Annotated in this window: 60 protein-coding genes, 1 tRNA gene and 1 pseudogene (2 of these 62 running past the window's edge); 33 read left to right on the top strand and 29 right to left on the bottom strand. The window is 70.0% G+C overall.

The annotated features are described in order from the left end of the window. Together LDL49_RS01605 and LDL49_RS01600 are read left to right on the top strand one after the other, a co-directional pair. Positions 1–56: the final stretch of a sigma-70 family RNA polymerase sigma factor family protein gene (locus LDL49_RS01605; protein ID WP_225289044.1), read on the top strand. 616 nt of this gene lie to the left of the window's left edge; 56 of the gene's 672 nt are visible here — the last part of the coding sequence; its start codon lies beyond the left edge, outside the window; its stop codon occupies positions 54–56. Then, entirely contained in the window at positions 14–415 is a 402-nt protein-coding gene (locus LDL49_RS01600; RefSeq protein ID WP_308016050.1) for an OsmC family protein, read from the top strand. The genes LDL49_RS01605 and LDL49_RS01600 overlap by 43 nt, the downstream gene beginning before the upstream one ends. 20 nt (positions 416–435) lie before the next feature. Here the strand turns inward: LDL49_RS01600 and LDL49_RS01595 are convergent, their stop codons facing one another. Then, on the bottom strand, positions 436–762 hold the full coding sequence (locus LDL49_RS01595) for an alpha/beta fold hydrolase (RefSeq protein WP_225289043.1): 327 nt from the start codon (positions 760–762) through the stop codon (positions 436–438). A gap of 538 nt (positions 763–1,300) precedes the next feature. Here LDL49_RS01595 and LDL49_RS01590 point away from each other — a divergent pair. The 6 genes from LDL49_RS01590 (at position 1,301) to LDL49_RS01565 (ending at position 5,513) form a co-directional block, all read left to right on the top strand. Further along, positions 1,301–2,053, top strand: a complete 753-nt coding sequence (locus tag LDL49_RS01590) for an SDR family oxidoreductase (protein ID WP_225289042.1) — start codon at positions 1,301–1,303, stop codon at positions 2,051–2,053. A 9-nt stretch (positions 2,054–2,062) separates the two neighbouring features. Next, positions 2,063–2,473: a cupin domain-containing protein gene (locus tag LDL49_RS01585; protein ID WP_225289041.1), complete on the top strand. Its 411-nt coding sequence runs from the start codon at positions 2,063–2,065 to the stop codon at positions 2,471–2,473. 133 nt (positions 2,474–2,606) lie between these two features. Next, positions 2,607–3,626 carry a ferritin-like domain-containing protein gene (locus LDL49_RS01580; RefSeq protein ID WP_225289040.1) on the top strand — a complete coding sequence of 340 codons (1,020 nt, stop codon included), beginning with the start codon at positions 2,607–2,609 and terminating at the stop codon, positions 3,624–3,626. Between the two features lie 23 nt (positions 3,627–3,649). After that, positions 3,650–4,642, top strand: a complete 993-nt coding sequence (locus tag LDL49_RS01575; protein ID WP_225289039.1) for an alpha/beta hydrolase — start codon at positions 3,650–3,652, stop codon at positions 4,640–4,642. A 2-nt stretch (positions 4,643–4,644) separates the two neighbouring features. Beyond that, the gene (locus LDL49_RS01570) at positions 4,645–4,938 is read left to right on the top strand and encodes a hypothetical protein (RefSeq protein ID WP_225289038.1); all 294 of its coding nucleotides are present in this window, start codon (positions 4,645–4,647) and stop codon (positions 4,936–4,938) included. 191 nt (positions 4,939–5,129) lie between these two features. Then, complete coding sequence (locus tag LDL49_RS01565) at positions 5,130–5,513, top strand: hypothetical protein (RefSeq protein ID WP_225289037.1); 384 nt, start codon at positions 5,130–5,132, stop codon at positions 5,511–5,513. Between the two features lie 71 nt (positions 5,514–5,584). Here LDL49_RS01565 and LDL49_RS01560 read toward each other — a convergent pair whose 3' ends face one another. After that, positions 5,585–5,917, bottom strand: coding sequence for a YnfA family protein (locus LDL49_RS01560; protein WP_225289036.1), 333 nt, complete (start codon positions 5,915–5,917; stop codon positions 5,585–5,587). 369 nt (positions 5,918–6,286) lie between these two features. After that, on the bottom strand, positions 6,287–6,496 hold the full coding sequence (locus LDL49_RS01555; protein ID WP_225289035.1) for a hypothetical protein: 210 nt from the start codon (positions 6,494–6,496) through the stop codon (positions 6,287–6,289). A gap of 138 nt (positions 6,497–6,634) precedes the next feature. Here LDL49_RS01555 and LDL49_RS01550 point away from each other — a divergent pair, with 138 nt between their 5' ends. Continuing rightward, a complete protein-coding gene (locus LDL49_RS01550) occupies positions 6,635–6,931 on the top strand; it encodes a hypothetical protein (RefSeq protein ID WP_225289034.1) in 297 nt (98 codons plus the stop codon). Positions 6,932–7,050: 119 nt separating this feature from the next. Here LDL49_RS01550 and LDL49_RS01545 read toward each other — a convergent pair whose 3' ends face one another. Then, complete coding sequence (locus LDL49_RS01545) at positions 7,051–7,524, bottom strand: GNAT family N-acetyltransferase (protein WP_225289033.1); 474 nt, start codon at positions 7,522–7,524, stop codon at positions 7,051–7,053. Between the two features lie 202 nt (positions 7,525–7,726). Here LDL49_RS01545 and LDL49_RS01540 point away from each other — a divergent pair, with 202 nt between their 5' ends. Together LDL49_RS01540 and LDL49_RS01535 are read left to right on the top strand one after the other, a co-directional pair. Then, on the top strand, positions 7,727–10,021 hold the full coding sequence (locus LDL49_RS01540) for a glycosyl hydrolase family 28 protein (RefSeq protein WP_225289032.1): 2,295 nt from the start codon (positions 7,727–7,729) through the stop codon (positions 10,019–10,021). Positions 10,022–10,209: 188 nt separating this feature from the next. Further along, complete coding sequence (locus tag LDL49_RS01535) at positions 10,210–14,022, top strand: S8 family serine peptidase (RefSeq protein WP_225289031.1); 3,813 nt, start codon at positions 10,210–10,212, stop codon at positions 14,020–14,022. 145 nt (positions 14,023–14,167) lie between these two features. Here the strand turns inward: LDL49_RS01535 and LDL49_RS01530 are convergent, their stop codons facing one another. The 5 genes from LDL49_RS01530 to LDL49_RS01510 all read right to left on the bottom strand — a co-directional run bounded on the left by LDL49_RS01530 (position 14,168) and on the right by LDL49_RS01510 (position 17,757). Beyond that, positions 14,168–15,247, bottom strand: coding sequence for a WD40 repeat domain-containing protein (locus tag LDL49_RS01530; RefSeq protein ID WP_225289030.1), 1,080 nt, complete (start codon positions 15,245–15,247; stop codon positions 14,168–14,170). Then, on the bottom strand, positions 15,244–15,495 hold the full coding sequence (locus LDL49_RS01525) for a sigma-70 family RNA polymerase sigma factor (protein ID WP_263654535.1): 252 nt from the start codon (positions 15,493–15,495) through the stop codon (positions 15,244–15,246). Before LDL49_RS01525 ends, LDL49_RS01530 begins: the two co-directional genes overlap by 4 nt. Before the next feature lie 21 nt (positions 15,496–15,516). Next, on the bottom strand, positions 15,517–15,729 hold the full coding sequence (locus LDL49_RS01520; RefSeq protein ID WP_225289028.1) for a sigma factor: 213 nt from the start codon (positions 15,727–15,729) through the stop codon (positions 15,517–15,519). A gap of 176 nt (positions 15,730–15,905) precedes the next feature. Further along, a complete protein-coding gene (locus tag LDL49_RS01515; protein ID WP_225289027.1) occupies positions 15,906–16,925 on the bottom strand; it encodes a M23 family metallopeptidase in 1,020 nt (339 codons plus the stop codon). Positions 16,926–17,118: 193 nt separating this feature from the next. Beyond that, positions 17,119–17,757 (bottom strand): restriction endonuclease, encoded by a 639-nt coding sequence (locus LDL49_RS01510; protein WP_225289026.1) that lies wholly within the window; start codon positions 17,755–17,757, stop codon positions 17,119–17,121. Positions 17,758–17,821: 64 nt separating this feature from the next. Between LDL49_RS01510 and LDL49_RS01505 the strand changes: the two genes are divergently transcribed. Continuing rightward, entirely contained in the window at positions 17,822–18,217 is a 396-nt protein-coding gene (locus LDL49_RS01505; RefSeq protein WP_225289025.1) for a hypothetical protein, read from the top strand. Between the two features lie 95 nt (positions 18,218–18,312). On the opposite strand, the gene LDL49_RS01500 is transcribed toward LDL49_RS01505, so the two are convergent. Both LDL49_RS01500 and LDL49_RS01495 read right to left on the bottom strand, forming a co-directional pair. Then, entirely contained in the window at positions 18,313–18,702 is a 390-nt protein-coding gene (locus LDL49_RS01500) for a cupin domain-containing protein (RefSeq protein WP_225289024.1), read from the bottom strand. Positions 18,703–18,767: 65 nt separating this feature from the next. Continuing rightward, positions 18,768–19,664, bottom strand: a complete 897-nt coding sequence (locus tag LDL49_RS01495) for an alpha/beta hydrolase (protein WP_225289023.1) — start codon at positions 19,662–19,664, stop codon at positions 18,768–18,770. 116 nt (positions 19,665–19,780) lie between these two features. On the opposite strand from LDL49_RS01495, the gene LDL49_RS01490 reads away from it, so the two are divergent. Next, complete coding sequence (locus tag LDL49_RS01490; protein ID WP_225289022.1) at positions 19,781–20,818, top strand: PucR family transcriptional regulator; 1,038 nt, start codon at positions 19,781–19,783, stop codon at positions 20,816–20,818. A gap of 101 nt (positions 20,819–20,919) precedes the next feature. On the opposite strand, the gene LDL49_RS01485 is transcribed toward LDL49_RS01490, so the two are convergent. Both LDL49_RS01485 and LDL49_RS01480 read right to left on the bottom strand, forming a co-directional pair. Continuing rightward, a complete protein-coding gene (locus LDL49_RS01485; protein ID WP_225289021.1) occupies positions 20,920–21,744 on the bottom strand; it encodes an SDR family oxidoreductase in 825 nt (274 codons plus the stop codon). An 80-nt stretch (positions 21,745–21,824) separates the two neighbouring features. Next, positions 21,825–22,196, bottom strand: coding sequence for a DUF5997 family protein (locus tag LDL49_RS01480; RefSeq protein ID WP_225289020.1), 372 nt, complete (start codon positions 22,194–22,196; stop codon positions 21,825–21,827). A 55-nt stretch (positions 22,197–22,251) separates the two neighbouring features. On the opposite strand from LDL49_RS01480, the gene LDL49_RS01475 reads away from it, so the two are divergent. Then, positions 22,252–22,980 carry a LysR family substrate-binding domain-containing protein gene (locus LDL49_RS01475; protein ID WP_225289019.1) on the top strand — a complete coding sequence of 243 codons (729 nt, stop codon included), beginning with the start codon at positions 22,252–22,254 and terminating at the stop codon, positions 22,978–22,980. A 236-nt stretch (positions 22,981–23,216) separates the two neighbouring features. Here the strand turns inward: LDL49_RS01475 and LDL49_RS59025 are convergent. Then, positions 23,217–23,429, bottom strand: a pseudogene (locus LDL49_RS59025) (DUF6247 family protein); the annotation flags it as partial. Between LDL49_RS59025 and LDL49_RS01470 the strand changes: the two are divergent. After that, positions 23,346–23,651, top strand: coding sequence for a UTRA domain-containing protein (locus LDL49_RS01470; RefSeq protein WP_372470337.1), 306 nt, complete (start codon positions 23,346–23,348; stop codon positions 23,649–23,651). The pseudogene LDL49_RS59025 and the gene LDL49_RS01470 sit on opposite strands and share 84 nt — an antisense overlap. A 12-nt stretch (positions 23,652–23,663) precedes the next feature. On the opposite strand, the gene LDL49_RS01465 is transcribed toward LDL49_RS01470, so the two are convergent. Further along, positions 23,664–24,080: a hypothetical protein gene (locus LDL49_RS01465; protein ID WP_225289017.1), complete on the bottom strand. Its 417-nt coding sequence runs from the start codon at positions 24,078–24,080 to the stop codon at positions 23,664–23,666. A gap of 154 nt (positions 24,081–24,234) precedes the next feature. Between LDL49_RS01465 and LDL49_RS01460 the strand changes: the two genes are divergently transcribed. Together LDL49_RS01460 and LDL49_RS01455 are read left to right on the top strand one after the other, a co-directional pair. Beyond that, the gene (locus LDL49_RS01460) at positions 24,235–24,720 is read left to right on the top strand and encodes a plasmid replication, integration and excision activator (protein ID WP_225289016.1); all 486 of its coding nucleotides are present in this window, start codon (positions 24,235–24,237) and stop codon (positions 24,718–24,720) included. Between the two features lie 170 nt (positions 24,721–24,890). Further along, a complete protein-coding gene (locus LDL49_RS01455; RefSeq protein ID WP_225289015.1) occupies positions 24,891–27,380 on the top strand; it encodes a caspase family protein in 2,490 nt (829 codons plus the stop codon). A 134-nt stretch (positions 27,381–27,514) separates the two neighbouring features. Here LDL49_RS01455 and LDL49_RS01450 read toward each other — a convergent pair. From LDL49_RS01450 to LDL49_RS01420, 7 genes are all read right to left on the bottom strand, one after another. Next, positions 27,515–27,586: transfer RNA gene (locus LDL49_RS01450), tRNA-Val, on the bottom strand. Between the two features lie 17 nt (positions 27,587–27,603). After that, positions 27,604–28,545: an ROK family protein gene (locus LDL49_RS01445; RefSeq protein ID WP_225289832.1), complete on the bottom strand. Its 942-nt coding sequence runs from the start codon at positions 28,543–28,545 to the stop codon at positions 27,604–27,606. Between the two features lie 154 nt (positions 28,546–28,699). Further along, positions 28,700–29,026 (bottom strand): hypothetical protein, encoded by a 327-nt coding sequence (locus tag LDL49_RS01440; RefSeq protein WP_225289014.1) that lies wholly within the window; start codon positions 29,024–29,026, stop codon positions 28,700–28,702. Between the two features lie 11 nt (positions 29,027–29,037). Beyond that, positions 29,038–29,499 (bottom strand): peroxiredoxin, encoded by a 462-nt coding sequence (locus tag LDL49_RS01435; protein WP_225289013.1) that lies wholly within the window; start codon positions 29,497–29,499, stop codon positions 29,038–29,040. Positions 29,500–29,536: 37 nt separating this feature from the next. Continuing rightward, complete coding sequence (locus LDL49_RS01430; RefSeq protein ID WP_214635722.1) at positions 29,537–29,965, bottom strand: DUF3052 domain-containing protein; 429 nt, start codon at positions 29,963–29,965, stop codon at positions 29,537–29,539. A 117-nt stretch (positions 29,966–30,082) separates the two neighbouring features. Beyond that, positions 30,083–30,490 carry a secondary thiamine-phosphate synthase enzyme YjbQ gene (locus LDL49_RS01425; RefSeq protein WP_225289012.1) on the bottom strand — a complete coding sequence of 136 codons (408 nt, stop codon included), beginning with the start codon at positions 30,488–30,490 and terminating at the stop codon, positions 30,083–30,085. 9 nt (positions 30,491–30,499) lie between these two features. Continuing rightward, entirely contained in the window at positions 30,500–30,682 is a 183-nt protein-coding gene (locus tag LDL49_RS01420) for a DUF1918 domain-containing protein (RefSeq protein WP_225289011.1), read from the bottom strand. A 488-nt stretch (positions 30,683–31,170) separates the two neighbouring features. On the opposite strand from LDL49_RS01420, the gene aceE reads away from it, so the two are divergent. From aceE to LDL49_RS01405, 3 genes are all read left to right on the top strand, one after another. Then, positions 31,171–33,918: a pyruvate dehydrogenase (acetyl-transferring), homodimeric type gene (aceE, locus tag LDL49_RS01415; RefSeq protein ID WP_372470278.1), complete on the top strand. Its 2,748-nt coding sequence runs from the start codon at positions 31,171–31,173 to the stop codon at positions 33,916–33,918. Positions 33,919–34,071: 153 nt separating this feature from the next. Then, on the top strand, positions 34,072–35,574 hold the full coding sequence (locus tag LDL49_RS01410; RefSeq protein ID WP_225289010.1) for an alpha/beta hydrolase: 1,503 nt from the start codon (positions 34,072–34,074) through the stop codon (positions 35,572–35,574). Between the two features lie 15 nt (positions 35,575–35,589). Beyond that, positions 35,590–36,333: a maleylpyruvate isomerase family mycothiol-dependent enzyme gene (locus LDL49_RS01405; protein WP_225289009.1), complete on the top strand. Its 744-nt coding sequence runs from the start codon at positions 35,590–35,592 to the stop codon at positions 36,331–36,333. A gap of 151 nt (positions 36,334–36,484) precedes the next feature. Here LDL49_RS01405 and LDL49_RS01400 read toward each other — a convergent pair whose 3' ends face one another. The 3 genes from LDL49_RS01400 to LDL49_RS01390 form a co-directional block, all read right to left on the bottom strand. Next, positions 36,485–36,844: a VOC family protein gene (locus LDL49_RS01400; protein ID WP_225289008.1), complete on the bottom strand. Its 360-nt coding sequence runs from the start codon at positions 36,842–36,844 to the stop codon at positions 36,485–36,487. Positions 36,845–36,921: 77 nt separating this feature from the next. Next, entirely contained in the window at positions 36,922–37,650 is a 729-nt protein-coding gene (locus LDL49_RS01395; RefSeq protein WP_225289007.1) for a helix-turn-helix transcriptional regulator, read from the bottom strand. A gap of 96 nt (positions 37,651–37,746) precedes the next feature. Beyond that, positions 37,747–38,766, bottom strand: a complete 1,020-nt coding sequence (locus LDL49_RS01390) for a PHP domain-containing protein (RefSeq protein ID WP_225289006.1) — start codon at positions 38,764–38,766, stop codon at positions 37,747–37,749. A 102-nt stretch (positions 38,767–38,868) separates the two neighbouring features. Here LDL49_RS01390 and LDL49_RS01385 point away from each other — a divergent pair, with 102 nt between their 5' ends. The 9 genes from LDL49_RS01385 to LDL49_RS01345 all read left to right on the top strand — a co-directional run bounded on the left by LDL49_RS01385 (position 38,869) and on the right by LDL49_RS01345 (position 47,081). Continuing rightward, complete coding sequence (locus LDL49_RS01385) at positions 38,869–39,282, top strand: hypothetical protein (protein ID WP_225289005.1); 414 nt, start codon at positions 38,869–38,871, stop codon at positions 39,280–39,282. Positions 39,283–39,284: 2 nt separating this feature from the next. Next, on the top strand, positions 39,285–40,433 hold the full coding sequence (locus tag LDL49_RS01380) for a glutathionylspermidine synthase family protein (protein ID WP_225289004.1): 1,149 nt from the start codon (positions 39,285–39,287) through the stop codon (positions 40,431–40,433). Beyond that, complete coding sequence (locus tag LDL49_RS01375; protein WP_225289003.1) at positions 40,430–40,861, top strand: DUF350 domain-containing protein; 432 nt, start codon at positions 40,430–40,432, stop codon at positions 40,859–40,861. The genes LDL49_RS01380 and LDL49_RS01375 overlap by 4 nt, the downstream gene beginning before the upstream one ends. Before the next feature lie 119 nt (positions 40,862–40,980). After that, on the top strand, positions 40,981–42,105 hold the full coding sequence (locus tag LDL49_RS01370) for a PucR family transcriptional regulator (RefSeq protein WP_225289830.1): 1,125 nt from the start codon (positions 40,981–40,983) through the stop codon (positions 42,103–42,105). 103 nt (positions 42,106–42,208) lie between these two features. Further along, a complete protein-coding gene (locus LDL49_RS01365; RefSeq protein WP_225289002.1) occupies positions 42,209–43,105 on the top strand; it encodes an ACP S-malonyltransferase in 897 nt (298 codons plus the stop codon). Further along, entirely contained in the window at positions 43,102–44,058 is a 957-nt protein-coding gene (locus tag LDL49_RS01360) for a beta-ketoacyl-ACP synthase III (RefSeq protein ID WP_225289001.1), read from the top strand. The genes LDL49_RS01365 and LDL49_RS01360 overlap by 4 nt, the downstream gene beginning before the upstream one ends. A gap of 88 nt (positions 44,059–44,146) precedes the next feature. Then, on the top strand, positions 44,147–44,386 hold the full coding sequence (locus tag LDL49_RS01355; RefSeq protein ID WP_225289000.1) for an acyl carrier protein: 240 nt from the start codon (positions 44,147–44,149) through the stop codon (positions 44,384–44,386). Positions 44,387–44,423: 37 nt separating this feature from the next. Then, positions 44,424–45,656 (top strand): beta-ketoacyl-ACP synthase II, encoded by a 1,233-nt coding sequence (fabF, locus tag LDL49_RS01350; protein ID WP_225288999.1) that lies wholly within the window; start codon positions 44,424–44,426, stop codon positions 45,654–45,656. Further along, positions 45,657–47,081: a carboxyl transferase domain-containing protein gene (locus tag LDL49_RS01345; protein WP_225288998.1), complete on the top strand. Its 1,425-nt coding sequence runs from the start codon at positions 45,657–45,659 to the stop codon at positions 47,079–47,081. A gap of 130 nt (positions 47,082–47,211) precedes the next feature. Here the strand turns inward: LDL49_RS01345 and LDL49_RS01340 are convergent, their stop codons facing one another. Continuing rightward, complete coding sequence (locus LDL49_RS01340) at positions 47,212–47,706, bottom strand: DUF3145 domain-containing protein (RefSeq protein ID WP_225288997.1); 495 nt, start codon at positions 47,704–47,706, stop codon at positions 47,212–47,214. Positions 47,707–47,881: 175 nt separating this feature from the next. Between LDL49_RS01340 and LDL49_RS01335 the strand changes: the two genes are divergently transcribed. From LDL49_RS01335 to LDL49_RS01320, 4 genes are all read left to right on the top strand, one after another. Next, entirely contained in the window at positions 47,882–48,895 is a 1,014-nt protein-coding gene (locus LDL49_RS01335) for a S8 family peptidase (protein ID WP_225288996.1), read from the top strand. Between the two features lie 74 nt (positions 48,896–48,969). Beyond that, positions 48,970–49,506, top strand: a complete 537-nt coding sequence (locus LDL49_RS01330) for an RNA polymerase sigma factor (RefSeq protein ID WP_225288995.1) — start codon at positions 48,970–48,972, stop codon at positions 49,504–49,506. Further along, positions 49,503–49,949 (top strand): hypothetical protein, encoded by a 447-nt coding sequence (locus tag LDL49_RS01325; RefSeq protein ID WP_225288994.1) that lies wholly within the window; start codon positions 49,503–49,505, stop codon positions 49,947–49,949. Before LDL49_RS01330 ends, LDL49_RS01325 begins: the two co-directional genes overlap by 4 nt. A 70-nt stretch (positions 49,950–50,019) precedes the next feature. Beyond that, positions 50,020–52,767 (top strand): CHAT domain-containing protein, encoded by a 2,748-nt coding sequence (locus LDL49_RS01320; RefSeq protein WP_225288993.1) that lies wholly within the window; start codon positions 50,020–50,022, stop codon positions 52,765–52,767. Here the strand turns inward: LDL49_RS01320 and LDL49_RS01315 are convergent. From LDL49_RS01315 to LDL49_RS01305, 3 genes are all read right to left on the bottom strand, one after another. Continuing rightward, a complete protein-coding gene (locus tag LDL49_RS01315) occupies positions 52,707–53,519 on the bottom strand; it encodes a sulfurtransferase (protein ID WP_225288992.1) in 813 nt (270 codons plus the stop codon). The genes LDL49_RS01320 and LDL49_RS01315 overlap by 61 nt on opposite strands. 31 nt (positions 53,520–53,550) lie before the next feature. After that, on the bottom strand, positions 53,551–54,678 hold the full coding sequence (locus LDL49_RS01310) for an alkaline phosphatase family protein (protein ID WP_225288991.1): 1,128 nt from the start codon (positions 54,676–54,678) through the stop codon (positions 53,551–53,553). 618 nt (positions 54,679–55,296) lie between these two features. Continuing rightward, on the bottom strand, positions 55,297–55,356 hold the 3' portion of the coding sequence (locus LDL49_RS01305) for a DUF5998 family protein (RefSeq protein WP_225288990.1). 531 nt of this gene lie beyond the right edge of the window; 60 of the gene's 591 nt are visible here — the last part of the coding sequence; its start codon lies beyond the right edge, outside the window — the gene reads right to left on this strand; its stop codon occupies positions 55,297–55,299.

The raw sequence follows: 55,356 nt of genomic DNA, 5'->3' as shown, positions 1-55,356 counted from the left end.
AGGTCACGGCGGTATGGATCATCCTCAACCCCGACAAACTCCAGCGTTGGCACTGAAGGGCATACCAGCGAACGACCAGATCCTCTCCACTGACGGCGCCCTCTCCCTAGAGCTGCGGATGCCTGACGAGCTCGGCGGCGACAACCCCGGACCGAACCCTGAGCAGCTCTTCGCCGCCGGATACGCCGCCTGCCTCCACGGCGCGCTCAGTCTGCTGGCCAGGCGACACCTGCTCGACCCGGCCGCGATCTCGGTGGAGGCCACCGTGGCCTTCGGCCGGGATCCCGCCGACTGTGGTCACCAGCCTTCCCCGCCGGATCAATGGGCTCCAAGGTCGAGGCCTGCGTCCACTTCGTCACCGCGACCGGGTGGGCAGCCGCGATCGGCGCGCTCCGGGACGCCGCCGCAGTCTTGAGGGCAGGGCGGGGAACGCCATCACCCACCGCTCGCCAGGAACCGCAGCAGCGCGCGGTTGAAGCGCAGGGGGTGAGTGGCCTGGCAGCCGTGCGGCGCGCCCTGGATGACCTCCAGGGCGCTGCTACCCCCGACCAGCTCGCCGGTGACGGCCAGCGGGGCGATCTCGTCGTGCTCGCCATGGATGACCAGAGCGGGCACGTCCATGGCGACCTCGCCGCGCAGGTCGCTGCGCGCCAGCGTGGCCAGCCCGGCTCCGAGCGCCCGCGGCGAGGCGGCCGCGGCCTGGGTGCGGTAGTGGTCGAGACCCACCAGCGCGGGCTCCTCCAGGTCCAGCCGTTCCAGCACCGCGCGCAGGTCGCCGGCCAGGGTGTCGTAGTCATAGCCGTCCCACGGTGCGGGAGGAGTCGCCGAACCCCCTGCGGTCGTAGGCGATCACCCGGTATCCGGCCTCCACCAGCGCGGGCAGTTGTGCCGCTCACATGTGCCTGGACAGGGGCCAGTCGTGCAGCAGGACCACGGGCCGGCCCTCGCCGTAGTCCTCGTAGCGGAGCTCGACCTGGTTGCGGCCGTCTTCGCCGATGGGCAGGTAGGCCATGAGGCCGTCTCCTCCTTTTCCGATGGGTCGCGGTTCAGCCGTCGTGCTCGACGACCAGCCGGGTCAGCTCCACTCGCGAGTTGACGTCCAACTTGGTGCAGGCATGCCGCACACGGTCGGCACCCACCTCTGGCACGCCTTCACCAAGCTGGGGATCAGCTCGCGCGTCGAGCTCACCAGGCTCGTCCTCGAACACGAGGCCGCCTGTCACAACTGAGGGGGGCTGCCTTGTCTTAGCTGACGAATGGGGCGCACCACAGCGCCCCGAAGGCCAGAAGGGTGCCAACAATGAAAATCGTGGTAATCGGCGGGACCGGGCTCATCGGGTCGAAGCTGGTGAAGAAGCTGGGCGAGCACGGCCACGAGGCCGTGGCCGCGTCGCCGAACACCGGAGTCAACACGCTGACCGGCGAGGGCCTGGCCGATGTGCTGAAGGGCGCCCAGGTCGTGATCGACGTGTCGAACTCGCCCTCGTTCGAGCGCGAGGCCGTCATGAAGTTCTTCCAGACCTCCACGGGCAACCTGCTGGCGGCGGAGGCGGCGGCGGGCGTGGGCCACCACGTCGCGGTGTCGATCGTGGGGACCGAGCGGATGCCGGAGAACGGCTACTTCGCGGCGAAGATCGCCCAGGAGAAGCTGATCGAGAAGTCGGGCATCCCGTTCTCGCTGGTGCACTCCACCCAGTTCTTCGAGTTCGCCCGCGGCATCGCCGACGAGGCCACAGTCGACGGCAAGGTGCACATCGCGCCGGTGCTGTTCCAGCCGATCGCGGGCGACGACGTGGCCCAGGCGGTCGGCAGGACCGCGGTGGGGACGCCGCTGAACGGCCGGATCGAGATCGCCGGACCGACCCAGTACAAGATGGACGAGTTCTTCCGCAAGGCGCTGGCCGCCTGGGGCGACACCCGCGAGGTCGTCGCCGACCCGCAGGCGCGCTACTTCGGCAGCGTGCTCGGCGAGCGGTCGCTGGTGCCCGGTGACGGCGCGCAGCTCGGCACCATCACCTACAAAGCCTGGCTCGACCAGTCCACCGCGAAGTAGAGCCGGGCGATGGACAAGCCGCGATCGACCGCGTGGCAGACGGCGCTGACCGTGCTGCAGGAGGCGCAGCCTCCGTTCATCCCCGAGGGCGCGCACGCGATGACCGTGGTCATCGAGTACCCGCCCGGAGACCCGGGCGCGCCGCCGCATCGCCACCCCGGTCCCGCCTTCGGCGTCGTGCTCGAGGGCGAGATGCTGATGGAGCTGGAAGGGGAGCCCGAGCGAGTGATCCGCGCCGGCGAGGCGTTCTGGGAGCCGGGCGGCGACGTCATCCACTATCAGGACGGCAACAATCGCGACGATGTCCCGGTCCGGTTCACGGTCACCATGCTGTGCGAGCCGGGCAAGCCGATGTTCACGCTGGTGGAAGAGGCCGAGCTGGCCCAGCGCAAGGACCGCCGCGCGCCACGCCCGTCCTGAACCCCGGCGGGGTACCCGCAGCGTAACGGCACCGGCTGCCGTCATCGCTGCCTGATCCCAGGATCGAACCAGGCCGCCGGCCCACCGGCCGGCGGTCCGATCCGCCATGCCAACAACCCGAGGTATGACACGAATGAACCACGAACGACCGGTTCGGATCGACACGCTGGACAGCCTCCGTGAGCACCTGCAGTGGGCGATCGAGCTGGAGCACGCGACGCTGCCGCCGTACCTGACGGCGCTGTACTCGCTGGATCCGGAGCGTAACCCGGCGGCGGTGGAGGTGGTGAGCGGCGTCTTCGTGGAGGAGATGCTGCATCTGGCGCTGGCGGCGAACCTGCTCAACGCCGTCGGCGGCACGCCGCGCCTGGACATGCCGGGGATGCTGCCGCCGCACCCGCGCAAGCTGCCGCACAGCGATCTGGAGGTGTCGCTGGTGCCGTTCGGCGCGGAGGCGCTGGAGATGTTCCTGCGCCTGGAGCAGCCGGCGGCACCTAGCGCGCCGCCGGAGGACGAGGGCTACGAGACGATCGGGCAGTTCTACGCGGCGATCGAGCAGGGGGTGCGCTACTTGTGCGACACGCTCGGCGAGAAGGTGGTCTTCTGCGGCGACCCGGCCCGGCAGGTGAGCGGCGCCCGCTTCCGTCACACTGCCGGATCGCTGTTCGCCGTCGAGGACCTGGAGTCCGCGCTCGGCGCGCTCAAGGAGATCGTCGAGCAGGGGGAAGGCAGCGCCCACGGCGAGGTCTGGGACGGTGACCAGGACGTCTTCCACCCCGAGCGGGACGAGGTCGCCCACTACTACCGCTTCCAGGAGCTCAAGCTCGGCCGCCGTTACCAGCGGGGCGACACCCCGAACACCGGCCCGACCGGCGAGGAGGTCGGCGTCGATCCGGACGGCGTGCTCCCGATGACACCCAACCCGCGGCCCGCCGCGCAGGGCAGTGCCGTACGGGCGGCGCAGGATCTGTTCGACACCACCTACAGCACCCTGCTGTCCCTGCTGGAGCAGGCATTCAACGGCGACCCGAAGCGGCTCACGGACGCCACCCGCACCATGTTCACGATCAGGGCCCAGGCGCAGGCGCTGATGGCGCTGCCCGGCGGCGCCGGTCCCACCTTCGCCTACGTGCCGCGCGAAGCACGTAGCTGATCCATAGCGAAAGAAGGCACATCATGAACAAGCACATCCTCGAGCCCGCCGCCTGGGAGCTGGCGCAGGCCACCTCGAAGCCGCCGTTCCTGTACGGGCTCGGCCCCGAGGGCGCCCGCAAGGTCCTCGACGACCTGCAGGCCGCCCCGATCGCCAAGCCGGACGTGGACGAAAAGTGGATCGTCGTCCCCGCCGGGGTCGGCAACGTGCGGGTGCGGATCGTCAAGCCGGTCGGCTCGACGGGCACGCTCCCCGTCGTCCTGTACGTGCACGGCGGCGGCTGGGTCATCGGCAATGCGAGCACCCACGACCGGCTCGTGCGCGAGCTCGCCGTCGGCGCGGGCGCGGCCGTCGTCTTCGTCGAGTACGACCGCTCGCCCGAGGCCCGCTACCCGGTGGCCATCGAGCAGGCCTACGCCACCGCCCAGTGGATCGTCAAGTCCGGCGCCGAGGAGGGGCTGGACCCCTCCCGGCTGGCCGTCGCGGGCGACTCGGTCGGAGGCAACATGACCGCGGCGCTGACCATCCTGGCCAAGCAGCGCGGTGACGTGCATTTCGTGCACCAGTCCCTGTACTACCCGGTCACCGACGCCGGCCAGGACACCGACAGCTACCGCGAGTTCGCCGACGGGCCGTACCTGACGGCCAAGGCGATGGCCTGGTTCTGGGACGCCTACACCACCGACCCCGCCCAGCGCGCCGAGATCACCGCCTCGCCGCTGCGCGCCTCCCTGGCCGACCTCGAGGGCCTGCCGCCCGCGTTCATCATCGTCGACGAGAACGACGTGCTGCGTGACGAGGGCGAGGCCTACGCCCGCAAGCTGATCGCGGCCGGGGTGCCCACCTCCAGCGTCCGCTACAACGGCACGCTGCACGACTTCATGATGCTCAACCCCCTCCGCGCCACCGAGGCCACCAGCGCCGCCATGGCCCAGGCCATCGACGTCCTCAAGACCGCCTTGAAAGCCGGAGAATCTCGGCGAGAATCGGCGCCGGTGTTGTCGACTACGCGCTGATCTTGGTCTACTTCGCGAGGGTCCAGCTGGTCGGGGTGGCCGCGCGAAGGAGAGTCTCCAGCAGCCTCGACTTCCTGCTCTCCGGGAGATCGTTGCCCGCCTGGATCACCGGGCTCGCCTTCATCTCGGCCAACGGCGCCGAGTACGGCATGCCGACCATGCACTACTACTGGATCGGCGCGGTCCCCGCGATGCTGTTCGTCGGCGTCGTGATGATGCCGTTCTACTACGGGTCCAAGGAGCGCAGCGTCCCCGAATTCATGCGCCGCGCTTTGGGCCCGGCGCGCACCTGGTGAACGCGATCAGCTTCGCGCTCGCCCATGTGCTCCCGGCTGGTGGCCGCGAGCCTCATCGGGTCGGTGTTGTCTCTGCTGCCCGGCCCTGTCGACCAGCTCTCCAGGGACGCGACCGCGGCCACCTACAGGGGGCAGGAGAGCCGGGCCCAGAAACCGCCTCAACCGTTAGCGCGGAACTGGCGATCCACCATGTGGCCGCCGGCATAGACGTGCTGCTGAGCCAGGAGAACGTCAGCGAGTTGCTCGCACAGGCCGAAGGCATCGCGAGCGGCGAGTGGCCGCTGCGTTGTGCGCTGTGTGACAAGCCGATCGGCGTCGCCGTGGCGGCCGAGGTCAACCTGGGACTGGTGATCTCGACGACCGGCGGGCCGCAGTCTCCCGATCTGGTGATCCCGGCTTGGACGCATCCGTCCTGTGGGCGAGCGCGCGTCTGGGCGCCTTCCATGACGAGCTCAGCCCCGGCCACCCCGCATGAGCGAGCCATTCGAGATCGTCCCGCACGCGGTCCTGCCGGCGGACAGCGCACCGCTCTTGTCCTCCTACAGGGGCGCCCGGAGGGAGGCGGAGGGGAGTGACCTCCCCCGCGAAGGCGGTCGTGGCTGTTTGTGTTCTCAGAAATGACTCATTTCTGAGAACGCCAGGCGGCTCAGCCGCGCGGCGCGTACATGATCACCAGGACGCCGGCCAGGCAGACCAGCGCGCCCATGACATCCCAGCGATCGGGCCGGAAGCCGTCGACGACCATGCCCCAGGCCAGCGATCCGGCGACGAAGACGCCGCCGTAGGCGGCCAGGATGCGGCCGAAGTTCGCATCCGGCTGCAGCGTGGCGACGAACCCGTACAACCCCAGGGCGATGACGCCGGCGCCGACCCAAGCCAGGCCGCGCTGCTCGCGGACGCCTTGCCAGATCAGCCAGGCCCCGCCGATTTCGGCGAGTGCGGCCAGGGCGAACAACACCAGGGAACGGACGATCGTCATGACAGGCAGTACAACGCATCCCAGCGGCCAGCCCCTCACCGGGCTGCCGGGGCTGGTGCAGTGTGGCGGGTGTTCAGCATCCGCAGCCGTTCCCGCTGCATCCGCAGCTTCCGACCGCGGCGGACCCGCCGACCGGGTCTCGGCCAGGTGGATCCGGCTACGGGCTGAGGTGTGCGGTCAACGCCGGTTGCCGCTGTCCGTTCCGTCACAGCGAGCGTTTCAGGAAGGCCACGGCCGGCGATGCGCCGTAACGGCGCCGGGCCCCGTGCGGGTCAGCGGCCGTCTCCCTGGAGGCCACCGACCCTGTACGGCGGGTGGCGCCAGCCCGGCGGTGCCGTAAAAGAAGGGAAAAAAGCATCGGGACGGAGGTCACGTGGCCACGTGGACGAAGTGGCCGCGGCGGGTGGGGAGGACGGCGGGGGACGCTTCGGGCTCATCGAGCCCGGCCAGCAGGATTTCGGCGAGTTGGCGGCGCTGAGAGCTGGTCAAGGTCATGGGCAGCACGATGGGCATCAGCTCGATGGCGTCGCCGGGCAGCTCGCGGACGTGGCAAGGCAGGAGGAGAGAGGAGTGATGCACGACCCCACTATCGCAGCCGCCACCGACATATCGCGGCTACTTGGTCTCACCGAGACCTGAGCGAAGCCTGCCCGACGCTGAAGGAGCGCGATTACCCCTCCTGACCTTGGGTAACAGGACCAGAACAAAGGGGGAATCATGATCAAAATGCTCCACAAGATGGGCATCAGGTCCAGTCACATGTACATGGCCGGTGTCGCGTCGATCGGTGCGTCCATCACGTCCTGGCTGATGTCGAGGAACCTGGAGAAGGCCAGCCTCGCGCGGGCGGATCGCTGGGGGATCTTCGTCGGCCAGTGGGCGCCCACGTTCATCGCTCTGGGCGTCGCGCTCCGCATCGAGGAGACGCACATGGAGATCGACGAGGAAGCGAAGGTCGAGATGTTCGACCGCGCGTCCGGCGGCGTGCGCCAGCGGACGCACGCGGGCACGTAACGCGAGCTGGACACACGGCACGAAACGACCGCAGGCCGCCTCTCACCGAAGCGGCCTGCGGTCCCATGCCGAGAGAAAGCCAGCCCCCGAGCCGAGAGACAACCGAGCGGCAGAGAGGGCTAGCGGTGCTCGGCCAGGCGCTTGAGCGGCTCGTCGGTCAGTCTGAACCTCGTCCACTCGTCGAGAGGTACGGCGCCGAGCTTGCGGTAGAACCCGATGGCCGGTTCGTTCCAGTCGAGCACCGACCATTCGAGCCGGTGGTAACCGCGCTCGGCGCAGATCGCGGCCAGCTCGGCCAGCAGCGCCTTGCCGTAGCCGGACCCGCGCATCTCGGGACGGACGTACAGATCCTCCAGATAGATCCCGTGCGTCCCCCGCCAGGTCGAGAAGCTGAGGAACCAGATCGCGAACCCGGCCACCTCACCGTCGTGTTCGACGACATGCGCGAACACGGCGGGCTCAGCGCCGAAGAGCACCTCGCACAACTGCTCCTCGGTCGCCCGCACCTCGTGCGAAGCCTTCTCGTACGTGGCCAGCTCGTGCACGAGCTGGAGCATCGCGGGGACGTCGTCAACGGTGGCGCGGCGAATCATGGGCCTCAGCGTAGTAGGAGGAGGCAAACGCCAGAACACCAGAATCGGTTGCAGTGATTTCGGCGCCTAGAGACCCGATGTCTTTTGTCCGATAACCCCTCGATCTGGATGTTTCCAAATCCTATCCCTTGTCACATCCGACCTTTGCGCCTAGCTTGAGCGTCAGGTCTGCAACCGACTGTTAGGCAGGAGCACACCCCCCATGAGCGAATCCGCCTTACCAAGAGCAGCCGCGTGGGTTGCCGCCGTCGTTCTGGCGATGTTCTCGATCGTCATCCCCGCCCAGTCCGCGGGGGCGCTGGCGGTGTTCAACGTCAAGGACTACGGAGCCACCGGCAACGGCTCCACGAACGACACCTCCGCCATCAACTCGGCCATCACGGCGGCCAACAGCGCCGGCGGCGGGACCGTGCAGTTCCCGTCCGGCACCTACAAGTCCGCCAACACCATCCACATGAAGAGCAACGTCACCCTCCAGCTCGACGCCGGCTCCACCATCATGGGCGCGTCCAACGACGACTACGACGCGCCGGAGTCGAACCCGAACGACAACTACCAGGACTACGGGCACAGCCACTTCCACAACGCGATGATCTATGGCGACCGCCTCACCAACATCGGGTTCGTCGGGACGGGCACCATCGACGGCGGCGGCAACCTCATCACCGGCAACCCCAACTCCGGCGAAGCGGACAAGATCATCTCGCTCACCCGGTGCGACGGGCTGACGGTCAGCGGCATCCGCCTGCGGCGCGGTGGCCACTTCGCGATGCTCACCAACGCCTGCAACAACATCACCTCGGACGACCTGCGGATCGACACCGCCAGCGACCGTGACGGCTGGAACGTCATCAGCGCCCAGAACGTCACGATCCGCCGCCCGAACATCGCGGCCAACGACGACGCCCTCGTCTTCAAGAGCGACTGGGCACTCGGCCAGACCTACGCGAACGGGAACGTCACCGTCACCGACGCCCAGCTCTCGGCGGTGTGCTGCAACGCGCTGATGTTCGGCTCGGAGACCTGCGGCAACTTCACCGGCTACCACTTCGAGCGCATCTCGATCAACGGCTCGAACAAGTCGGGTCTCGGCATGGTGTCGATGGACGGCACGGTCATCTCCGACGTCCACTACAAGGACATCACGATGACCAACGTACGGGCGGCGATCACCGAGAAGATCGGCACCCGCAGACGATGCGGCAACAGTCCGGGCGTCGGCCGGATCGAGAACATCACGTACGAGAACGTCACCTCCTCCGGCCAGAGCGGCAACAACTTCACCGCCACCCTGTGGGGCGAGTCGAACACCAGCAACCGGATCCGCAACGTCACGTTCACCAACGTCGACCTGACCGTCCCCGGCGGCAACGGCTGCGTGGGCACCGGCGTGCCGAGCAACGACCCGACCAACTACAACCCCAACAGCATCGGCACCCGGCCGGCGTACGGGTGGTACATCCACAACGCACACGACATCAAGTTCGTCGACAGCTCGGTCCAGTTCAACTCCAACGACTGCCGGCCCGCGGTGATCGCCAACACGGGCAGCACGGTGACCTTCGACCGGTTCACGGCCGAGCGGGGCAGCAACAGCCCGAACGACATGGTCTTCCAGACGATCACCGGCTACTGCGTCCAGAACAGCCAGAACACCGCCGGTGGCGCCCTGCGCGTCAGTGCCACCGGCTCCACCGAGAGCTGTACGCCGGGCAATCCCGGCACCGAGTTCCTGGAGGCGGAGGACGCCACGATCTCCCAGGGTGTCGTGGAGTCCAACCACGCGGGCTTCAGCGGCACCGGCTTCGTCAACGGTGACAACCTGGTCGGCAGCTACGTGGAGTGGAGCGCGCCGGCGACGCAGGCGGGCAGCACCACGCTGACGTTCCGCTACGCCAACGGCACCACGACCAACCGGCCGATGGACATCACGGTCAACGGCGTGCTGGTCGCCGACGAGTTCCCGTTCCCGCCGACCGGGGACTGGACCACCTGGCGGTCCGTGACGGTGACCGCGCCGTTCAACGCGGGGGCGAACGCCGTACGCGCCACCTCCACCACGGCCGGCGGCGGCCCGAACCTCGACTACCTCGACACGGAGGCGGCCGGGCCCGCCCCCACGGAGTACCAGGCGGAGAGCGCGACGATCTCCCAGGGCGTGGTCGAGTCCAACCACGCGGGCTTCACCGGCACCGGGTTCGTGAACTATGACAACCTGGTCGGCAGCTACGTCGAGTTCGCGGTGACGGCCGCCCAGGCGGGCAACGCCACGGTGGTCCTGCGCTTCGCGAACGGCACCACGTCCAACCGGCCGATGGACATCACGGTCAACGGCGTCCTGACCTCCGACGAGCTGGCCTTCCCGGCCACCGGCGCGTGGACGACCTGGAGCACCGCCACGGTGACCGTCCCGCTCAACGCGGGGGCCAACGTGATCCGGGCGACCTCGACCACGGCCGGCGGCGGCCCCAACCTGGACAGGATCTCGATCGCCTGAGCACAGCCTTTCCCCCTTCCGCCTTCCTGCGGGCGGAACGGACCGCCGCCCCGCCTCCACCGGCGGGGCGGCGGCTCCGTGAAAGAGGCCCGGCGGCTCGGCGGCAGCGGCGCGCGATATAAAGATCACCAAGAAAGGCGCGCCATTTGGGAGCGCTCCCAAAAGCCAGGTACTGGAGGACCTCCCCTTTGTTCCACAACCGCATCGCCGCGGTGTTCACCGGTATGGCACTCGTGCTCAGCACCACCGCCACACCCAGCTCGGCGACCCCGCCCACCACGACCGACACCGCCCCTACGACAGAGCCCAGCACCGTCACCCTGATCACCGGCGACGTCGTCGACTTCACGCCGGGCGAGAACGGCGAGCCGCCGAAATTAGCCACCCGGGCCGCGCCCCGGCCCGACGGCTCGACGGTGACGTTCGCCACGCTGCCCCACCGCGACGGAGGCACCCTGGTCATGCCGTCCGACGCCGCCGACCTGGTGGCCGCAGGCACCCTCGACGAGGAGCTGTTCGACGTCGAGACGCTCGTACGGGAGCACCGCGCCAAGGCGATCCCGCTGATCATCACGTACAGCGGCGCCTCCGTCGCGAAGGCCGCCGCGACCCTGCCCGGCACCGAGCGCACCCGGACGCTCGACATCATCCACGGCGCGGCCGTGACGGTGCGGACCGCCGAGTCCGGCAAGCTGTGGTCGGCGCTCCAGCCGGGCACCGCGCTCAAGAGCGGCATCTCCAAGATCTGGCTCGACCGCCGCGTCAAGGCGTCCCTCGACCAGAGCGTCCCGCTCATCGGCGCCCCCACGGCGTGGCAGAAGGGCCTCGACGGCGCCGGCACCAAGGTGGCGGTCCTCGACACCGGCATCGACGCCGGGCACCCCGACTTCGCCGGCCGCATCGTCGCCACCGAGAACTTCTCCACCACCCCGGACACCACCGACGTGGTCGGCCACGGCACCCATGTCGCCTCGACCATCGCCGGCTCCGGCGCGGCCTCCGGCGGCAAGTACCGGGGAGTCGCGCCCGCCGCGTCGCTGCTCGTCGGCAAGGTGCTCGACGACTACGGCTACGGCGAGCTGTCCTGGCTGATCGCGGGCATGGAATGGGCCTCGGCCCAGGGCGCCGACGTGGTGAACATGAGCCTCGGCGTGTGCTGCGGAGACGGTACGGACCCGACGAGCCAGGCGGTCAACGAGCTGACGAAGAAGTACGGCACGCTGTTCGTCGCCGCCGCGGGCAACGAGGGCGAGCCCCAGACGGTGAGCGTCCCCGCCGCCGCCGACAAGGCGCTCGCGGTCGGCGCGGTGGACAAGGTCACCGGTACGACCCTGGCCCCCTTCTCCAGCATCGGCCCCCGCCTCGACGACGCCGCGGTCAAGCCGAACATCGTGGCCCCCGGCGTCAGCATCGTCGCCGCCCGGTCCGGCGCCTCGGGCCAGCCGTCCATCCCGGGCAACGACCACTACACCTCCTTCAGCGGCACCTCGATGGCCACGCCGCACGTCGCGGGCGCCGCGGCGGTGCTGGCCCAGCAGCATCCCGACTGGGACGCCGACGAGCTGAGCGCCGCCCTCGTCTCCACCTCGGCGCGCAACGCGGAGCACAACTGGTTCGAGGAGGGCGGCGGCCGGCTGGACCTCGGGCGCGCGGTCACCCAGAGCGTCTTCGCCGACCCGGTCGTCGACTTCCTCCGCCTCGAACGGGACAAGGGCAGCGTCACCAAGAAGGTCACGTACCGCAACACCGGCGCCGCGCCCGTCACGCTCGCGCTGAAGGCCGACACCCGCGCCTGGAGCGGCGGCCCCAGCCCGGCGGGCGCGATCCGCCTGGGCGCGGAGACCGTCACCGTCCCCGCGAACGGCACCGCCACCGTCGACCTCACCGTGAACCCGGCCCTCGGCCTCGAGGGCGCCTACGGCGGCTGGGTCACCGCGACCGCGGGCGACGCCCGTCTGGCCACGCCCTTCAGCTACTACACCGGCCCGGACACCCACCTGCTGAAGATCTCGCTGACCAACTCGTACGGCGCCAAGGAGTTCTCCTCCCGTCCCGGCCAGGGCGGGCGGCTCGGGCCGCTGGTCTACATCGTGCCGCTGCGGCGGAGCAACAGCCCGGATGACCCCTTCCATCCGTACGCGTACTACTACGGCCGCCTCGACCTGACCGGGTACGGCGAGCAGTACCTGCCGGACGGCGACTACGAGGTGATCGCCGTCGCGAACGAGACCTACATGAGGACCCGCACCTCCCTGGTCATCCGCGACGTGACCCTGAAGGACGACCAGACCCTCGACCTGGACGCCCGCGACACCGTGCCGCTCAAGCCGACCTCGCGCACCGCCACGGACGCCGCCCCGGACGCCGCCATGGACGCCGAGGGTAAGGCCCAGTACGTCCGGACCTTCACCGACCGCCCCTCCCCCATCGCGATCACGGCGAGCACGGAGAACGGCAGGCACGTGGACCTGTACGCCACGCCGGTGAAGTCGGTCAAGGCGGGCACGATGAGCCTGTCGCACATGTGGCAGATGGAGCCCGGCGTGCTGGCCGCCGCCACGGCGGGCCGGCTCACCCTCGACCCGTCCTACGAGGTCGACACGGTCCGCTCGATGATCACCAAACCCACCGCCTATCCCCTGGTCTACGCCGGTCAGGGCAGGCCGGCGGACTTCGAGGGCCTGGACCTCACCGGCAAGCTGGTCCTGGTGGGGGTGCCGCTGGGCGCCGGCCCGACGCCCTACAGCGACGCGACTCCGCGGATGGACGAGGCGTCCGCGCTGGCCAAACAGGGCGGCGCCGCCGGTTTCATCGGCTTCTACGACGCCGACGGGGCCGGGACGCGGCTGCCGGGCTTCGCCGACACCAGGTTCCTGCGGTTCGGACTGGACGCGGCGCAGGGCCGCTCGCTGCGGACCGTCGTCCAGCGTGGGGCGACCTCGCTGCGGCTCACACCGTACTCCGGGGAGCCCTCTTTCTACCGGCTACGGTACGACTCGACGGGGAAGATCCCCCGCAAGCCGGAGAAGCTGGACCGGGACCGCCTGGTCCGCGTCGAGACCCGCTACCACGCCGACCAGCCGAACGCCCAGGGACATCTGCTGGTGACGACGTCCGCCGGTGCCGCCGAGCTGTCGTTCGGCCAGTGGGTGACGATGCCGTTCGAACGGACCGAGTACTACGGCCCGGCCCGCGACGACGTGCGCTGGTCACGCTCGGTCGGCAACCAGAGCCTGGAGCTCCGGTCGCAGGACACGTTCGCGCGGGCGGCCCGTACGGACGAGGACTGGTTCAAGGCCCCACTCGTGCCCGGCGCGGCCACCGCGCCGGCGGGGGTGCCGGTGCCGTGCGCGTTGTGCCGGGACGGAGACCGGTTCGTGCCCGCCGAGCAGTGGCTGGACTCAGACCCCCGCCACTACAGCGAGCTGAGCACGGTCTCCTCCGCTCCCCGTCTCGTGGCGGGCGGCACCGAGATCCCGGTGCAGGGCTGGGGCCCCCGCTCGTTCACCGTGCCCGCGGGCTCCGCCGCCTACCGGCTGGACACGGTGGACACCACCTACCGGCCGCTGTCCCCCAAGGTGACCTCCGGCTGGCGGTTCACCTCGCCGGGAGGGCCGTCCGGCAAGCCGCGCGGCGCCTCCTGCTCCTTCGGTCCCGCCTGCGCGTTCCAGCCCGCTTTGGTGCTCAGGTACGACCTGCCGGTTGACCTGCTCAACCGGGCCCCTTCCGGGCGGCCTTTCACCTTCGAGCTGACCGCCGGCCCAGCGGCGCGTTCGGCTTCAGATGCACGCTCGGCCCGGGTGGAGTACTCCGTCGACGACGGCGCCACCTGGCGTCAGGCCGAGAAGGTGCGCAAGCTCGGCGACGGCCGCTTCAGAGTGAGCGTCCTGCACCCGGCCCTGGCCGCCACCAGCGGCTTCGTCTCGCTGCGGGTGAACGCTGAGGACAAGGCGGGCGGCACGGTCACCCAGACCGTCGACCGCGCGTACGGCCTGAAGTAGGACCTGTGGCGGGCCCACGGCGGGAGCGGGCGGTGGGCCCCCCCGGGGGGGGGGGGGCGGGCGCGGGGCTTTTTGGGGCCGGGGGGCGCCCCTCGGTGGGTCCGGCGCGGGCCCCCGCCACGGTGGAGGGTCGGCAGGGATCGGATCAACGCACCAAGCCAGGCACGGCGTACTGTTCCCCGCGGAGCGTGAACAGCTCACGGGCCTGCCCCGTCAGGACATTCACCGCATAGGCCACTCCCGAGCCACCGCTCCGGGGCGACTCCGCGACGGCGACCAGAGTGACCTCCTTGGCGTTCAACCAGCCGCCCAGCTTGGCCGGCCGCAGATCTCCCGGGAGGCCGGACACCGGCACCCGCTGCTCACTGCCCCCGGTGAGGGCGTCGAAGGTGACGATCGTCCCGTCTTCCCGCACCATGGGCGTCCCATGGCCCAGAACCTGCCCCACTCGGACGAGCCTGCGGCCATCAGGGCTCAAAGCGCTGAACTCGTAGGTGAAGGTGGGGATGGTGACCGGCTTCCGGCCACGTACCCAGACCTGGGTGGTCTTGTCGTACGGCTTGGCCAGCACCACCGGGCCGTCACCATCTGCCACGCTCACCGGCCACCAGCCACTGTCCAGTTGCTCCACCGTCCCCTGCTCGACGTCCACGAGCATGTTCGGCTTGCGCCGGCCACCCCAGCCGGAGACGATGAATCGCAACCCGTTGGGTGACATCCGCAGGGTGTATTCGACCGCGAAGTCCCGCTTCGGCTGCTTCAGCGGCGCCTTCCAGATCTGGCCACTGGCCAGGTCGCGCACCATGATCCCGCGGTCCTTCTCGCTGTAGTAGGCGATCCGGCGACCGTCAGCCGTGGCCTCCACCGGCCCAGGCCCCGCGGGCAGTTGGAAGGTTTCGCCGCTTCGGGTCAGGATGCGCCACCCGGTCTCCCGGCATCCGCCCCGGCAGAACAGCCGATAGGCCTGCTCCACCGGCGCGACCCCCTTCTCGGGCAGCGGCACCGCCTTGACCTCCGGCGGGGTGAGAACGACCGGCGGCCTCGGCCGTACCTCTTGGAGAAGCAGGGCGGAGCCACCGGCGATCCCGACGACGACCACCACGGCGGCGGCCAGCGTCAGGCGGACCGCGCGGTTGCGACGCGCTCCCCTGATCGCCAGGTGAGCCAGGTCGACGTCGGGCGCGTGGGCGGCCAGCTCGTGCAGATCCTCGCGAAGCGTCTTCATCGATCCACCTCCTGGGGGGTGAGCGCGCGCAGCTTCGACAACGCGTAATGCGTCTGGCTCTTGACCGTGCCTAGCGACGTGCCCATGAGCTGGGCGGTCTCGTGTTCGGTGCGATCTTCGTAGAAGCGCAACACGATCACCGTCCGCTGTTTCGGGGTGAGCTGGGCGAGCGCGTGAAGCAAGGCGAGCCGCCGCACGGTCGCCGCGTCGTGCGACTGGCCGACCTCCGGAAGCTCGGCTGCCGGCAGCTCGACCTGCTTGCGTCTGCGCTACGAGATGTTCTGGTTGACCAGGGCCTTACGGGCGTACGCCTCGGGATTGCCGCCCTTGGCGAGCTTGGGCCAGTGCGAGGCGACGCGGGTGAGGACCGTCTGCAACAGATCCTCGGCGAGGTGGGTGTCTCCGGTGAGCAGGTACGCCGTCCGCATCAGCGATTGCTGGCGAGCACGCACGAACTCGTGGAACCCCTCATAACGGTCCATGCACTAAACAACTCCGCGGAAGGGCCCGAGGTTGGAAGCAGGAGAACCTTGGGCGCGGCTCCCGCCGTCATCTCGGACCTGCGAGCCCGAGGTCTCCTTACCGGCCGAGGACCGCGCTCCCCTCACAGAAAAGCGCCGCCACCCGCGAAGGGGTGGCGGCGCTCATGGCTCACACGTCAGCTGCAGTGTTCGAAGGGGCTGGTGTAGGTGGCCGTACCGGCCGTGCCGCCCCAGCTGACGCACTTGTCCGCCGCGCCGGCGGTTACCGGACCCGCGTAGTAAGTGAACTTGCCCGTGTCGGTGGCCTTCGTCTTGCCCTTGACCTGAAGGAAGGCGCTGGTGGCGGTGGCCTTGCCGAGGGAGGTCGCCTTGATCGTGGCCACGCAGTTCTTGCCGTTGGCCGAGTTGAACAGCAGGTAGACCTTGCCCGCCGTGCCCAGAGCGGCCGAGTCGATCACCTTGTAGCCGCTGCCGCACACCGACTCGGCGGTGTTCGGATTGCCGCCGCTGCCGCCTCCGCAGTTCTTGGAGGTGAGGGTCTGGTTCGGGTAGCCGAACGTGGCGCCGTTGAAGACGGCCTTCTGGATGTTCGACGGGTAGCTGCTGCCCTTGCGCACCTCGAAGTGCAGGTGCGGCGAGATGCCGTTGCCCGGCTTGCTGGTGTTGCCGACCGCGCCGATCTTCTGGCCCTGGGTGACCTTGGCGCCCGCGGCGACGGCGCGCGAGTTCAGGTGCGCGTAGAAGGTCGTGTAGCCGCCCCCGTGATCGATCTTGACCAGGTTGCCGTAGCCGTTGGTCGAGCCCTGGTGGGCCGAGATGACCACGGTGCCCGCCGCGGCGGCGACCACGGTGTCACCGAGGTCGGCGTTCGCCGTGCTGCCCCGGTTGAAGTCGATCTCGTACGAGCGGTGCGCGCTGCTGCCGCTGGAGTTGCCGGTCCACTTCTGGCCGCAGGGGAAGGGCAGCTGGAAGCGCGGGGCGGCCAGGGTCGACACCTGCGGCCCCTCCACCTGGTTCGGGGGGTCGTTGTTGTCCTCCCCAGAGGTCGGCGTGGGGGTGGGGGTGGCGGTGGCGGTAGGCGTAGCAGTCGGCGTCGGACCGGCCTCGGCCCCCGTCGTGCTCGCTAACGCGGCCTGGCCCGACGCGAGACAGACAAACAGGGCGAACCCCGCCGTGAGCACACCTTTGGGTCGCATGCCAATCCTTTCGACGCGTGCCAGAGCCGCGCATGGGTCTATGGGGTCGTTCCAAGCACTCTTGCTGGAGATCAAGAGTGCGGATGAGCCATACAGAGAACATCCAGAAGCCGCATAGAGCACCATCCGCTTCGAGCACGCGCGGGCCGGGAGGCGCAGTTTGACCTGCGGTTTCGCGCCCAGGCCGGGTACTTCAGCCCGCGGGCTCGTCCCCTTCGATCAGGACCCCGTTCGGCCGTGCGGGCAGGAGCGAGACCGTGCCCAGCAGCCAGTCCGCCAGCCGATCGCGTTCGACCAGGATCAGCGGCTGCCGGGCGCCGAGCGCCTCCAGCCGGGCCTGACGGGTCAGCGCCCCTGAGGTGACCAGGACTCCGGTGTGCCCGGCGAAGGTGTTGGCGAGCGCTCCCAGGAAGTTGCGGACCTCGGGCGCGCCGACGGTCTTGCTGTAGCGCTTGCACTGGATGGCGTACCTCCCGTGCCCGGGAGCGACGGCGGTGATGTCCACCCCACCGTCGCCGCTACGGCCTCGCTCCCGGACCTGCCGGAAGCCATCGGCGATCATCCGCTGGGCGACCAGGTGCTCGAACTGCGTTCCGGACATCCGGTCGATCTTCGCCAACTCCACGTTGGCCGCCAGGAACCGCCGTCTCCGCGCCTCGATGGCCTGGTAGCGCAGGAGAAGCCCGCCGCCGAGCAGCGCCAGGACCAGGCAGGCGATCGCCGCCGCCCAGACCGGATGATCGCGGACGAACGAGACCACGACCATCCCGGCGACGGCCACTCCCACGACCCCCAGGACCCATACGTCCTGTCTTCTGGATCCCCTCGCCATGGGTTCTCCTCCTCGATGGGTGGTGTCCATGGCGAGTGTGAGCCACCGGTCCGACAAAAACATCATGCTGAAAGGATCAGTGGCCCGCCGGCGCCGGCCAGTGGCGCTCGACGCCGATCTTGTCCAGCTCCCGGTGAACTCCTCCAGCAGGGCCTCCTTCTCCTTGACCTCCTGCGGCTCCACCACCCGGCGCAGGCAGTACGCGGCCAGCCGGCCCGCGACCTCCACCGGATGCAGGGATCAGCGACACCACGAACGCGGAGGCCAGCTCGCCAGGGGCATGGGCGATAAACGGGTGCACGGCACCGACATCCTCCCCCACGGCCTTGGCCAGCTCGCCGGTCCGGCGCCGGGAGAACCAGCCGATCGGCACCCGCCCCAGCCGCGCCGCCACCTGCCGGCGCAAGGTCAGCTGCACCTGGCCGTCGAGAAGATGCCCGAGTCCGGACAGCAGCCGTAAGGGCGCGGCATCTGTGGTGATGCGGAACGCTGCCTCGCCTCGGCGAGGTCGGTAATGGTCATCGCTCCCCCTTCGTGGATTTCGACGGGTCTGGCCTAGACATCGGCCCGCTTCTCCAGCCGGCTGCCACGCGGCAGGGTGACGGCCATGATGGTGCTGGGGATGTCCAGCTCGATGCGGTGCCATCGGCCGCGCGGGACGATCGCGGCGGTTCCGGCCACCAGCCTGATCTCCTCCTCCTGCTGTCCCGGCCGGTCCGGGCGGAGGTGGAGGCGGATCTTCCCGATGATGCAGGACACGACCTCCTCGGCCTCGGGGTGGACCTCCCAGTGGTCGGCGTGGACATCGGCGCCGGTCTTGGCGTGAAAGGCCGTCAGCTGCCAGCCGTCCTGGTCGGAGTCCGGTGTTCTTTTCTCGGTGTGCACGTGGCCGTCTGGGTGGAGGTGGAGAGAAGACGCCAAGAGATCGATGGGGGTAATCGTCATGCCCGAGAACTCCTCATGGGCTGATCATTCGTCCGGTGGCCGCCCGACCTGGGTTGCTCGCGACTTCACTCGGCCAGGGCGCGGCGCAGGGTGGCGGCCAGGTCGGCGAGCTGCCGCTGCGATACCTCCGCGGACAGGATCGCCTGCGAGCCGTGGAAGGTGCCGGGCCATTGGTGCAGTTCAACCGATACGCCCGCCTGCAGCAGGCGCAGCCCGTAGGCGAGGTCATCATCGCGGTTCGGGTCGAACTCCGCAGTGGCGATGTAGGCGGGCGGCAGGCCGGACAGATCGGCGGCCCGCGCCGGCGCCGCGAAGGGCGTGGCGGGCGCCGAACCCAGGTAGTACCGCCACGATGCGGTGACCGCGTCCCGATTTATCCAGGGCGTCTCGGTGAACTGCCGCGCCGACCACGTCTCCTGCCGGTCGTCGAGCTCGGGCTCGTTGAGCAGCTGGAAGCGGATCGGCGGCCCTTGCTGGTCACGCGCCCGCAACGCCACCGCGGCCGCGAGCCCGCCACCGGCGCTGTGCCCTCCGACCGCGATCCGTCCCGGGTCGATACCGAGCTCGGCGGCGTTCTCGGCCGTCCAGGTCAGTACGGCGTAGGCGTCGTCCAGGGCGGCCGGGAACCGGTGTTCGGGGGCCAGCCGGTAGCCCACCGAGATCACCACCACGCCGGAGTCGGCGGCGAGCCGGGCGGCCCAGAGGTGCTCGGTGTCCACGTCACCCATGACGAATCCGCCGCCGTGCAGCCAGACGATGGCGCCGCGGGCCTGGTACGGGCGGTAGATCCGCACCGGCACGTCCGGATCGGCGGGCACGGTGCGGTCCTCGATCTCCAGGTCCGCGGTGTCCGGTGCCGCCCTCTCGGCGGCCGACGCGGCGTACTGCTTGCGCGCGGCCACCGGGTCCGTCAGATCGACCTTGGGGACCAACGGGATGAAAGCTTCCAATTCTGGATTCATGTCGGTCATCCTCGCGGCCATCACCCCAGCGACCACCCGCCATCCGTCGGGCATTTCGCCCAGATGACGCGTCGATCGGCGCTGTCTTCTGGTCAGGCAGGCCCTATCCTCCTGTCATGGAGGCACTGGCCCAGCGGCTGTCGCACCTGGACTCGCACATCGAAGGCGCGATCCGCGTCGTCACCTTCTACGACACGCTGATGCGCCGACGGGTGGACCTGCCGGCGTTGGCCCGGGCCTCGGCGGGCCTGGCCGAGTGCGTGGCCGGGATCCGGCTCCACGGCACGGGACGGGTGATCCGTGTCTCTCCCGATGGCGGGGAAACCTCCGCCCCACCGCTGCCCCCGTCCTCCACGGTGACGATCACGCTCGACGAGGAGGAGATCGGCACGGTCTGGCTGGAACGCCCCGGCCCGGCGAATCCCCTCGACGAAGTGCTGCTGGACCGCCTCGCCATCGCCGCCGCGGCCGTCGTCGAAAGGTACGGCCCGGCCCGCACCACCATGGCCGACCCCGCCCTCGTCGAGCTGGTGATCAGCGCCGACAGCGACGAGGCGGCCAGAGCGCGGGCGCTGCGCCTCCTGGGTTTCCCCGCCGACCTGCCGGTCCGCGTCGCCGCCGTACACGCGCGGCTTCCGCTCGACCGGGTCGGCGGCCTGATCTGCCCGGACCGCCTCGTCAAGGCGGCACCGCTCGCCGACGTGGGCGTCATCCTGGCCACCACTCTGGACCCGGCCCGCTTTCCAGCGGACGTACGCGCGGGCATCGGCGCCGCCGAAACCCCCAACCGATCCTGGCGCCAAGCCCGCACCGCCCTCCGCTTCACCACCCCACGCCAGCCGGTCGTCCACTTCGACGACCTGGGCGCGCTGGCGCTCCTGGCCGAGATACCTCAGGACGCCTCGCGCGACAACACCGACGTGACCGCGATCGCCGCACTGGCCGCTGGTCATCCGGAAGATCTGGAGACGCTGGACGCCTACTGCGCCACCGGCTCCCTACGCCGGGCCGCCGACCTTCTCCACCTGCACCACAGCAGCGTCGCCCGCCGACTCGAACAGCTCGGCAAGACCCTGAGCATCGAACTAACCGAGCCCACCGGCCTGATACGGGCCAGACTCGCCCTCACCGCGTGGCGGCTGCTCGACGACTGAGGCCGTGGCGGCGGATTCGAAAGACTGGGGACGCCAGGCGACCTGCGTACCCCGCCTTTCAGATCGACGTCGCGATCAACGCTGCCCACCACTTCCAGAAACTACCCGCCATCCAGAAATTGCCGGGCGCCGCGCAACTTGGTGTGCAGCTTCCGCTGAGTCATGGCGCAGTCCAAGCGCACGTCCAGAGGGCCGGGCAACTTGGTGTCCGCCCGCCGACCCGAAGGCAACTGGTCCGCGTCGAGACCATCGCGACGAGCGATGAGCACCCCGAGCTCGTACCGGCTCACCGCATCGGCTCCGGCGACGTGGTGGACACCGCGATGCTCAGACGCGGCAAGTTCCAAGAGCGCCGCCGCAAGGTCAGCCACATGCACGGGACACCGCACATCATCGGTGAACAGCACTCCCCTCGACCTGCCGGTGGCAAGCGCATGCACCAGCAGCTCGTGCGGGGAGTCACCGTCGCCAATGATCAAGGATGTCCGGGCTATCACCGCGGCCGGCGCGATCGCGCTCACCGCCGTCTCCGCGGCGGCTTTGGCCGCGCCGTACGGACTGATCGGGTCTGGGACGCACATCTCGTCATAACGAATCGCGGCGCCGGAGAAGACCGCGTCGCTGGACACATGGACGAGCCGCCCACCCACCGTGGAGACGGCCAGTGCCACATTCACGGCACCGATCGCCGTGGTGGTCCAATCCGCCTGCCGGTACGCGGCGTTGATGACCACCTCGGGCCGGAAGGCGCCGATCAGCACCTCGACGTCCTCCCGTCGGCGCACATCGAGCGGCCCCCACTCAACGCCGGTGAGCTCCCCGGACCGGCTCAGATACGTCGCGGCGACCTCGTGCCCCGCCAACGAACACTGTCGAGCCAGCTCACGGCCGAGAAACCCACTACCACCGACGATGAGGATCCTCACGGCCGGTCACCCTAGCCGATCAGCCACTCCCAGACGCCCGCCCGACGCACAACAGCCCGTACCCCCAAAAGGGAAATTGTCTAGCGTTGCTTGAGGCGGAGTGCTTCTTTGCGGGCCTCGGCCTGGACGGACCGCTCGCGCTCCAGCCACGCGGGGTTCTCCGCCTTCAGCGCATCGATCTCAGCGGTGGTGAGGGGCTCGGTGATCCCGCCCCTGGTCAGGCCGGAAATGGAGACCCCGAGCTTCGCGGCGACGACCTGCTTGGGATGCGGACCGTTGCGGCGCAGGTCAGCGAGCCAGGCGGGTGGCGTCGACTGCAACTCGTTCAGCTCGTCCCTGGAGACGACACCCGCCTGGAACTCGGCGGGAGTGGCCGAAAGGAGGACACCCAGCTTCTTGGCCGCCGTCTCGGGCTTCATCGTCTGGATGGTCTTCGATTTGGACGAGGTCATGGCGCCAAGCGTAGTCAGTCGGAACGGGTTCCCCTGACATCGGTACTCTGTGGAAGTGACTGATGGGGAGACCGGCAGGGTGTTCCGGCTGGCGTACGTGCCTGGGGTGACACCCGCGAAGTGGGTCAACGTCTGGACCGAGAGGATCCCCGACGTGCCGATCACCCTCGTCGCGGTTCCCGCCGCCGAGGTGGTGGGCCTCCTGCGGGACGGCGGCGCCGACGCCGCATTCGTCAGACTGCCGATCGACCGCGACGGCCTCAGCGTGATTCCTCTCTACGTGGAGACCACGGTGGTAGTGGCGCCCAAGGACCACGCGGTGACCGCCGCCGACGAGGTCGCCCTCACCGACCTGACCGACGACGAGGTGTTGCACCCGCTGGACGACACCATCGAGTGGCCGGTCCGGCCCGGGCTACCCGCGTTCACCCGCCCGGACACAACGGCGAACGCGGTCGAGCTGGTAGCGGCCGGCACCGGGCTGCTCCTGGTCCCGCAGTCGCTGGCACGCCTCCACCACCGCAGAGACCTCACGTACCGGCCGGTGCCGGAGGCGCCGCAGTCTCAGGTCGCGCTGGCCTGGCCCAAGGACGCGACCACTGAACTGGTGGAAGACTTCATCGGCATCGTCCGCGGCCGCACAGCGAACAGCTCACGAGGCCGTACGCCCGCCGCCCCTGCGGAGAAACCGGCACAGCGGCAGGCACAGAAATCCGCCAAGAATGGCTCCGGCCGCCGGCCCGTACCGGCCGGCCGTAAAAGGAAGGGCAACCGACCTCGGTGACGGGCTGTCCCGGACCTCTGGGTTCGGGCCCTGCGTGCGCAGAGGCCATCAAGCTGTGCACGGGCTGCCCACTGCCGTACGCACGCCTCCCCGTATACACCTGAGCGCACCACGTCGCCCACCGACCGCCGTCCTCCACGCCGACCGGGAAAGACCCGCTCGATGGAGACGAGGTCACCCGGGCGACCAACGGCCGCCTCTCTAGCCCGCTGCTCAAAGTCGGCGTGCGCGTAGGGCGTGGCGCGCAGGTCCCGCAGGTGAAGGATCTCCCGCAATTGGCGGTATCGCCATACCTCGCGCGCCGTGTCCAGAGCACTACGGTATTCGTGCACAAAGCGTTCACGCTCGACTTGGACTCTCCATGGGTGTCGCTCTGGCCGCCGTTGGAGCTGTCCGAGGGGACGGATCTGACCAGCGGTGAGCCGTTGGGGCAGGGCTTCCGCGAGCATCTTCAGGCGCGCAAGGGCGTGCGTTTCGATCACATCATGGAGCAGATCACCGCTCGCATGCCCTCTGCTCACGAGGTCAAGCAACTTGCCATGCCGAAGAATCAGCGCTTTCTGGCCGTCTTCGGCGCGGTACGGGACGCCTCTGGCCGGCCTTTGGCCGTCGTGGAGGTTCTGCTGCCTGCTGACCGGCACGAGCTGGAGGACGCCTACCCGATTGGGTGATCGCGCTGCCGTTCATGTGCAGCGAAGGTCCCAGTCGCTGTAGCTGATGTCGCCGAACTCCACGGTGACGGTTCTGCTGTCTCCGGTGTCTTCGCTCACGTGCAGGGACACCTGCGCCTCGTCGTCGGCTACTCCGGCGATCGCGGCCTTGTCGTAGTAGGCGTAGAGCTCCTTCAGTGGCAAGCCTGTTCGAAGCTCCAATCGGACCCGGTACTCACAGTAATCGCCGTTTCCTCCGGAGATCTTGCCAAAGGTGGCGACACTGTCGCTCTGCCTGTGTGTCTCGGGCGGTAGCGGATGGGCCAGCACTCGGCCACGGAAGTCGTCGAACCGGGCATCATCGCGCCACATCGGCATCTTGTACAGCAGGAACAGCCCGACCAGTGGGACCATCAGGACTACAGCTAAGCAGCCCCATACGATTCGCACGAGACCCTCCCTAGATGTCGGGCCATTGGCCTGCGCGACTGTCTATCGCATGAGTGATACCGCCGCCACCTTCGCCTTGTAACTTGCCCCAGCAAGCTACGGAGAGTTATCCCCGGAATAGGTCGAGTGCCTGTCATCCAAGTGAGGAGCAGATATGGCTCTGCAAGGCCCCATCCCCGTCACCTTCGCCATGGTCTTCCCGCACGGCTGCTACATCGTCGGCGAGGTCGAGCCCGTCAAGGACTTCGACGCCTCATCCAACGGCCGGTTCGTGCAGGCCCGCGACAAGCAGACCGCAGAGCTGGTCTGGCAGGTCGCGGTCATGGACGGTGACCCGGCCCTCAAGCCCGCCCAGAAGACGGGGGCGGTCAAGATCCTCGCGCCGGTCCAGCCGGTTCCGCCGTCCCCGATGCCGGGGCTGCCGTTCACGCCCGTCGAGTTCGACGCCATCTCGGTCACGCCGTACGTCAACGGCAACGGTCGCCTCGCCTACTCCATCAAGGTTCGACAACCAGCTGACATGGAGAGACGGATTTCGACAGCGGAACGCGGGTCCTACACGATGCGCTCGCACAAGGCGGCCACCTGGTCAGCGATGGCCATCTTGGATTGTTGCCCTCTTCTCGCAGGTCAAGGGTAATGATCTCTTATGGCGTATGAGGCATGTCGCCAGCGAGTGGGGCTGTACGCGGACCCACCTCCCTTCAAGTAGTTAACCCGATGAGCATGAACCGTGACTCACCGTCGCGTAAATGCTTATTATGCGTAAGACGCCTTGCTTGAGGCGTCCTGTCTCCGCGGGGTGGGCTCATGACGGGTGAGACGATCCGGCTGCGCGTTCAGATGACCGACACCGCCGCCGATGCGCAGGACCTGGACCAAGCCACTGCCAGCCTCAAGGACGAGCTGCTGGGACTGGACGTGGTGGTAAGCGCCGAAGAAGGGGCGGAAGCTCCCGAGGGCGCCCGGGGGGACCTGACGTTCACGCTCGGCGGACTGGTGATCGGGCTGGCAGGTACGGAAGTGCTCGCCACGATCGTGAACGCGGTGACCGCCTGGCTCTCTCGCAACCAGCACCGTTCGGTCAAGCTGGACGTAGAGGGTGACGTCCTGGAGGTGACCGGGATCGCGTCCAAAGAACAACGCGAGCTCATCGACGTGTGGTTACACCGTAGGCAGCCGGACACACCTGCGCCGGCAGGTCGGCGTGTGGCGCTGATCGTGGCCAGCGACGAGTACGGTGATCCCGGGTTGCGGCGACTGCGGGCGCCGGCCCTCGACGCCGAAGCACTGGCCGGCGTGCTCGGGGACGCGGCCATCGGCGGGTTCGAGGTACGTACGATGCTGAACGAGTCCACCGCTGTCATCAACGAGGCTGTCGAGGAATTCTTCGCCGACCGGCACCCCGACGACTTGCTCCTGCTGCACTTTTCCGGCCACGGGGTCAAGAACGACAACGGCGAGCTGTACTTCGCCACCCCCAGCACCAAGCTCAACCGCCTCGGCGCCACCGCTGTGTCCGCCGAGTTCGTCAACCGGCTGATGAGCCGCAGCCGATGCCGGCGCATCGTGTTGCTGCTCGACTGCTGCTACGCGGGCGCGTTCGGGCGCGGCGCGCTCTCACGGGCGGGCTCGGACCTCCACGTCGAGGAGCAGTTCGGCGGGCGCGGGCGGGTGGTCATCACCGCGTCCAACGCTCTGGAGTACGCCTTCGACGGACCCGAACTGGCCGATGCCCGGGACACGTCGCCTTCGGTGTTCACCAGCGCGCTCGTGGAGGGGCTCGAGACGGGCGACGCCGACCGTAACCAGGACGGCTATGTGGGCATCCACGAGCTGTACGACTATGTCTACGACAAGGTGCGAACCGGCACGCCCAAGCAGACACCGGGCAAGTGGACGTTCGACGTGCAGGGGGATCTGGTCATCGCGCGACGCAGCCGGCCCGTGAATCGGCCAGCGCCGTTGCCGCCCGAGCTCCAGGAGGCCGTCGACCATCCGATCGCGGATATCAGGGCCGGTACGATCGATACGCTGGCCCGGCTGCGGCGCAGTCGCCACGCGGGTCTGGCCTTGGCGGCCCGGCTGACGCTGGAAAGGCTGGCCGACGACGACAGTCGAATGGTCTCGGCCGCCGCGGCGCAGGCCCTCGGCGCCGACACGCGGGCACACTCCCCTGCCTCGACTTTCACTCCTACCGCTCCGCCGGCAGTACCACGACCGTCATCATCGGCGGCGGCCGCGAAGGGCGCAGGCGATCAGCCCGCAGGGGAGTCCGTGACGCTCGCTCCCACAACTGAGTCGGCAGGGGAGTCCGTGACGCCTCCCACAACCGAGTCGGCAGTCGTCCGGCGATCCCCCGTGCGGCGAGACGAAGACGAGGTCGTTCCCCGAGACACCTTCGCGAGTGGGCGTCGCCCGTGGACTCCGACCTTGCGCGCCCTCGCCTTCCTGTCCGCGCTGCTCCTGATGGTCGGTCCGATGGCTCGCGAGTCCGGTATCGGATACCTCTGGCTGCGGGGCGGCGTCGAGCCGACGTGGTTCATGCTGTTCGTGGGCACCGCGATTGTGGTCGGTCTGCTCAGAGAAGGCCGGCCACGTACGGTGATACTGGGTGCCGCGGCCGGCCTGGCCGCGCTCCACGTGGGCCTGTTCGCCCAGATCATCGCGATCGCTCGCCTGCAAGCCCCGTTCGAGGTGCTGATGACTCTCATGGGCACGGTGCTCATCCTGCTGGTGGTGCTCGTGGAGATGGCCTTGGCCCTGGAGGGCCCGGCCAGGGTCGTCGCGGCCGTCGCCGGCCTGTTGGCAGTGACAGTGACGGTCATCGATCTGATGATTCCCATCCCGGTGGCCGAGGTGGACGGCCCGACAATCGGATCGATGACAATCCTGGTCCTCATCGGCGCGCTCGTTGTCCGCGTGAGCCTGGACACGGGGCGGCAAAGAGCCTGGCGGTCGATCGTGCTGGGTATGACGGCCACGGTTCTGGTCGCCTTCGGCGTCCTCGGTCCCCCGAGCGGCGACAGTCCTGGAAGTTCGTGGGTACCCGCGTATCTCCCGGTCCTGCTGGTGTTGTTCGTCGTGGAGTCCCAGGTGACGCACGACCGGCTGGAACTGCTGGCCGGCGTCCAATTCATGGTGATCGCGGGCTTGATCCGCAACTTCGCGCTGGTGCCGACCGGGCCGGCGTTCCTGGTGCTGATGCTGACCGCGGCGGCGTTGGCGGGTGCTGCCGCGTACCTCGAGCGAGCGCCGGAACGGGCGCGGGTGAGCGCAAACCTCAGGATGATGTCCTGAGTTACCAGGGGAGGCGTAGGCGGGGTACGGCCCGCGCAGTGAGCAGGCCGTCCTCCCGCACCCTCAGCCAGGAGACGATGTCTCCCATCCCGCAGGCGCTCCGCTCATGATCACGAGCGGAGCCTTCTCACAGGTGGGCGGTACTGGGTTCGAACCAGTGACCCCTCGCTTGTAAGGCGAGTGCTCTACCGCTGAGCTAACCGCCCCTGATCGGCACTACACCTTACGACACCAACGGCTCCGATCGCACATCCACCACCCACCCGGCCCCCAGGTCTTCCCGGCCGGCCGCGCGCCAGCCCAGCAAGGCCGCCCCCAGCATGCCGGCGTCGACGCCCAGAGCGGCGGGCAGCAGGGGTGGGGCGTCTCGGAAGGCGAGGCGTTTGACGAGGCGGGTGCGGACGGGGTCGAAGAGGGCCGGGCCCGCCTCGGCCAGGCCGCCGCCCAGGACGATCATGGAGGGGTCCAGGAGCAGGGTGTACGTGGCCAGGGCCAGCGAGAGGGCCTCCACCGCCTCGTCCCACACCTCTACGGCCAGGGGGTCGTCCGAGGAGACGACCTGTTCGGCGCGGACGTCCTTCAGGCCGGAGCGGAGGCTGTAGCGCCGGCCGACCGAGGCCGCCGACGCGTACGTCTCCAGGCAGCCGAACTGGCCGCACGCGCACTCCTCGCCGTCCGGGAAGACCGGGATGTGGCCGATCTCGCCGCCCCAGCCGGAGGAGCCGCCGTACGGCTCGCCGTGGACGATCATGGCGCCGGCGATGCCCGTGCCGATGGGCAGGAAGAGGAAGTCGGAGACGCCGCGCCCCGCGCCGAGGACGCTTTCCGCGAGGCCGCCGGTACGTACGTCGTGACCCAGCATGACCGGCACGTCGAGCGCGGTGAAGTCGGAGGCCTGGACGTCACGCCAGCCGAGGTTCGCCGCGTAGACGGCCACGTCCTCGGACACCAGCCCAGGCACGGCCAGTCCGACGCCTGCCGGGATGCCGTCGCCGGAGGCGGCCAGGTGGCTGATGAACTCGCGGATGGCGGCCACGACCGCTTCCGGGCCCTCCGTACGCGGAGTCGGGCAACGCTCGCTCAGCAGCACCGCGCCGGACTCGCTGACCAGGCCGCCCTTCATGGACGTGCCACCGACGTCGAGCGCCACCACGAACGAACTCATTGCAGACACGCAGGAGACGATAGCGCAGCTCAGCAAATGTCTGGATAAAGGCGGGCTGCGCCCCCGACGCCCCCAGGGCTTCGCCTCCAACGCCCCCAGCGCTTCGCCCGCGACGCACCCAAGGCCGCGCCCCCGGCGCCCTCGGCGCCCCAGGTCAGGCCCGGCCGAGTACCCGGTTCAGCGCCGCCTCGACCTCGGCCGAGAGGCCCGGCGGGGCGCCCGAGCCCGCCATCGCGTCCGACCCCACGAACGCGTCCGCCCGCGCCTGCCGCACGGCCCCGCAGGCCCTGCACTCCACCTCACCCAGCCGGCAGATCAGCGCCGTGGACCCGCACGTGCCGCACGCGTCGAGGTCGAGGTCGTGCAGCCGTTGACAGTCCGGGCAGATGAGCACCTGCGTCTCGCGGCGTACCCCCCGCTTCCACGGGCTGGCGCCACGGACGGGGTCCGTCTGCCGGGCCCCGCAGCGGTAGCAGGGCATCGTTTCCTCCGTTAAGAAATGTCGGCGAGTGCCTTGACGTAATCGGCTACGTCACGTGCCTGGCTGGTCGGATTGACCACCGACCACCGGATCACGCCCGCGCCGTCGATGATGAAGGTCCCCCGCAGAGAAACCCCCTTCTCGTCATCGAACACACCGTACGCCCGCGCGACCTGTCCATGTGGCCAGAAATCGGAGAGCAGAGGGAACGCGTAACCCTCCACGTCCGCCCAGGCGCGATGGGTGAACATGGAGTCGACCGAGACGGTGAGGAGCGCCGCGTCAGCCAGGGATTCCTGGGCATCGCGCAGCGCCGACAGCTCCCGATGGCACACGCCACTGAAGGCAAGCGGATAGAAGACCAGCACGACCTTCCTCCCCCGGAGGCCCGACAGCTTCACCGGAGTGCCGTGCTGGTCCCGCAGTTCGAAGTCTGGAGCAAGCGCGCCGACCTCGGCAGGACGTTCGTTCACACACGCCATCCTGCCGCATGGCAGGCGCTCAGGCTCCCTAGCGCCGGCCCTTCGGCGAGACCAGTCTGGTCCCTGACCAGTCAGGCGCGGCGGAGATGCTGCTGGTCTGCGAGAGACCCGCGGTAGCGGCATCCTCCCCGATGTCGCTCGGCTCCACATGGCCGTCGCGCCCGGCCTTGGGAGTCAGCAGCCAGATCTGGCCGGCCTCGGCGAGGGCTCGCATGGCGTTGGTGAGGACGTCGAAGAGATCGCCGTCGCCGTCGCGCCACCACAGCAGCACCACGTCGACTACGTCGTCGGTCTCCTCGTCCAGCAACTCGTTACCGGTCAGGTCCTCGATGGAGTCGCGAAGCTCGTCGTCGACGTCCTCGTCCCAACCGATCTCCTGCACCACCTGACCCGGCTTGAGGCCGAGCCGTTCGGCCAGGCCGCGCTCACTTTGCGCCTGACCCGCGGTCGCGCTCACGTTTATCCCTCCTGCTTGAGTGGCCCCGCATATGCGGTTTATCGCTTCGGGACAGTCCACACGCTGTGACCCTTAGTCGTCAACGGTCGCCACGGGTACGGCCGTAGTCGGGCCGTATCAATCCGACAGAAACGACAGGCGGACCTGGCGTTGCGGGTTGTCGACATTAAGGTCGACGATTGCGATGGACTGCCAGGTGCCCAGTGCCAGACGCCCGCCGAGTACGGGGATGGTCGCGTACGGCGGGATTAGCGCGGGCATGACGTGTGACCTGCCATGACCGGCCGACCCGTGGGCGTGACGCCACCTGTCGTCGGCCGGGAGCAGATCGCGCAAGGCGGCGACGAGATCGTCATCACTGCCCGACCCCAGCTCCATCAGTGCCACCCCGGCCGTCGCGTGCGGTACGAAGACGTGCAGCAGCCCGTCCTCCCCCAGCGTCCGCACGAAGTCCGCGCAGTCGGAGGTGATGTCGTGCACCGTCTCCCGTGAACCCGTGGCCACGGAGATGATCTGAGATCTCACACACGAATTCTACTTAGGTACGACGACCGCATCAGGGCCGGGAAACACCAGCCCGGTGTGCCCGTCGTCGAACCGCACGATGTACGGGGGCCCACCGTCGGTGCCGTGGACCTCGATGATGATGCCACCGTGGTCCCGCTCGCCGACCGTGTTGCCGTGCACCAGCAGCCGGTCGCCTATCGTCGCGTTCATATCTCCAGACTCGTACGGAGAGCGCCGTTCGAAAAGAGGGACACACTCCTCCCTCCGTAGGGAGAGGGAGAATCCTGACCGAAACGTTACGCTGGCAGGATGCGGCGCTTCGAGCCGCACCTGTCATCCCCCTGCCGCTGTCGTGCTGGTCAAGGGCGGGATCGTCGCCCCCGACCCGCCGCCGGCGAGAGTGCTCAGAGGCTTGCGGCTAGACTCGCCCGGCGCATCGCGCCCCGGTGGTCCCTTCGACGGACCCTCCACGCCACGCCCGGCGAAATTTCGTAGCTTTTCCGGTCTTGTTAAATTGACGGGCCAAGGTAACCTTGGCCGGGATTCGTCCTACCATCGGTGGTCTAGGCCACTGATCGTGACCCTGCCAGCAGGGACACACTGGTTACCGGCCAGTAGAGATGCACTTTCTACGGTAAGCGACCAGGATGGAAGGCGACCCAGACCAGACATCAGTCATCCTCGGAAGGCGAGACCCAGTGGCTTCCGGACGCCAGCGATTCTCGATCATCAGCGACGGCCTACCCAGCCAACTGCCTGATGTCGACCCCAGTGAGACCAACGAGTGGCTCGAGTCCCTCGACAACGTCGTCAAGACGGAGGGCCGCAGCAGAGCTCGCTACTTGATGCTCCGCATGCTGGAGCGCGCCCGCGAGCACCAGGTCGGCGTGCCGGGCCTGCGCAGCACCGACTACATCAACACGATCCCGCCGGAGCGCGAGCCCTGGTTCCCCGGCGACGAGCACGTCGAGCGGCGGATCCGCGCCTACATCCGCTGGAACGCCGCGATCATGGTGTCCCGCGCCAACGCGCGCACCAACGTGGGCGGCCACATCGCCACCTACGCCTCGGCCGCGTCGCTCTACGAGGTGGGCTTCAACCACTTCTTCCGCGGCAAGGACCACGGCGAGTCGGGCGACCAGGTCTTCTTCCAGGGCCACGCCGCGCCGGGCATCTACGCCCGCGCCTACCTGGAGGGCCGCCTCAACGAGGCGCAGATGGACGCGTTCCGGCAGGAGCTCTCGCACGGCTTCCACGGCCTGCCCTCCTACCCCCACCCGCGGCTCATGCCCGATTTCTGGGAGTTCCCGACCGTCTCCATGGGCCTGGGCCCGATCGGGGCGATCTACCAGGCGCGGTTCAACCGCTACCTGCTCAACCGCCAGATCAAGGACACCAGCCGCAGCCACGTATGGGCGTTCCTGGGCGACGGCGAGATGGACGAGCCCGAGTCGCTCGGCGCGATCGGCCTGGCGGCCCGCGAGGAGCTCGACAACCTCACCTTCGTCATCAACTGCAACCTGCAGCGGCTCGACGGCCCGGTACGCGGCAACGGCAAGATCATCCAGGAGCTGGAGTCCTACTTCCGGGGCGCCGGCTGGAACGTCATCAAGGTCGTCTGGGGCCGCGACTGGGACCCGCTGCTGGCGGCCGACGTCGACGGCGTGCTGGTCAACCAGATGAACACCACGCCCGACGGCCAGTTCCAGACCTACTCCGTCGAGTCCGGCGGCTACATCCGCGACAACTTCTTCGGCGGCGACCCGCGCCTGCGCAAGATGGTCGAGCACATGTCCGACGACGACATCCGCAAGCTGTCGCGCGGCGGTCACGACTACCGCAAGGTCTACGCGGCGTTCAAGGCGGCCCGTGAGCACGTCGGCCAGCCGACGGTCATCCTGGCCCAGACCATCAAGGGCTGGACGCTCGGCAAGGACTTCGAGGCGCGCAACGCCACCCACCAGATGAAGAAGCTCACCAAGGCCGAGCTCAAGGAGTTCCGCGACCGGCTCTACCTGCCGATCCCCGACTCCGCGCTCGAGGGCGAGCTGCCCCCCTACTTCCACCCGGGCGAGAACGACCCCGAGATCGAGTACATGCGGGAGCGCCGCGCGGCCCTGGGCGGCGTGCTGCCCAAGCGCGTCATGCGCGCCAAGCCGGTCAAGCTGCCCGCCGACAACGTCTACGAGCAGTTCGGCAAGGGTTCGGGCAAGCAGCAGGTGGCCACCACGATGGCCTTCGTGCGCCTGCTGAAGGACCTGATGCGCGACAAGGAGATCGGCCACCGGTTCGTGCCGATCATCCCCGACGAGGCCCGTACGTTCGGCCTCGACGCGATGTTCCCGACGGCGAAGATCTACTCCCCGCACGGCCAGACGTACGAGGCCGTCGACAGGGAGCTGCTGCTGTCGTACAAGGAGGCCGTCCAGGGCCAGATCCTGCACGAGGGCATCAGCGAGTCGGGCTCGATGGCCTCGGCGATCGCGGCGGGCACGGCCTACGCCACGCACGGCGAGCACATGATCCCGGTCTACATCTTCTATTCGATGTTCGGCTGGCAGCGCACCGGCGACCAGATGTGGCAGATGGCCGACCAGATGGGCCGCGGTTTCCTGCTCGGCGCCACGGCCGGCCGCACCACGCTCAACGGCGAGGGCCTGCAGCACGAGGACGGCCACACGCCGCTGATCGCCTCGACGAACCCGGGCGCCCTCTCCTACGACCCCTCGTGGGCGTTCGAGGTCGCGCACATCGTCAAGGACGGCCTGCGCCGGATGTACGGCGAGCAGCAGGAGAACGTCTTCTACTACCTGACCGTCTACAACGAGCCCTACACGCAGCCCCCGCAGCCGGCGGACCTCGACGTGCAGGGCCTGCTCAAGGGCCTCTACCGGTTCGCCGAGGGGCCGCAGACGCAGGGACCGAAGGCCAACATCCTGTCGTCGGGCGTAGCGGGACCGTGGGCCGTCGAGGCCCAGCGGCTGCTGGCCGAGGACTGGGGCGTGTCGGCCGACGTGTGGTCGGCGACTTCCTGGACCGAGCTGCGCCGCGACGCGCTGGCGTGCGAGGAGCACAACCTGCTCAACCCCGACGCCGAGCCGCGCGTGCCGTACGTCACCCAGGCCCTCTCCCAGGCCGCCGGCCCGTTCGTGGGCGTCAGCGACTACATGAAGGCCGTACAGGACCAGATCGCGCAGTGGGTGCCGGGTGACTGGTCCTCGCTGGGCACCGACGGGTTCGGCCTGTCCGACACCCGCTCGGCGCTGCGCCGCCACTTCCACGTCGACGCCGCCTCGATCACGCTGGCCGTGCTGACCAGCCTGGTCAAGCGCGGCGAGCTCGACGGCGAGGTGCTGCGCGAGGCGATCGCCCGCTACCACCTCAAGAACGGCGTCACCGAGGCCGGTGGCGCGGAGAGCAACGACACCCAGTCGATGGGCGTCTGAGCGCACAACCTGACGGCGACGCCCCCGCGGAAGGTCTTCCGCGGGGGCGTCGCCATTTTCCGTCAGGAGGGGTACGTGCCGCCTCGCGCCGTTGATACGCACTCACGTATTGTGGGGAAAACTTCCCCCGGAGCTATCGAGGGGGAGATGGACATGCGACGCGTCCTTGCCGTTGTCACGCTGGCCACATCGGCTGCTGCCTGCATGAGCGCACCGACGAAACCGGCTGTGGATGGAGACACCGGCGCCGCCGAGCAGATCGCCTGGGGGCCGTGCACGGACCTCAAGCGGCCCGACGGGCAGCGACCGGCCAGGCAGGACACCTCGGTGCGGTGCGCCAAGCTGGCGGTGCCCCTCGACTACGCCGATCCCGGTGGAGACAAGATCGAGATGGCGCTCATCAAGATCCCCGCCACCGACCAGAGCAAGCGGCTGGGCTCACTGGTGTTCAACTTCGGCGGGCCGGGGGGCTCCGGCGTCGACACCCTTGACCAGGCCGCCAAGTCGCTCTCCAGCCTGCGCTCCCGTTACGACCTGGTCAGCTTCGACCCGCGCGGCGTGGAGCGGAGCTCGGGGGTGCGCTGCGGCGACACTGCCGAGCTGGACAAGTACATGGCCCTCGACACCCTGCCCGACAACGAGCAGACCCGCGCGGAGGGTGACGCGGCCAACAAGGAGCTGGCCCAGCACTGCGAGAAGGACTCCGGCAAGATCCTGCCGTACGTCGGCACGGTCAACGCCGCCCGCGACATGGACCGGCTGCGTACCGCGCTGGGCGACGAGAAGCTCAACTTCGTCGGCATGTCGTACGGCACGCAGCTGGGCGCCGTCTACGCCACCAAGTTCCCCACGAGGGTGGGCCGCATGGTGCTCGACGCCCCCCTCGACCCCACGGTCACGTTCGAGCAGCGCACCCTGGCCCAGACCCGCGGCTTCCAGCACGCGTACCAGAGCTTCCTGAAGTCCTGCGTCAAGGACCGCTGCGAGGTCGGCAAGGACGTGCCGACCGCCGCCGCGAACGTCGGCCGGCTAATGAACCAGCTGGCCGTCAAGCCGCTCAAGGTCGGCCGGCGCGACCTCACCCAGGGCCTGGCCTCCACCGGCGTCGCCGCCGCCCTCTACTCCGAGTTCGCCTGGCCGTTCCTGGGCAACGCGCTCGGCGCGGCGCTCAAGGGCCAGGGGCAGGCGCTGCTCTACCTGGCCGACTCCTACACCGGCAGGTCCCCGGACGGCACGTACTCCACGCAGATGACCAGCTTCCCGGCCATCACCTGCGCCGACACCTCCGAACGGCCCGACCTGGCCACGCTGCGGCGCACCGAGGACGCGGCCGTGAAGGTGTCGCCGCTGTTCGGCAGCGAGGGCCCCGGCGGGCTGTGCGCCGTCTGGCCGGTCAAGGGCGACGACGAGGCCAAGCACGTAGACGCGACCGGCTCGGCGCCGATCATGGTGGTGGGCGGCACGGGCGACCCCGCCACGCCGTACGAGTGGGCGCCCAAGCTGACCGCGCAGCTCAAGACGGCCACACTGGTCACGTACGAGGGCGAGGGGCACGGCGCCTACCTGTCGGGCAACAAGTGCGTCAAGCGGTTCGTCGACTCCTACCTGCTGGCCGGGAAGATGCCCGGGCGGGGTGCCACCTGCAAGTCGGTCTGATCTAGTCTCGGTCACGTGACGGACTATCCCCGGCTGGTGGAGAGCGAGAGCGCGCGGCTGGCCGAGCTGGCCACCGGAGCCGATCCCGGTACCCCGGTGCCGCACTGTCCCGGCTGGACCCTGGCGGACCTGATCACGCACGTCGGCACGCTGCACCGGTGGGTGGTGCACATCGTGGAGACGGGGCGGCAGGAGCCGATCTGGTCCCGCCAGGTGCCCAACGGCCTGGCCGAGGGGCAGCGCGGCGATCCGGCCTGGCTGGGCTCGGGAGCCCGGGAGCTGGTCGCCACGCTGCGTGCGACCGACCCGGACACGCCCGTCTGGGCCTGGGGCGGCGATCAGCGCGTGAGCTGGTGGGCCCGCCGGATGCTGTTCGAGCTGGTCGTGCACCGCTGTGACGCCGAGCTCGCGGTCGGCGTGGCGCCCGTCGTCGAGGCGCCGGTCGCGATCGACGGGATCGAGGAGTTTCTGGAAACGCTGCCGTACGCGTTCTGGGTGGCCAAGCGCCTGGCGGCGCTCGACGCGGAGGGGGCCACGATCCACCTCCACGCGAGCGACGCCGACGGCGAATGGACCCTCACCCAGGGCCCGGCGGGCCGGATCAGCTGGGCGCGCGGCCACGCCAAGGGCGACGCGGCCGTCCAGGGCCCGGTGAGCGACCTGCTGCTGATGTTGTACGGCAGGCGCTCACCCGACGCGCTGACCGTCCACGGCGACCGCGCCTTCCTGGACCGCTGGCTCGCGACCGCCGCGCTGTGATCAGCACGAGGTGGTCGATGGTGAGGCCCTGGACGCGCCGCCACTCGGCGGTCGGCGGCGAGTCCAGGGCGGGTGACCGCTCGCCAGAGCGGCTCGCGCGCGTGCCCCGGTCGGCGGGGAAGGTGCCTTCCTGGGTGCACGCCCGGTCAGGTCACCTGCGGTGGAAGACCCCGAAGAGGTTGCCCGAGCTGTCCTGGAGGTAGGCGAAGTCGGTGCCCGCGCCGTCGTCGATGACCTTCGTGACGACCTTGCCGCCGAGCGACTCGGTCTCACGGCACTTCTCCTCCACGTCGGCCACCTGCACGTGGAAGATCGCGTGGCCGGGGAACTCGCCCTTGGTGTTGAAGAGGCCACCCCCGGACTGCTCCGCACCCGGATAACCGATCATCCGGTAGTCGATCGGACCGCTCTCGGAAGCGCTGAACGTCCAGCCGAACAGCCCGCCATAGAACCGCTGGGCACCTTCGGGGTCGTCGGTCGCGACCTCGAACCAGGTAACCGTGTTGTCCATCGTCGTCTCCCTAGTTTCTCGAACAGGACTACGATCTAACGGATAGGCGACAACACTATGTCGGTGTTTTCGAATGATTAATCGAGCACCGTGCCGTGCACGAACATGTCCGGGATGTCAGTGGAGAACCTCTCCAGCGGCCGGTCGGGGCAGCGCTCGGCGATGACCGAGGCCGAGGCGATCCGGTCGAGGCGGAAGACCCGTACGTCATCGCGCAGGCGGCACCACGCCACGAGATACCAGAAACCACCGCGGCCGCCCAGGAACACACCGGGCTCGACGTCGCGCGAGGTCAGCGCCCCCTTGGCGTCGGCGTAGTCGATCCTGAGCACGCGCCGGCATTGCAGGGCCTCCTCGATCGCCCGGGAGATGCCCTCGCCGCCCAGCGGCTGGATCTCGGTGCCCGGCTCGGCCGCCGGGGTGACCATCCGGACCCGGCGCGCCAGCTCCCTGGCCAGCTCGCCCTCCCGCCCCGGCATGGCCGCGACGACCTTGCGCAGCGCGCTGCGCGCCTGCCTGCCGAACGGCTGGTCACCCGCCCGGCTCAGCGCCACGGCGATGGCGACCGCCTCGGCGGGGGTGAAATTGAGCGGGGGTAACGACATCTTCTTGTCGATCGCGTAGCCGCCCTTGCGCCCCGCTTGGGCGTAGATCGGCACGCCTGACTCCTGCAGCGCGATGATGTCGCGCTCGATCGTGCGGGCGCTGACCTCGAACCGCCTGGCCAGCTCGCGGGCCGAACGGCAGCGTGGCGAGATCGCGCGCAGGTCCTCGACGAGCGCGTAGAGCCGGTCGGTACGGTTCACACTCGTGACGTTACGCCGCGCCACCGACAATCGCGGGTCGCAAACCCCTTACCAGGCAGGCGATCCCGGTTTCAAGCGTGACGCGCCGACAAAGGTTCAAGCGTGACGCGCCAGCAGATCGGCGAGCGGCCAGGTGTTGACGATCCGCGCCGCCTCGATGCCGCACTGGGCGGCGCGCTCGCAGCCGTGGCGCTGCCAGTCGAGCTGGCCGGGCGCGTGCGCGTCGGAGTCGATCGCGAAGTCGCAGCCCATCTCGTAGGCCAGCCGCAGCAGCCGTTTCGGCGGGTCGAGCCGGTCGGGCCGCGAGTTGATCTCGACCGCGACCCCGAACCGCCGGCACGCCTCGAAGACCAGCTCGGCGTCGAAGTCCGACTCCGGCCGCACCCGGCCCCGCCGGCCGCCCGCCTGCACGACCCGCCCCGTGCAGTGGCCGAGCACGTCCACGTGCGGGTTCGAGATCGCCGTCACCATCCTGCGCGTCATCTCGTGGCCGCTCATCCGCAGCTTGGAGTGCACGCTGGCCACCACCACGTCGAGCCGCTCCAGCAGCTCGGGCTCCTGGTCCAGGGTGCCGTCCACGTTGATGTCGACCTCCACACCGGTCAGGATCCTGAACGGCGCGAACCGCTCGTTGAGCCGTTCGACCTGGTCGAGCTGCCTCTTGAGCCGGTCGGCGGACAGCCCGTTGGCCACGGTCAGGCGGGGCGAGTGGTCGGTCAGCGCCCAGTACGCGTGGCCGAGCGCCTCGGCCGCCTCGGCCATCTCCTCGATCGGCGAGCCGCCGTCGGACCAGTCCGAGTGGCTGTGCAGGTCGCCCTTGAGCGCCGCCCTGAGCGCCGCGGTCTCGTCGTCGAGGTCGGCGCCCTCGGTGGCGCGCATCCTGCGCAGGTACGTGGGCACGTCGCCGTCCAGCGCCTCGGTGATCGCCAGGGCGGTGACCTTGCCGATGCCCGGCAGCTCGGTCAGGCCGCCGACCCGTGCCAGCCGTACCAGCTCGTCGGGGGGCAGGTCGGTGACGACGGCGGCGGCGTTGCGGAAGGCCCGCACGCGGTAGGTGGGCTCGCCGGCCCGTTCGAGCAGGTAGGCGATCTCGCGCAGCGCCTCGACGGGTGTCATGTGTTGATACGTACCCAAGCCGAGGGCAAGCGGCCGGTTGTAAGCATTGAAGCGTTACGACGTGCGGCTATAGGCTGTTCGGCCAATGAAAGCAGGAGCTTGATGGGTTACTCGCCGCCCGTTCCGCCTCCCTCGCCGGAGGCCCCCAAGCGGTCGAAGGCGTCGAAGGTGGTCACGCTGTCCGTCCTCGGCATCGTGTCCGTCCTCTTGGTGGGCTACTGCTCGGCCCAGAACGACGACGACGTGACAGCCGACTGCGTCGACATGAACAACCAGCTGAGCGACGGCTCGTACGAGGTCGTCGACGAGTCCCTCTGCGACGATGACGACGACGGCACCTCCCACTTCTACGGCGGCTCACGCGGCGCCTACCACTGGTACTACGGCGGCACCAGGATCGGCACGCGCGTCCGCGCCGGCACCAGCTACCGCCCCTCCGACGTGAACATCTCCAGCCGCAAGGGCCGCGACATCCAGCGCGGCGGCTTCGGCAGCCACTGGAGCGGCGGCGGCTGACGGTGCGACGCGACCACGGCGCCCCCAGGAACGGCTGGGAGAAGACGATCGAGAGCCATGGGCTGGCCTACCACCGGGCCGCCCATCCGGAAGGGCTCACCCGTCCCTACTGGGACGAGTCCGTCCACTACGTCTTCTCGCTGGAGGAGGTGGAGGCGCTGGAGGAGCAGGTCGAGGAGCTCCACGGGATGTGCCTGCACGCCGTCGAGCACGTCGTCTCGACCGGGCGCTACGCCGACTTCGCCATCCCCGACTGGGCGCGGGACGACGTGGCACGCTCCTGGGAGCGGCGCGACCAGCACCTGTACGCCCGCTTCGACCTGCGTTACGACGGCACAGGGCCGGCCAGACTGCTGGAGTACAACGCCGACACCCCCACCTCCCTGGTCGAGTCGTCGGTGGCGCAGTGGTTCTGGCTCAAGGACGTCCACCCCGCGGACGACCAGTGGAACTCCATCCACGAGCGGCTCGTGGACCGCTGGCGGGAGCTGACCCTGCCCGCGGGGCCCGTCCACTTCGCCTGGACGAACATGGACGAGACCGGCGAGGAGGCGATGACCCTGGCCTACCTCCAGGAGACCGCCGAGCAGGCCGGGCTGAGCACGGTCGCCGTCGCCATGGAGGACATCGGCTGGGACGCGCTCAACCGCCGCTTCGTCGACGTCGAGGAGCGGATGATCCGCTCGGCGTTCAAGCTCTATCCGTGGGAGTGGATGCTGGCCGACCCGTTCGGGCGGCAGGCCGTCCGGCACGCGACCTGGATCGAGCCGCTGTGGAAGACCCTGCTGTCGAACAAGGCGCTGCTGGCCGTCCTCTGGGAGCTCTACCCGGACCACCCCAACCTGCTGCCGGCCTATCTCGACGGCCCCCGCGACCTGGACTCCTACATCGCCAAGCCGCTCCTGGGCAGGGAGGGCGCGTCGATGCGCATCGTCACGCCGGACGGCACCCAGGAGACGCCCGGCTCCTACGGTCAGGAAGGCTACGTCTACCAGGGGTTCGACGCCCTGCCCGACTTCGAAGGCGAGCGGCCGGTGCTCGGCGCCTGGGTGATCGCCGACGAGGCCGCCGGAATGGGTATCAGGGAGACTACCGGCCTGATCACCGACGACACCTCTTCCTTCGTCCCTCACCGAATCGAGCACCCATGACCCTGCTGGAAACCCTCGCCCGCGGCGCGGGCGCCATCGCCGCCTACGCCGCCGTGGGCGTCGTGCTGCTCATCGTCGGCTTCTACGTGATCGACCTCGCCACACCGGGCAAGCTGAGCTCGGTCATCCGCACCGAGCGCAACCCCAACGCCACGCTGCTGGCCACCTCGGCGCTGGCCGCGGTGGGCCTGATCGTCGCGGCCTCCATCTGGTCGTCGGGCGGCCGGCTCACCGAGGGCCTGGCGGGCACGGTGGTCTTCGGGCTGGTCGGCATCGTGGTGCAGACCGTCGCCATGCTCGTCTTCGACAAGCTGGTCGGCATCTCGGTACGCGATCTGGTCAAAGAGCCCGAGCTGCAGCCGGGCGCCCGGCTGCTCGCCGTCACCCACGTCGCCATCGGGCTCATCACCGCCGTCGCGGTCATCTGACCCCGACCCTTCCATGACCTCGGCCGTGCTCGCGTCGCGGTCATCTGACTCCACCTGGCACTCTAGGAGGCGTGACAGATCGGACCCGGGAGGACACCACGCGCAGGCTGGAGCGGGCCATGGGCTCGCTCGGCACTGCGGCCATGGCGCGCATGGACGATCAGCTGCCGTGGTTCCGCGCCCTCAGCGCCGAGGACCGCTCCTGGGTGGGACTTGTGGCGCAGGCCGGCATCGCCGCGTTCGTGGAGTGGTTCCAGCACGCGGGCGAGAACCGGCCCACGCCCAGCATCGAGTTCTTCGGCACCGCGCCGCGCGAGCTGAAGCGGTCGATCTCCCTGCAGCAGACCGTCGACATCGTCAGGGTCGTCGTGGAGGTGGTCGAGGCGCAGACCGACGAGCTGGCCGCGCCGGGCGGCGAGGACCAGCTGGAGCAGGCCATGCTCCGCTACACCCGCGACGTGGCCTTCGCCGCCGCCCACGTCTACGCCCGCGAGGCGGAGGCCAGGGGCTCGTGGGACGCCCGGCTGGAGGCGCTGATCGTCGACGCGCTGGTGCGCGGCGAGGTCGACGACGGGCTGCACTCCTGGGCCGCCGCGCTGGGCTGGACCTCCTCCCCCGTCGTCGTGATCGCCGGCCGCGCCCCCGAGGGCGACCCGCGCGCGGTGATCGACGGGCTGCGTGAGAAGGGCCGCCGCATCGGCATGGACCTGCTCGCCGGCGTGCAGGCCGACCGGCTGATCGTGATCGTGGGCGGCGCCGACAGCGTGGACGCCGCGGCCAAGCAGGTCGTGGCCCGCTTCGGTGAGGGGTCGATCGTCATCGGCCCGGAGGTGCCCGACCTGCACGCCGCCGCCAGATCGGCCAAGGCGGCGCTGGCCGGGCTGAAGGCGTCGTCCGGCTGGCCCGACGCGCCCCGCCCGGTGCACGCCGACGACCTGCTCGCCGAGCGGGCGCTCGACGGTGACGACGACGCCAGGGAGCAGCTCATCGAGAACGTCTACCTCCCGCTGGCCGGCACCCCGCTGCTCGATACGCTGGCCACGTACCTGGAGCAGGGCACCTCGCTGGAGGCCACCGCCCGGCTGCTGTTCGTCCACCCCAACACCGTGCGCTACCGGCTCAAGAAGATCACCGAGCTGACCGGCTACCAGCCGACCGAGGGCAGGTCGGCCTTCACCTTGCAGGTGGGGCTGATTCTCGGCAGGCTGGCGGAGAGCGCTGTTACCTGGCGCGCCCTAACGTAATTGCCCCGAAACCCCCACTGTAGGATTCCTACAAAACCCCTGGGACGAAGTTCGTACGGATCCTTATCCGCGTGTCGAACCTCTACAGGGCAGTGTTGATGTTGTGCTTGTACTCGTCGCCCCGGGCCAAGGTGCCCAGACTCCAGGCTTCCTGACACCCTGGCTCGAACTCCCCGGCTTCGCGGATCGGATGACCGCGTGGTCCGAGGTCGTGGGCCTCGATCTGATCACCTATGGGACCAAGGCCGACGCCGACGAGATCCGTGACACCGCGGTCGCCCAGCCGCTGCTCGTGGCCGCCGCGATGGCCTCGGCCGAGGTGCTCGGCGCGGCCCCCGACCTGCTGGCGGGCCACAGTGTCGGCGAGTTCGCCACGGCGGCGCTGGCCGGCGTGCTGACCCCCGAGCAGGCGCTGAAGCTGGTGCGCGAGCGCGCCCAGGCCATGGCCAAGGCCGCCGCCGTCACCGAGACCGGCATGACCGCGGTGCTCGGCGGCGTGGAGGACGAGGTGCTGGCCGCCATCGACAAGCACGGCCTGACGCCCGCCAACGTCAACGGCGCCGGCCAGATCGTCGCGGGCGGCACGCTGGAGCAGCTGGCCGCCTTCAAGGAGGACGGGCCGGCCCGTGCCAGGCTGATCGCGCTCTCCGTCGCGGGCGCCTTCCACACCGTGCACATGGCTCCGGCCGTCGACCACCTGCGTACGGCCGCCGAGGGCATCGCCCCCGCCGACCCGCGGGTCAAGCTGCTGTCCAACGCCGACGGCGAGGTCGTCACCGACGGCGCCGTGCTGATGCGGCGCCTGATCGACCAGGTCAGCAGCCCCGTCCGCTGGGACCGCTGCATGGCCACGATGGCCGACCTGGGCGTCACCGGGATGATCGAGCTGCTGCCGGGCGGCACGCTGACCGGCCTGGCCAAGCGCGCGCTGCGGGGCGTACGCACCGTGGCGCTGAAGACACCCGACGATCTAGACGCGGCCAGGGAGCTGACCAAGTGAGGATTCCCGACATCGCCCCGGGCGCCAAGGTGCTGGCCCTCGGCCACTACCAGCCGTCCAACGTCGTCACCAACGACGACCTGGCCAAGACCATGGACACCAACGACGAGTGGATCCAGTCACGCGTCGGGATCAAGGAACGCCGGGTCGCCGGCGCCACCGAGTCCGTCGAGGACATGGCCGTGCAGGCCGGCGGCAAGGCGCTGGCCGCCAGCGGCCTGTCGGCCGGTGACATCGACCTGGTCATCGTCGCCACCTGCACGCTGGAGAGCCAGATCCCCAACGCCTCGGCCGTCGTGGCCCACCGCCTGGGCATCAAGGCGCCCGGCGCGTTCGACGTGAACGCCGCCTGTGCCGGCTTCTGCTTCGCGCTCGGCGTGGCCAGCTCCGCCATCCGCGCCGGCTCGGCCAGGCACGTGCTGGTCATCGGCGCCGAGAAGCTGTCCCAGTGGATCGACTGGACCGACAGGTCCACCGCCGTGATCTTCGCCGACGGCGCGGGCGCCGCGGTGGTGGGCCCCTCCGGCACGCCCGGCATCGGGCCGGTCGTCTGGGGCAGCTCGGGCGACAAGTCCGACGCGATCATCATCAACGACCGCAACGACTCCCTCCATCAGGAGGGTCAGACCGTGTTCCGCTGGGCCACCACCGCGCTGCACCCGGTGGCCAAGGAGGCCTGCGAGCGCGCCGGGGTCGACCCCTCGGAGCTGGCGGCCTTCGTACCTCACCAGGCCAACCTGCGCATCATCGAGGCGATCGCCCGCAAGATCGGCGCCGACCAGGCCGTCATCGGGCGCGACATCGTGACCGCCGGCAACACCTCCGCCGCGTCCATCCCGCTCGCGCTCTCGCGCATGCTGGAGCGTGGCGAGGTGCGCTCGGGTGAGCTCGCGCTCATCCTCGGCTTCGGCGCGGGCCTGACCTATGCGGGTCAGGTCATCGAGATTCCGTAGGATCCGGTACGGCTCATTCCGTACCCGTCAGAGCTTGTACGGCCTGAGCCGTACAGAACCAGAAAACAGCAAAAGGAGAAATAGCGACATGGCTGCCACCGAGCAGGAGATCCTCGAGGGCCTCGGCAAGATCATCAACGAGATCACCGGTATTCCGGCGAGCGACGTCACCCCCGAGAAGAACTTCGTGGACGACCTCGACATCGACTCCCTGTCCATGGTCGAGATCGCCGTGGCCGCCCAGGACGAGTTCGGCGTCGAGATCCCGGACGACCAGCTCAAGAACCTGAAGACGGTCAAGGACGTCCTTACCTTCATCCAGAACTGACCTCACTCCCCACCTGATCGACAAGGAGCGCGAAAACGTGAGTGCAAACCGGGTACGTGTCGTGGTCACCGGGCTCGGCGCGACGACGCCCGTCGGTGGAGACGTCACCTCGACCTGGTCGGCGCTCCTCGCCGGTCAGTCGGGCGTCGAGAGCATCACCGCGGACTGGATCGACACCGTCCCCGTGAAGTTCGCGGGGACGGCCGCGGTCGATCCGACCGAGGTGCTGGCCAGGCCCGAGGCCCGTCGCCTCGACCGCAGCGAGCAGTTGGCCATGGTCGCCGCTCGCGAGGCCTGGCAGGACGCGGGCGCCCCCGAGGTGGCGCCCGAGCGGCTCGGCGTCGTGGTGTCCTCCGGCATCGGCGGCATCACCACCACGCTGTCCGCCTACGACACCTACAAGGAGCGGGGCTGGAACCGGCTCTCGCCCTTCACCGTGCCGATGCTGATGCCCAACGGCCCGGCCGCCTGGATCGGTCTCGATCGCGGCGCCCAGGCCGGCGTGCACGCGACCGTGTCGGCCTGCGCGTCCGGCGCGGAGGCCATCGGCTACGCGATGGACATGATCAGGTCCGGCCGCGCCGACGTGGTGATCGCGGGCGGCACCGAGGCGGCGATCCACGGCCTGAACGTGGCCGCCTTCGCCGCCGCGCGCGCCATGTCCACCCGCAACGACGACCCCGCGGGGGCGTCGCGGCCGTGGGACCGCGATCGTGACGGGTTCGTGCTCGGCGAGGGCGCGGGCATCATCGTGCTCGAGTCCGAGGAGTACGCCCGTGCGCGCGGCGCGCGGATCTACGCCTACGCCTCGGGCGTCGGCTACTCCGCCGACTCCCACCACATCACCCAGCCCGAGCCGGAGGGCCGGGGCATCAGCATGGCGATGACCCAGGCGCTCAACGACGCGGGCATCACCGGCCAGGACGTCAAGCACGTCAACGCGCACGCCACCTCCACCCCGGCGGGCGACGTCATCGAGGTGCAGGCGGTGGCCAAGGCCATCGGCACGCACCCGCTGGTCACCTCGACCAAGTCCATGACCGGCCACCTGCTGGGCGGCGCGGGCGGCATCGAGTCGGTCTTCACGATCAAGGCGCTCCAGGAGCGCATCGTGCCGGCCACCATCAACCTGGACAATCTCGACGACGGCATCGAGGTGGACCTCGTCTACGGCGAGAACCGCCCGCTGCCGGAAGGCGACCTCGCCGCGGTCAACAACTCGTTCGGATTCGGCGGTCACAACGTGGCGGTCGTGTTCAAGGGGGCTTAGATGACTGTGCTCGACAATCGGGTGGCGCCGCAGGACTCCGATCAGGAGCCCGCCGATCCCCGTGATCCGGTCGTCAGGCTGACCGCGCTGCTCGACGAGGGCTCGCTGCGGTTGATCACTCCCGAGGACAAGAGCGGCGTGCTGGCCGCCATGGGCCGCGTCGAAGGTGTCCCCGTCGTCGCCTTCTGCAGTGACGCCCGCTTCCAGGGCGGCGCGATGGGCGGCGAGGGCTGCGAGCACATCGTGCACGCCTACGACGTGGCCGTCCGTGAACGGGTGCCGGTCATCGGGATCTGGCACTCCGGCGGTGCGCGACTCGCCGAAGGCGTCGAGTCGCTGCACGCCGTCGGCCGGGTCTTCGCCGCGATGACCAAGGCCTCGGGCGTGGTGCCGCAGATCTCCGTGGTCGTCGGCCCCGCCGCCGGTGGCGCCGCCTACGGCCCGGCGCTGACCGACCTGGTGATCCTGGCCGACTCCGGCCGCATCTTCGTCACCGGCCCCGACGTGGTCCGCAGCGTCACCGGCGAAGACGTCACCAGTGCCGCGCTGGGCGGCCCCGAGCCGCACAGCAAGCGCAGCGGCGTGGTCCACGTCGTCACCAAGTCCGAGACCGACGCGCTGCTGCGCGCGCGGCAGCTGGCCGTGCTCCTCGGCCACCAGGGACGGGTGCGCACCACGGGCATCGACGAGGTCGACTTCTCCACGCTGCTGCCGGAGTCGGCGCGGCGGGCGTACGACGTCAAGCCGCTGGTGAACGGCCTGCTCGACGAGCCGGGCATCGAGCTGCACCCCAAGTGGGCGCCGAACATCGTCACGTCGCTGGGCCGCCTCGGTGGCCGGACGGTCGGCGTGATCGCCAACAACCCGCTGCGGCTGGGTGGCTGCCTCGACGCCACGTCCGCCGAGAAAGCTGCCCGCTTCGTTCGTATGTGTGACGCTTTCGGCGTCCCATTGGTTGTCCTGGTCGACGTGCCGGGTTATCTCCCGGGTGTCGGACAGGAGCACGACGGCGTGGTCCGCCGCGGCGCCAAGCTGCTGCACGCCTTCGCCGAGGCGTCGGTGCCGCGCGTCACGCTGGTCACGCGCAAGGCGTACGGCGGCGCGTACATCGCCATGAACTCCCGCGCGCTGGGCGCCACCAAGGTGTTCGCCTGGCCGACGACCGAGGTCGCGGTCATGGGCGCGGTCGCGGCGGTGCGCATCCTGAAGCGGCGCGAGCTGGCCGCGGCCCCCGAAGAGGAGCGGGCCGAGCTGGAGCAGCGGCTGGCCGAGGAGCACGAGAAGCTGGCCGGCGGGCTTGAGCGGGCGCGGCAGCTGGGCGTGATCGACGAGGTCATCAAGCCGGAGGAGACCCGGGGGGCGATCGCCAAGGTCCTCGCCCAGGCCACCCCGGCCAGGGGTGCCCACGGGAACATCCCCCTGTAACCGCATGAGAAGGGCCCCGCACCTCCTGGGTGCGGGGCCCCTTCGCGTTCTGGCACGTCTCTCGGACGTTGTGGCGTGTCCCTCAGACGGGCGCCGGCGTGTGTGTGCTTCAGGCGGCGTCGTGCGTGTCTCAGACGGCGGCGTGCAGCCAGCGGACGGGTGCGCCGTCGCCCGCGTACCTGAACGGCTCCAGCTCCTCGTCCCACGGCCGGCCGAGCAGCTTGTCCAGCTCGTCCTCCAGCACCGCGCGCCCCTGGGCGGCCATCAGCATCGCGGTGCGCAGCCGGTCCTCGGGGATCATGATGTCGCCCGCCGCCCCGACGACCGCGCTGTAGGCGCCGAGCGTCGGCGTATAGGCATGCCGGGACCCGTCGACCCCCGGTGAGGCGTCCTCGGTGATCTCGAACCGGATGCGCTGCCAGCCCATGAGGGAGGAGGTGATGGCCGCCGCGATGCCCGGGCGACCCTCCCACTCCGCCTGCGCGCGCACGACGTTGGGCGCGGCGGGTTGCGGCGTCCACGTCAGGTCCACGGGTACGCCAAGAACACCCGCGACCGCCCATTCGATATGAGGGCACAGCGCGGGCTGAGCTGAGTGGACGTAGAGCACGCCACAAGCAGACACCGGACCTCCCGATTCGGTACGAGGTGCGCCTTCCCCAACGGCCTCGCCCCGGGATGATCACAAGTGACTAGGGAGAGACTACCGTCGGTCGCTACCGGGCACCAGAGGGGGGCCATACCAACTTGGTGCCGCAGGGGCGTGTGACACGCGGGTGAGCGCGGAAAGATACCCGCTCATGGACATCCAATCTGTCGGCGAGTCGCTCATACGGCCAGGTCAGATACTGACCGACCGGGGAGCGCTGTCCGCCGCGGCTCGCTGGACCCAGGCCGTCGCTGACGCCGACGGCGTCTGCGTGATCCACCTGTCACCTGGCGTCGACCCCATCGAGATCACCATGGACCTGCGGGAGCGCGGCTTCAGAGCCTCCCCCAACCATCTGCTCACGGGGCAGCCGCTGTTCTGGGGCGGGCCCGCGTCCCGGCCGTTCCCCACCCCGGCCGTACCGTACAGACCGGGCAGGGCGCGTTCGGACATCGTCGTGGGCCTGCTCGACACCGGGATCGGCCCGCACCCGTGGTGGGCCGACAGCGATTGGTACAAGGAGCAGCCCAGGGACGACCCTGAGATGCTCGAAGGCCCCCAGGCGGGCCACGGGACCTTCCTCGCCGGGCTGCTGCTGCGGCAGGCGCCGGGCGTGTCGCTGCGGGCGTGGCGGGTGCTCGACGGGCAGGGCGTCGGCGACGAGGCGGGCGTGGTCCGCGCCCTCAACCGGCTGCGCGAGCGCCCGCCCCAGGTCCTGAACCTGTCCTTCGGCTGCCACACCTTCGACGACCGGCCGCCGCCCCTCCTGGCCGACGCGCTGCGGAGCCTGACCGACACCGTCGCGGTGGCCTGCGCCGGCAACACCGCGAGCGACCGGCCGTTCTGGCCGGCCGCGCTGTCGGAGGTCGTGGGCGTGGGCGCGGTCGACGCGACGCAGGAACACCGGGCGCCGTTCTCCGCCTACGGCTCCTGGGTCGACGCGTGCGCCCGTGGCGAGTGGCTGGCCAGCAGCTTCCTGGAGCGCGACGACTTCGCCGGCTACGCCGTCTGGAGCGGCACCTCCTTCGCCACGGCCCTGGTCGCGGGCGCCATCGCGGCCGCCGCGAGGGACCTTCCCGCCAAGGAGGCGGCCGGGCGAGTCCTTGACCCTGAGACGACCCGGCAAATTCCCGATCTGGGAGTTCTCATCAGGTCGAGTCTGTAGAGTTTACGCTCAGTCCTCGGCCAATCACGAGGAGGCAGGGTGGCCTCCTCGTCCGTCACGGCGAAGGAGGCCGCATGCACGAGCCACGCGATCCTGCGGAACTGCTCAAGGCTGCGGCCGAAGACGACCACACGGCCTGGGACCAGCTTGAGTCCAGGTTCGGCTCGCGCATGTGGGCTGTCGCCCGCGCGTGCGGGCTGAACGAAGCCGATGCGGCGGACGCGGTCCAGGGTGCCTGGCTGCGCCTGCTCGAAAACCTTCACACCATCAGGGAACCATCAGGCGTCGGCGCGTGGCTGGCGACGACCACGCGTCGCGAGGCGCTTCTGATCATCAGGAAGGAACCACCCGGATTTCCGTCCTTCGACGTCGTACACGACCCTGATCCGGCGACTGCCGTCCTGGAGGCCGACGGCAGACACCTGCTTTGGAAATCGGTCTCCGCCATGCACGAGCCCTGCCGCACCCTCCTCCAGCTGGTGGCGACGGATATGGGGAGCCAGCAGGTGGCGATGCGGCTCGGCATGCCCGTGGGCACCGTGGGTCCAACCAGGATCCGGTGCCTGGAAAAACTGCGCACCCTGCTCTCACTACAGGAGACGGTGCAATGATCAACGATGAGTATTTCCTGGCGGCTCTCCGGCTCGCCGCCGGGAGCGATCCGATCCCTGGGCATGTTTCCGCCGCCGCACGCGATGCCTTCGGACTCCGGGTCTCTCAAGCGGTGACCGCTCCGCCCGCCGACTGCGCCGCACCCCGTGGCGTACGAGGCGGCGACGGTCCCGGCATGATCCGCTTCGTCGCGGCCGGCCTCACCTTCGATCTGGAGGTGACGGTGGGCGACGGACTCATCGACGTCGCGGGACAAGTGTTCCCGCATCCCGGCGAGGGCAGCCACGTCGATGTGAGGACCCCGCATCTGACGCTCACCAGGCGTCTTGCGCGTTCGGGCCAGTTCGCGGTCACCGGCCTGCCTCCGGGCTGGCTCAGCGTGGTCTGCCACCGGCCCGGCTTCGCACCCGTCCAGACCAGGTGGGTGCGGATCCGCCCATGACCGACCGGGAGCCAGGCACCGCGTCCTACCCCCTGGCTCCCAACCCCTCCTCCAAGAAGCCCAAGGCGCCATGATCGCAACGTCGGACGACCGTTCCGCCCCCGACACCACCGGGCCGCTGGTGGTGGCGGCAGAGACGGCGGTGCTGCGTTCGGTGGTCGATCCCCAGCAGGCGCTGCACGCCGGCCGCACCGTCCTGGCCGCCGCCCGGGCAGCAAACTGCGCCGAAGCCGCGGTGGTCGCCCTCAGAGCGATGGCCCTGGCCGCCCGCGAGCTCAGCGATCTCGAAGCCGCCGAAGACCACCTCCGGCAGGCCATCGACACCCCCGGCATCACCCGACAGCGCCTGGCCCAGGCCCGGCTGTCCCTGGTCACGGTACGCACCGAACGCGGCCACCCGCTGCAGGCGCTCAGGATCGCCGCCCTGGCCTGGGCCTACCTCTCCCCGCTCGACCGGGCCAAGCTCGACACCCAGCGCGCCGTCGCGCTCGCCCACCTGGGCCGCTACCAGGAGGCCATCGCCTCGTGCGACCGCGCGCTCCAGGCGCTCGTGGCCGCGCCGGGCACCATCGACGACCGCCGGTTCCTGGCCGGCGGCCTGCTCAACCGGGGCCTCGTCCACGCCTACCGGGGTGACTGGGACGCCGCGACCCGCGACATCACCGCCTGCCTGGAGATCTCCCGTCACGCCGGGCTCGACCACCTGGCCCGCCTGGCCGCCGCCAACCTGCCCTTCCTCGCCGTCCGCCAGGGCGACATCACCGGAGCCTTCGCCCACTACCGGGCGGCCGAGAACACCCTGTTCGGCTTCCCCGAGCGGCTGGCCACGATGCGGGCCGACTTCGCCGGGGCGCTGCTGGCCGCGCACCTCCCCGGCGAGGCCAGGGCGCTGCTCAGCCTGGCCGTACCCGATCTGGAGTCGTCCGCCGCGCTGGTGGCGCTGGCCGAGGCGCGGCTGAAGCTGGCCCAGGTGGAGCTGCTCACCGGCGACGCGCGCCGCGCGCTGGCCGTGGCCGAGCAGGCGGCGGTCGAGCTGGCCGAGCAGGATCGCCTCTCATGGCTGCCGCTGGCCACGGAGGTAGTGCTGCGGGCCCGCCTGACGCTGGAGGGCCCCTCCCCTGACCTGCTCGACCAGCTGATCGCGTGCGCCGACGACCTCGAGAACGGTCCCGCCTACCTCGCGGGCGCCGCCGCGCTGCGCCTGGTGGCGGCGGAGGCGGCGCTGGCGCTCGACGACCACCCGACGGCGTCGGCGCAGCTGGCCCGCCTCACCCTGCACGCGCAGCGCGGCGAGCGCTGGGTTCCCGCCGGGACCCGTCTCACGTCGCTGGCCTCGGAGTTGCAGGCCAAGCACCTCGAACAGGTGTCACAGATCCCGGTGCTGGTACGTCAGCACGCCCTCGCGCTGGAGGCGGCGCTGCAGGAGGACGTCACCCAGGCCTTCCGCGCGGTCCACGACGGGCTGAGCGAGATGGGCGGCAGCATGGACTCCTTCGAGGACCCTTCGCTGCGGGCCCACGCGGCGCGGGCGGGTGAGCGGCTGGCGGCGTTCGGGCTGACGATGGCGGTGCGTGACGGGAGCGCCCAGGAGGTGTTCGATTGGGCCGAACGCTGGCGAGCGGTCGCCGCTCCCGCGCACGCCTGCGGGCTGGCCGATCCCGACGCCGTGCGGGCCGGGCTGGGCGGGGCGGCGCTGGTCGAGTTCGTCGCCGAAGGCTCCGCGCTGCTGGCCGTGCTGATCACCGGCGAACGGCTCACGCTGCGGCGGCTGGGCGATCCGCGACCGATTCGCGAGGCGCTCGTCCGCCTGCGCTACGCACTGCGCCGGGCCGTGCTCGGCGACAGCGCCGCCGCCGAGGCCCGGGTCGAGCCGGCCGCGGCGGAGCTCGAACGCCTGCTGCTCCGGCCGCTGCACCCCGAGCTCGGCGACCGGCCGCTGGTCCTGGTGCCAGCCGGCCCGCTGCACACGGTGCCGTGGGGGGCGCTGCCGTGCCTGCGTGATCGTCCGGTGTCCGTGGCCGCGAGCGCGGCCGCGTGGCTGGCGGCCGGGCGGCGCGTCGCCGTACCCGCCGAACGGCCCATGATGATCGCCGCAGCCGGGCCGGGGCTGGCGCACGCGCGCGCGGAGGTCGAGAAGGTGCTCGCCTGCCATCCCGGGGGAGGCCAGGTGCCCGCCCGCTCCGGGGCCGTGCTGGCGGCGCTGACCAGCGCCGACGTGCTGCACCTGGCGGCGCACGGGGTGTTCCACGCGCGTAGCCCGCTGCTGTCGGGCATCACGCTCGACGACGGGCAGCTCATGGCGTACGACCTGCTCGGGTTGTCCCGGACGGCCCCGCTCGTGGTGCTGTCGGCGTGCGACTCGGGGATGGCGCACACGCCCACGGACGGCGCGCCGCTCGGCTTGGCCGGAGCGTTCCTGGCCAGGGGCACCTCCTGTGTCGTCGCGGGGATGGTGCCGGTGCGCGACGAGGAGGCGTTGGCCGTGATGTCGGCCTTCCATGAGCTCCTCGCCGACGGCCGGGCTCCCGCCTCGGCCCTGGCGTCGGCCTCGGCCAAGACGGGAGCGCTCGGCTTCGTGTGCTTCGGCGCGGGAGACCGGCCGTTCACCAGAGGCCGGGCGGAGGCACAGGGCGCCAGGGGACGGGCGGCGGCTCAGCCGATGACGACGGGGGCTGAGCCGGTGGCGGCGGGGGCTCAGCCCGTGGCGACGGGGGCTCAGCCCGTGGCGACGGGGGCTCAGCCCGTGGCGACGGGGGCTCAGCCGGTGGCGATCGGACGGGCGGGGTCGGCGACCCACTCCGACCACGAGCCCACGTAGAGCGCCGCGGGCAGGCCCGCCACCTCCATGGCCAGCAGTTCATGCGCGGCGGTGACGCCGGAGCCGCAGTAGGCGCCGGCCGGCACCCCCTCGCCCACCCCGAGGGCGGCGAACCGCTCGCGCAGGTCGGCCGCGGGACGGAACCGGCCGTCGGGGCCGATGTTCTCCGTGGTCGGCGCGCTGACGGCGCCCGGCACGTGCCCGGCGACGGGGTCGATGGGCTCCACCTCGCCCCGATAGCGCTCACCCGCCCGCGCGTCCAACAGCACGCCCGACGTCGCGAGCGCCCCGGCCTCGGCCGCGCTCAGCAGCGGCATCCCGCCCGGCCTGGCGACGAAGTCACCGGGCCGCACCTCGGGCGTCTCCTTGACGACCGGCAGGCCCGCGTCGGCCCAGGCGGACAGGCCGCCGTCCAGCACCCGGACGTCCGGGTGACCGAAGTAACGCAGCGTCCACCAGGCCCGCGCGGCCGCCATCGACCCCGTGTCGTCGTAGACCACCACCGGCCGTTCGCCGGAGACCCCCAGCCGCCGCATCGCGCTCTCGAAGTCGTCCGGCTCCGGCAGCGGATGCCGCCCGGCCGTTCCGGGCGGCGCGGCGAGGTCGGCGTCGAGGGCGCAGAAGACGGCGCCCGGCAGGTGCCCCTCGCGATACATGTCGATCCCGGGCGGACCGCCGAGCCGCCACCGCACGTCGAGCAGGGTCACGCCGTCCAGCGCGGCGAGCTCCTCGGGCGTGATCAACGGGCTCATCGGACGTTCACCCCGGTTGCCATGGATGACCTCATCGACTGCTTACCTCCAAGAGTGGTACGTGCTGTTCGGCCGTCGTCATCGAACCGTGGTAGCCGGTGAACAGCGCCTCGATCGGATGCGCGCTCGGCGCGGTGAGGGCCAGGTCGGTGTACGGGACGGCCACGACGTCGCCGATGCGCCCCAGCCATTCGGACCGCACGCGCGGCCCGAACCAGCCGGACTCGACCGCCTCCTGCCTCGACACCACCCATGCCCTGCCCGCCAGGGTCTCACGCCAGGCGTCGAGCACCTCGGAGGCGGCGCCCGGTTCGGCGTACACATGCCTGGCCCGCGCCTCCCCGCCGAGCATCGCCACGCCCCGGCTCAGCGTGGGGTCGGCCTCGGCGTCGAGCTTCTCGGTCGCGTTGACCATGCCGTGGTCGGCGGTGATGTAGAGGGCGGAGCCGGGGGGCAGGTCCGCCGCCATGCGTTCGGCCATCCGGTCGACGATTTCCAGCTGGTCGAGCCACTCCTCGCTGCCCCAGCCGGTCATGTGGCCCATCGCGTCGAGGTCGCCGTAGTAGACGGTGACGTGGGCCCTCGGCTCGGCCATCGCCGTGCGTACCCTGGCCACGCGCTCGTCGACGCTGTCGGCGGCCAGGTAGCGCACGCCGCGGTAGACGGCCGCGGTCAGGCCGCTCCCCTCGAACTGGGCCGGCGCCACATAACTCGGCGTGATCCCCGCGGCGGCGGCGCGCTGGAAGACGGTCTCGGCGGGCTGCCATCGGCTCGGCTCCATGAAGGCACCGCCGGGCAGCGTCCACCGCAGGCAGTTGAACAGGTGCCCGGCGCCCGGGACGGCCAGCATCAGCCCCAGCATGCCGTGCTCACCCGGCGACACACCGGTGCCCAGCGAGCACAGGCTGGTGACGGTGGTGGCGGGGAACCCGGCGGTGAGCGTGGTCCGGGTGGCGGCGGCGAGGAAGGGCGCCCGGTCGGCGTGCGCTTGGAGCAGCTCGTCGCCGAGACCGTCGACGAGGAACAGGCAGACGCGGTCGGCGGGGGCGAGCTGGAGGGGGTTCGGCTCGGCCATGCCCAGCGCCGCGAGCAACGCCCCGGGCAGCTCGGCCAGCGACGCGGTGCCGTAGCTGGGAATCAGTGGCGCGTATCCGCCCATGACGCTCCATTCCGTTCGTCTGACACTCGATCATATGATCGCCCCGAGCCCGATCTTGTTGTCCGGCGCCACCAGGTCGAGGCCACGGGCAAACCCCAAAAGCCGATCTTGTTGTACGGCACCGCCAAGTGAGCGCCACCCGCCGCACATGGCCGGGGGCCTCCAGGAAAACGGCCGCTGAGCCCGCACGTGGCTGGGGGACGTTACGTGCGTATTCTTGGCCGTCTTCTTCGCTTGATCGGCTGGGCTCCATACATATGGTGCGGGCCGTTCGGGGGGAATCTCCGGCCGAAGCGGCGCGCCCAAGCGCGGCCGCATGGGCATCGTGAATGCCGTGAGCACCATGGGAGCCGTGGGTGCCATGGAAGCTGAGGATGCCGTGGATGCCGTGCATGTCGTAAGGCAGCCGGGGCAGGCGCCAGCGCAGGCGCACGGCCGCCGTGAACCGGACGGTGCCGCCGGGGTGTTGTCGGCTGGGCGCAGTTCAGCGACCCCGCCCGAGAGCGCCGTGCGCCGTCGCCGAGGTTCCCTCCTGGGCGTGGCCCCATGGACCGGAGTGCGCGTTGTCATGCGTCTTGCCCTGGTGACGCCGAGAGGGTGGGCGCCGGGGGTGGCCGGTCAGGTCGTGGCGCGGGCGGTGGCTTCGGAGAGGGATTTGGAGAAGGCGAGGACGTGGTT

It is taken from the genome of Nonomuraea aurantiaca, from assembly GCF_020215705.1.
GTDB classification, from domain to species: Bacteria; Actinomycetota; Actinomycetes; order Streptosporangiales; family Streptosporangiaceae; genus Nonomuraea; species Nonomuraea aurantiaca.
This window is presented reverse-complemented; position numbering and strand designations above follow the sequence as displayed.

Excerpts from the sequence above, each read along its gene's own strand:
- LDL49_RS01490 (WP_225289022.1), top strand. The coding sequence starts at position 19,781 with ATGGAGGCACTGGCCCAGCGGCTGTCGCACCTGGACTCGCACATCGAA.
- LDL49_RS01480 (WP_225289020.1), bottom strand. The coding sequence starts at position 22,196 with ATGACCTCGTCCAAATCGAAGACCATCCAGACGATGAAGCCCGAGACG.
- LDL49_RS01315 (WP_225288992.1), bottom strand. The coding sequence starts at position 53,519 with ATGAGCCCGTTGATCACGCCCGAGGAGCTCGCCGCGCTGGACGGCGTG.
- LDL49_RS01455 (WP_225289015.1), top strand. The coding sequence starts at position 24,891 with ATGACGGGTGAGACGATCCGGCTGCGCGTTCAGATGACCGACACCGCC.
- LDL49_RS01530 (WP_225289030.1), bottom strand. The coding sequence starts at position 15,247 with ATGAAGACGCTTCGCGAGGATCTGCACGAGCTGGCCGCCCACGCGCCC.
- LDL49_RS01500 (WP_225289024.1), bottom strand. The coding sequence starts at position 18,702 with ATGACGATTACCCCCATCGATCTCTTGGCGTCTTCTCTCCACCTCCAC.
- LDL49_RS01560 (WP_225289036.1), bottom strand. The coding sequence starts at position 5,917 with ATGACGATCGTCCGTTCCCTGGTGTTGTTCGCCCTGGCCGCACTCGCC.
- LDL49_RS01420 (WP_225289011.1), bottom strand. The coding sequence starts at position 30,682 with ATGAACGCGACGATAGGCGACCGGCTGCTGGTGCACGGCAACACGGTC.
- LDL49_RS01585 (WP_225289041.1), top strand. The coding sequence starts at position 2,063 with ATGGACAAGCCGCGATCGACCGCGTGGCAGACGGCGCTGACCGTGCTG.
- LDL49_RS01600 (WP_308016050.1), top strand. The coding sequence starts at position 14 with ATGGATCATCCTCAACCCCGACAAACTCCAGCGTTGGCACTGAAGGGC.
- LDL49_RS01590 (WP_225289042.1), top strand. The coding sequence starts at position 1,301 with ATGAAAATCGTGGTAATCGGCGGGACCGGGCTCATCGGGTCGAAGCTG.
- LDL49_RS01550 (WP_225289034.1), top strand. The coding sequence starts at position 6,635 with ATGATCAAAATGCTCCACAAGATGGGCATCAGGTCCAGTCACATGTAC.
- LDL49_RS01325 (WP_225288994.1), top strand. The coding sequence starts at position 49,503 with ATGATCAACGATGAGTATTTCCTGGCGGCTCTCCGGCTCGCCGCCGGG.
- LDL49_RS01320 (WP_225288993.1), top strand. The coding sequence starts at position 50,020 with ATGATCGCAACGTCGGACGACCGTTCCGCCCCCGACACCACCGGGCCG.
- LDL49_RS01375 (WP_225289003.1), top strand. The coding sequence starts at position 40,430 with ATGACCCTGCTGGAAACCCTCGCCCGCGGCGCGGGCGCCATCGCCGCC.
- LDL49_RS01545 (WP_225289033.1), bottom strand. The coding sequence starts at position 7,524 with ATGATTCGCCGCGCCACCGTTGACGACGTCCCCGCGATGCTCCAGCTC.
- LDL49_RS01520 (WP_225289028.1), bottom strand. The coding sequence starts at position 15,729 with ATGGACCGTTATGAGGGGTTCCACGAGTTCGTGCGTGCTCGCCAGCAA.
- LDL49_RS01515 (WP_225289027.1), bottom strand. The coding sequence starts at position 16,925 with ATGCGACCCAAAGGTGTGCTCACGGCGGGGTTCGCCCTGTTTGTCTGT.
- LDL49_RS01355 (WP_225289000.1), top strand. The coding sequence starts at position 44,147 with ATGGCTGCCACCGAGCAGGAGATCCTCGAGGGCCTCGGCAAGATCATC.
- LDL49_RS01385 (WP_225289005.1), top strand. The coding sequence starts at position 38,869 with ATGGGTTACTCGCCGCCCGTTCCGCCTCCCTCGCCGGAGGCCCCCAAG.
- LDL49_RS01345 (WP_225288998.1), top strand. The coding sequence starts at position 45,657 with ATGACTGTGCTCGACAATCGGGTGGCGCCGCAGGACTCCGATCAGGAG.
- LDL49_RS01370 (WP_225289830.1), top strand. The coding sequence starts at position 40,981 with ATGGGCTCGCTCGGCACTGCGGCCATGGCGCGCATGGACGATCAGCTG.
- LDL49_RS01335 (WP_225288996.1), top strand. The coding sequence starts at position 47,882 with ATGGACATCCAATCTGTCGGCGAGTCGCTCATACGGCCAGGTCAGATA.
- LDL49_RS01505 (WP_225289025.1), top strand. The coding sequence starts at position 17,822 with ATGCTGAAAGGATCAGTGGCCCGCCGGCGCCGGCCAGTGGCGCTCGAC.
- LDL49_RS01440 (WP_225289014.1), bottom strand. The coding sequence starts at position 29,026 with ATGCCCTGCTACCGCTGCGGGGCCCGGCAGACGGACCCCGTCCGTGGC.
- LDL49_RS01410 (WP_225289010.1), top strand. The coding sequence starts at position 34,072 with ATGCGACGCGTCCTTGCCGTTGTCACGCTGGCCACATCGGCTGCTGCC.
- LDL49_RS01310 (WP_225288991.1), bottom strand. The coding sequence starts at position 54,678 with ATGGGCGGATACGCGCCACTGATTCCCAGCTACGGCACCGCGTCGCTG.
- LDL49_RS01330 (WP_225288995.1), top strand. The coding sequence starts at position 48,970 with ATGCACGAGCCACGCGATCCTGCGGAACTGCTCAAGGCTGCGGCCGAA.
- LDL49_RS01575 (WP_225289039.1), top strand. The coding sequence starts at position 3,650 with ATGAACAAGCACATCCTCGAGCCCGCCGCCTGGGAGCTGGCGCAGGCC.
- LDL49_RS01400 (WP_225289008.1), bottom strand. The coding sequence starts at position 36,844 with ATGGACAACACGGTTACCTGGTTCGAGGTCGCGACCGACGACCCCGAA.
- LDL49_RS01540 (WP_225289032.1), top strand. The coding sequence starts at position 7,727 with ATGAGCGAATCCGCCTTACCAAGAGCAGCCGCGTGGGTTGCCGCCGTC.
- LDL49_RS01580 (WP_225289040.1), top strand. The coding sequence starts at position 2,607 with ATGAACCACGAACGACCGGTTCGGATCGACACGCTGGACAGCCTCCGT.
- LDL49_RS01510 (WP_225289026.1), bottom strand. The coding sequence starts at position 17,757 with ATGGCGAGGGGATCCAGAAGACAGGACGTATGGGTCCTGGGGGTCGTG.
- LDL49_RS01460 (WP_225289016.1), top strand. The coding sequence starts at position 24,235 with ATGGCTCTGCAAGGCCCCATCCCCGTCACCTTCGCCATGGTCTTCCCG.
- LDL49_RS01495 (WP_225289023.1), bottom strand. The coding sequence starts at position 19,664 with ATGAATCCAGAATTGGAAGCTTTCATCCCGTTGGTCCCCAAGGTCGAT.
- LDL49_RS01390 (WP_225289006.1), bottom strand. The coding sequence starts at position 38,766 with ATGACACCCGTCGAGGCGCTGCGCGAGATCGCCTACCTGCTCGAACGG.
- LDL49_RS01445 (WP_225289832.1), bottom strand. The coding sequence starts at position 28,545 with ATGAGTTCGTTCGTGGTGGCGCTCGACGTCGGTGGCACGTCCATGAAG.